Source organism: Bacillus sp. MT94 (assembly GCF_058792475.1).
This window is the reverse complement of record NZ_JBXAEZ010000002.1, coordinates 631,009-688,679: the sequence shown is the minus strand read 5'-3', so window position 1 is coordinate 688,679 and position 57,671 is coordinate 631,009. Positions and strand designations below refer to the sequence as shown.

The 57,671-nt window shown below is 36.6% G+C and carries 58 protein-coding genes, 1 pseudogene and 4 other annotated features (2 of these 63 only partly in view); of the genes and pseudogenes, 46 read left to right on the top strand and 13 right to left on the bottom strand.

Annotated elements, in window-relative coordinates:
• The 6 genes from relA to AC1Q51_RS09285 form a co-directional block, all read left to right on the top strand.
• Positions 1-1,298, top strand: the 3' portion of a protein-coding gene (gene relA, locus AC1Q51_RS09310; protein ID WP_033695602.1) for a GTP diphosphokinase. Its footprint begins 883 nt before the window's first position; 1,298 of the gene's 2,181 nt are visible here — the last part of the coding sequence; its start codon lies beyond the left edge, outside the window; the stop codon is at positions 1,296-1,298.
• Between the two features lie 16 nt (positions 1,299-1,314).
• Positions 1,315-1,755 carry a D-tyrosyl-tRNA(Tyr) deacylase gene (locus tag AC1Q51_RS09305; protein WP_001266965.1) on the top strand — a complete coding sequence of 147 codons (441 nt, stop codon included), beginning with the start codon at positions 1,315-1,317 and terminating at the stop codon, positions 1,753-1,755.
• Positions 1,756-1,920: 165 nt separating this feature from the next.
• Positions 1,921-2,097, top strand: coding sequence for a hypothetical protein (locus AC1Q51_RS09300; RefSeq protein ID WP_001242605.1), 177 nt, complete (start codon positions 1,921-1,923; stop codon positions 2,095-2,097).
• Between the two features lie 54 nt (positions 2,098-2,151).
• Positions 2,152-2,382 (top strand) — a binding site (T-box leader).
• Between the two features lie 69 nt (positions 2,383-2,451).
• Positions 2,452-3,723 carry a histidine--tRNA ligase gene (gene hisS, locus AC1Q51_RS09295; protein ID WP_000027079.1) on the top strand — a complete coding sequence of 424 codons (1,272 nt, stop codon included), beginning with the start codon at positions 2,452-2,454 and terminating at the stop codon, positions 3,721-3,723.
• Between the two features lie 12 nt (positions 3,724-3,735).
• A complete protein-coding gene (aspS, locus tag AC1Q51_RS09290) occupies positions 3,736-5,511 on the top strand; it encodes an aspartate--tRNA ligase (protein WP_492331469.1) in 1,776 nt (591 codons plus the stop codon).
• Between the two features lie 202 nt (positions 5,512-5,713).
• Complete coding sequence (locus AC1Q51_RS09285; protein WP_000903182.1) at positions 5,714-6,481, top strand: tRNA threonylcarbamoyladenosine dehydratase; 768 nt, start codon at positions 5,714-5,716, stop codon at positions 6,479-6,481.
• Between the two features lie 578 nt (positions 6,482-7,059).
• Here the strand turns inward: AC1Q51_RS09285 and AC1Q51_RS09280 are convergent.
• Positions 7,060-7,701 (bottom strand): RsfA family transcriptional regulator, encoded by a 642-nt coding sequence (locus tag AC1Q51_RS09280; RefSeq protein WP_000857709.1) that lies wholly within the window; start codon positions 7,699-7,701, stop codon positions 7,060-7,062.
• A gap of 37 nt (positions 7,702-7,738) precedes the next feature.
• Positions 7,739-9,025: a replication-associated recombination protein A gene (locus AC1Q51_RS09275; RefSeq protein WP_000812919.1), complete on the bottom strand. Its 1,287-nt coding sequence runs from the start codon at positions 9,023-9,025 to the stop codon at positions 7,739-7,741.
• A gap of 293 nt (positions 9,026-9,318) precedes the next feature.
• On the opposite strand from AC1Q51_RS09275, the gene cymR reads away from it, so the two are divergent.
• From cymR to AC1Q51_RS09240, 7 genes are all read left to right on the top strand, one after another.
• The gene (gene cymR / locus AC1Q51_RS09270; protein WP_000704116.1) at positions 9,319-9,735 is read left to right on the top strand and encodes a cysteine metabolism transcriptional regulator CymR; all 417 of its coding nucleotides are present in this window, start codon (positions 9,319-9,321) and stop codon (positions 9,733-9,735) included.
• Positions 9,736-9,770: 35 nt separating this feature from the next.
• Positions 9,771-10,916: a cysteine desulfurase family protein gene (locus AC1Q51_RS09265; RefSeq protein WP_053563619.1), complete on the top strand. Its 1,146-nt coding sequence runs from the start codon at positions 9,771-9,773 to the stop codon at positions 10,914-10,916.
• A gap of 16 nt (positions 10,917-10,932) precedes the next feature.
• Positions 10,933-12,048: a tRNA 2-thiouridine(34) synthase MnmA gene (gene mnmA, locus AC1Q51_RS09260; RefSeq protein WP_001038010.1), complete on the top strand. Its 1,116-nt coding sequence runs from the start codon at positions 10,933-10,935 to the stop codon at positions 12,046-12,048.
• 109 nt (positions 12,049-12,157) lie between these two features.
• Positions 12,158-12,817: a tetratricopeptide repeat protein gene (locus AC1Q51_RS09255; protein ID WP_199716870.1), complete on the top strand. Its 660-nt coding sequence runs from the start codon at positions 12,158-12,160 to the stop codon at positions 12,815-12,817.
• Between the two features lie 95 nt (positions 12,818-12,912).
• Positions 12,913-15,249, top strand: coding sequence for an SF1B family DNA helicase RecD2 (recD2, locus tag AC1Q51_RS09250; protein ID WP_000528080.1), 2,337 nt, complete (start codon positions 12,913-12,915; stop codon positions 15,247-15,249).
• A 127-nt stretch (positions 15,250-15,376) separates the two neighbouring features.
• On the top strand, positions 15,377-15,565 hold the full coding sequence (locus tag AC1Q51_RS09245) for a YrzR-like zinc ribbon domain (protein WP_000469281.1): 189 nt from the start codon (positions 15,377-15,379) through the stop codon (positions 15,563-15,565).
• An 18-nt stretch (positions 15,566-15,583) separates the two neighbouring features.
• On the top strand, positions 15,584-15,712 hold the full coding sequence (locus AC1Q51_RS09240) for a YrzQ family protein (protein ID WP_001053553.1): 129 nt from the start codon (positions 15,584-15,586) through the stop codon (positions 15,710-15,712).
• Between the two features lie 46 nt (positions 15,713-15,758).
• Here the strand turns inward: AC1Q51_RS09240 and AC1Q51_RS09235 are convergent, their stop codons facing one another.
• Positions 15,759-15,971: a hypothetical protein gene (locus AC1Q51_RS09235; RefSeq protein ID WP_000242538.1), complete on the bottom strand. Its 213-nt coding sequence runs from the start codon at positions 15,969-15,971 to the stop codon at positions 15,759-15,761.
• Between the two features lie 176 nt (positions 15,972-16,147).
• Here AC1Q51_RS09235 and AC1Q51_RS09230 point away from each other — a divergent pair, with 176 nt between their 5' ends.
• The gene (locus AC1Q51_RS09230; RefSeq protein ID WP_000793129.1) at positions 16,148-17,215 is read left to right on the top strand and encodes an AI-2E family transporter; all 1,068 of its coding nucleotides are present in this window, start codon (positions 16,148-16,150) and stop codon (positions 17,213-17,215) included.
• Between the two features lie 44 nt (positions 17,216-17,259).
• On the opposite strand, the gene AC1Q51_RS09225 is transcribed toward AC1Q51_RS09230, so the two are convergent.
• On the bottom strand, positions 17,260-17,604 hold the full coding sequence (locus AC1Q51_RS09225) for a PH domain-containing protein (RefSeq protein WP_053563621.1): 345 nt from the start codon (positions 17,602-17,604) through the stop codon (positions 17,260-17,262).
• A 241-nt stretch (positions 17,605-17,845) separates the two neighbouring features.
• Positions 17,846-18,065: a binding site (T-box leader), on the top strand.
• Positions 18,066-18,105: 40 nt separating this feature from the next.
• Between AC1Q51_RS09225 and alaS the strand changes: the two genes are divergently transcribed.
• From alaS to AC1Q51_RS09165, 12 genes are all read left to right on the top strand, one after another.
• Positions 18,106-20,748, top strand: coding sequence for an alanine--tRNA ligase (gene alaS, locus AC1Q51_RS09220; protein ID WP_071729607.1), 2,643 nt, complete (start codon positions 18,106-18,108; stop codon positions 20,746-20,748).
• Positions 20,749-20,824: 76 nt separating this feature from the next.
• Positions 20,825-21,091 carry an IreB family regulatory phosphoprotein gene (locus AC1Q51_RS09215; RefSeq protein ID WP_000348591.1) on the top strand — a complete coding sequence of 89 codons (267 nt, stop codon included), beginning with the start codon at positions 20,825-20,827 and terminating at the stop codon, positions 21,089-21,091.
• 3 nt (positions 21,092-21,094) lie between these two features.
• A complete protein-coding gene (ruvX, locus tag AC1Q51_RS09210; RefSeq protein WP_001221190.1) occupies positions 21,095-21,508 on the top strand; it encodes a Holliday junction resolvase RuvX in 414 nt (137 codons plus the stop codon).
• Between the two features lie 12 nt (positions 21,509-21,520).
• Entirely contained in the window at positions 21,521-21,799 is a 279-nt protein-coding gene (locus AC1Q51_RS09205; protein WP_000392731.1) for a DUF1292 domain-containing protein, read from the top strand.
• 223 nt (positions 21,800-22,022) lie between these two features.
• On the top strand, positions 22,023-23,093 hold the full coding sequence (gene mltG / locus AC1Q51_RS09200) for an endolytic transglycosylase MltG (RefSeq protein ID WP_199716871.1): 1,071 nt from the start codon (positions 22,023-22,025) through the stop codon (positions 23,091-23,093).
• Between the two features lie 203 nt (positions 23,094-23,296).
• On the top strand, positions 23,297-23,938 hold the full coding sequence (locus tag AC1Q51_RS09195) for an O-methyltransferase (protein ID WP_000389102.1): 642 nt from the start codon (positions 23,297-23,299) through the stop codon (positions 23,936-23,938).
• 7 nt (positions 23,939-23,945) lie between these two features.
• Positions 23,946-24,875 carry a peptidase U32 family protein gene (locus AC1Q51_RS09190; RefSeq protein WP_199716872.1) on the top strand — a complete coding sequence of 310 codons (930 nt, stop codon included), beginning with the start codon at positions 23,946-23,948 and terminating at the stop codon, positions 24,873-24,875.
• A gap of 18 nt (positions 24,876-24,893) precedes the next feature.
• Entirely contained in the window at positions 24,894-26,174 is a 1,281-nt protein-coding gene (locus AC1Q51_RS09185; RefSeq protein ID WP_000217961.1) for a peptidase U32 family protein, read from the top strand.
• Between the two features lie 17 nt (positions 26,175-26,191).
• Positions 26,192-26,830, top strand: coding sequence for a uridine kinase (gene udk / locus AC1Q51_RS09180; protein WP_000537080.1), 639 nt, complete (start codon positions 26,192-26,194; stop codon positions 26,828-26,830).
• 278 nt (positions 26,831-27,108) lie between these two features.
• A complete protein-coding gene (gene greA / locus AC1Q51_RS09175) occupies positions 27,109-27,585 on the top strand; it encodes a transcription elongation factor GreA (protein WP_014894880.1) in 477 nt (158 codons plus the stop codon).
• A 93-nt stretch (positions 27,586-27,678) separates the two neighbouring features.
• Positions 27,679-29,433: a peptidoglycan D,D-transpeptidase FtsI family protein gene (locus AC1Q51_RS09170; protein WP_000695142.1), complete on the top strand. Its 1,755-nt coding sequence runs from the start codon at positions 27,679-27,681 to the stop codon at positions 29,431-29,433.
• A gap of 116 nt (positions 29,434-29,549) precedes the next feature.
• Positions 29,550-30,212, top strand: a complete 663-nt coding sequence (locus AC1Q51_RS09165) for a YrrS family protein (protein ID WP_000897094.1) — start codon at positions 29,550-29,552, stop codon at positions 30,210-30,212.
• Positions 30,213-30,247: 35 nt separating this feature from the next.
• Here the strand turns inward: AC1Q51_RS09165 and AC1Q51_RS09160 are convergent, their stop codons facing one another.
• Positions 30,248-30,463 carry a YrzA family protein gene (locus AC1Q51_RS09160; RefSeq protein ID WP_000010984.1) on the bottom strand — a complete coding sequence of 72 codons (216 nt, stop codon included), beginning with the start codon at positions 30,461-30,463 and terminating at the stop codon, positions 30,248-30,250.
• Between the two features lie 136 nt (positions 30,464-30,599).
• Here AC1Q51_RS09160 and AC1Q51_RS09155 point away from each other — a divergent pair, with 136 nt between their 5' ends.
• The 13 genes from AC1Q51_RS09155 to AC1Q51_RS09095 all read left to right on the top strand — a co-directional run bounded on the left by AC1Q51_RS09155 (position 30,600) and on the right by AC1Q51_RS09095 (position 42,612).
• Positions 30,600-31,238 carry a class I SAM-dependent DNA methyltransferase gene (locus AC1Q51_RS09155; protein ID WP_492331468.1) on the top strand — a complete coding sequence of 213 codons (639 nt, stop codon included), beginning with the start codon at positions 30,600-30,602 and terminating at the stop codon, positions 31,236-31,238.
• Positions 31,239-31,252: 14 nt separating this feature from the next.
• Positions 31,253-31,948, top strand: coding sequence for a 5'-methylthioadenosine/S-adenosylhomocysteine nucleosidase (gene mtnN / locus AC1Q51_RS09150; RefSeq protein WP_001217027.1), 696 nt, complete (start codon positions 31,253-31,255; stop codon positions 31,946-31,948).
• A gap of 82 nt (positions 31,949-32,030) precedes the next feature.
• Positions 32,031-32,954: an O-acetylserine dependent cystathionine beta-synthase gene (locus AC1Q51_RS09145; RefSeq protein ID WP_001103877.1), complete on the top strand. Its 924-nt coding sequence runs from the start codon at positions 32,031-32,033 to the stop codon at positions 32,952-32,954.
• Between the two features lie 3 nt (positions 32,955-32,957).
• Positions 32,958-34,091, top strand: a complete 1,134-nt coding sequence (locus AC1Q51_RS09140) for a bifunctional cystathionine gamma-lyase/homocysteine desulfhydrase (RefSeq protein WP_001201921.1) — start codon at positions 32,958-32,960, stop codon at positions 34,089-34,091.
• A 261-nt stretch (positions 34,092-34,352) separates the two neighbouring features.
• A complete protein-coding gene (gene adhE, locus AC1Q51_RS09135) occupies positions 34,353-36,956 on the top strand; it encodes a bifunctional acetaldehyde-CoA/alcohol dehydrogenase (protein WP_000260463.1) in 2,604 nt (867 codons plus the stop codon).
• 126 nt (positions 36,957-37,082) lie between these two features.
• Positions 37,083-37,310 carry a YrhC family protein gene (locus tag AC1Q51_RS09130; protein WP_000661454.1) on the top strand — a complete coding sequence of 76 codons (228 nt, stop codon included), beginning with the start codon at positions 37,083-37,085 and terminating at the stop codon, positions 37,308-37,310.
• A gap of 157 nt (positions 37,311-37,467) precedes the next feature.
• A complete protein-coding gene (locus AC1Q51_RS09125; RefSeq protein ID WP_000748441.1) occupies positions 37,468-38,415 on the top strand; it encodes an ABC transporter substrate-binding protein in 948 nt (315 codons plus the stop codon).
• A gap of 5 nt (positions 38,416-38,420) precedes the next feature.
• Positions 38,421-39,449: a FecCD family ABC transporter permease gene (locus AC1Q51_RS09120; protein ID WP_002082127.1), complete on the top strand. Its 1,029-nt coding sequence runs from the start codon at positions 38,421-38,423 to the stop codon at positions 39,447-39,449.
• A complete protein-coding gene (locus tag AC1Q51_RS09115; protein WP_000626528.1) occupies positions 39,436-40,254 on the top strand; it encodes an ABC transporter ATP-binding protein in 819 nt (272 codons plus the stop codon). The genes AC1Q51_RS09120 and AC1Q51_RS09115 overlap by 14 nt, the downstream gene beginning before the upstream one ends.
• On the top strand, positions 40,221-40,616 hold the full coding sequence (locus AC1Q51_RS09110; RefSeq protein ID WP_001192767.1) for an ankyrin repeat domain-containing protein: 396 nt from the start codon (positions 40,221-40,223) through the stop codon (positions 40,614-40,616). Before AC1Q51_RS09115 ends, AC1Q51_RS09110 begins: the two co-directional genes overlap by 34 nt.
• A gap of 428 nt (positions 40,617-41,044) precedes the next feature.
• The gene (locus AC1Q51_RS09105) at positions 41,045-41,584 is read left to right on the top strand and encodes a GNAT family N-acetyltransferase (RefSeq protein WP_002024815.1); all 540 of its coding nucleotides are present in this window, start codon (positions 41,045-41,047) and stop codon (positions 41,582-41,584) included.
• Between the two features lie 70 nt (positions 41,585-41,654).
• The gene (locus AC1Q51_RS09100; protein ID WP_000276127.1) at positions 41,655-42,113 is read left to right on the top strand and encodes a GNAT family N-acetyltransferase; all 459 of its coding nucleotides are present in this window, start codon (positions 41,655-41,657) and stop codon (positions 42,111-42,113) included.
• Between the two features lie 121 nt (positions 42,114-42,234).
• Entirely contained in the window at positions 42,235-42,612 is a 378-nt protein-coding gene (locus tag AC1Q51_RS09095; protein ID WP_000111564.1) for a hotdog family protein, read from the top strand.
• A gap of 37 nt (positions 42,613-42,649) precedes the next feature.
• On the opposite strand, the gene AC1Q51_RS09090 is transcribed toward AC1Q51_RS09095, so the two are convergent.
• Positions 42,650-43,195: a helix-turn-helix domain-containing protein gene (locus AC1Q51_RS09090; RefSeq protein WP_001020693.1), complete on the bottom strand. Its 546-nt coding sequence runs from the start codon at positions 43,193-43,195 to the stop codon at positions 42,650-42,652.
• A gap of 156 nt (positions 43,196-43,351) precedes the next feature.
• Here AC1Q51_RS09090 and AC1Q51_RS09085 point away from each other — a divergent pair, with 156 nt between their 5' ends.
• Together AC1Q51_RS09085 and AC1Q51_RS09080 are read left to right on the top strand one after the other, a co-directional pair.
• Positions 43,352-43,756 (top strand): DoxX family protein, encoded by a 405-nt coding sequence (locus tag AC1Q51_RS09085; RefSeq protein ID WP_001071553.1) that lies wholly within the window; start codon positions 43,352-43,354, stop codon positions 43,754-43,756.
• A 22-nt stretch (positions 43,757-43,778) separates the two neighbouring features.
• Positions 43,779-44,636, top strand: coding sequence for a VOC family protein (locus AC1Q51_RS09080; protein ID WP_097821483.1), 858 nt, complete (start codon positions 43,779-43,781; stop codon positions 44,634-44,636).
• Between the two features lie 14 nt (positions 44,637-44,650).
• Here the strand turns inward: AC1Q51_RS09080 and AC1Q51_RS09075 are convergent, their stop codons facing one another.
• From AC1Q51_RS09075 to AC1Q51_RS09065, 3 genes are all read right to left on the bottom strand, one after another.
• Positions 44,651-44,965, bottom strand: coding sequence for a 4a-hydroxytetrahydrobiopterin dehydratase (locus AC1Q51_RS09075; protein ID WP_000979537.1), 315 nt, complete (start codon positions 44,963-44,965; stop codon positions 44,651-44,653).
• Positions 44,946-46,700 carry an aromatic amino acid hydroxylase gene (locus AC1Q51_RS09070; protein WP_000163188.1) on the bottom strand — a complete coding sequence of 585 codons (1,755 nt, stop codon included), beginning with the start codon at positions 46,698-46,700 and terminating at the stop codon, positions 44,946-44,948. Before AC1Q51_RS09070 ends, AC1Q51_RS09075 begins: the two co-directional genes overlap by 20 nt.
• Before the next feature lie 163 nt (positions 46,701-46,863).
• Positions 46,864-47,091: a binding site (T-box leader), on the bottom strand.
• 50 nt (positions 47,092-47,141) lie between these two features.
• Positions 47,142-47,370, bottom strand: a binding site (T-box leader).
• Between the two features lie 220 nt (positions 47,371-47,590).
• Complete coding sequence (locus AC1Q51_RS09065) at positions 47,591-50,344, bottom strand: S8 family serine peptidase (RefSeq protein WP_492331467.1); 2,754 nt, start codon at positions 50,342-50,344, stop codon at positions 47,591-47,593.
• Positions 50,345-50,573: 229 nt separating this feature from the next.
• On the opposite strand from AC1Q51_RS09065, the gene AC1Q51_RS09060 reads away from it, so the two are divergent.
• A complete protein-coding gene (locus AC1Q51_RS09060; RefSeq protein ID WP_025118464.1) occupies positions 50,574-51,812 on the top strand; it encodes a TolB family protein in 1,239 nt (412 codons plus the stop codon).
• Positions 51,813-51,851: 39 nt separating this feature from the next.
• On the opposite strand, the gene AC1Q51_RS09055 is transcribed toward AC1Q51_RS09060, so the two are convergent.
• The gene (locus AC1Q51_RS09055; RefSeq protein ID WP_000071866.1) at positions 51,852-51,974 is read right to left on the bottom strand and encodes a DUF4023 domain-containing protein; all 123 of its coding nucleotides are present in this window, start codon (positions 51,972-51,974) and stop codon (positions 51,852-51,854) included.
• Positions 51,975-52,043: 69 nt separating this feature from the next.
• Positions 52,044-52,371, bottom strand: a pseudogene (locus tag AC1Q51_RS09050) (phosphoglycerate mutase).
• A gap of 168 nt (positions 52,372-52,539) precedes the next feature.
• Between AC1Q51_RS09050 and AC1Q51_RS09045 the strand changes: the two are divergent.
• From AC1Q51_RS09045 to AC1Q51_RS09035, 3 genes are all read left to right on the top strand, one after another.
• Complete coding sequence (locus AC1Q51_RS09045; RefSeq protein ID WP_053563628.1) at positions 52,540-53,142, top strand: phosphoglycerate mutase family protein; 603 nt, start codon at positions 52,540-52,542, stop codon at positions 53,140-53,142.
• 18 nt (positions 53,143-53,160) lie between these two features.
• On the top strand, positions 53,161-53,697 hold the full coding sequence (locus AC1Q51_RS09040) for a hypothetical protein (protein ID WP_025118463.1): 537 nt from the start codon (positions 53,161-53,163) through the stop codon (positions 53,695-53,697).
• 264 nt (positions 53,698-53,961) lie between these two features.
• Positions 53,962-54,462 carry a DoxX family protein gene (locus tag AC1Q51_RS09035; RefSeq protein ID WP_000236608.1) on the top strand — a complete coding sequence of 167 codons (501 nt, stop codon included), beginning with the start codon at positions 53,962-53,964 and terminating at the stop codon, positions 54,460-54,462.
• Between the two features lie 41 nt (positions 54,463-54,503).
• On the opposite strand, the gene AC1Q51_RS09030 is transcribed toward AC1Q51_RS09035, so the two are convergent.
• Together AC1Q51_RS09030 and AC1Q51_RS09025 are read right to left on the bottom strand one after the other, a co-directional pair.
• Positions 54,504-55,388, bottom strand: coding sequence for an alpha/beta fold hydrolase (locus tag AC1Q51_RS09030; RefSeq protein ID WP_000819813.1), 885 nt, complete (start codon positions 55,386-55,388; stop codon positions 54,504-54,506).
• Positions 55,389-55,403: 15 nt separating this feature from the next.
• Positions 55,404-56,237 carry a GNAT family N-acetyltransferase gene (locus AC1Q51_RS09025; RefSeq protein ID WP_100910409.1) on the bottom strand — a complete coding sequence of 278 codons (834 nt, stop codon included), beginning with the start codon at positions 56,235-56,237 and terminating at the stop codon, positions 55,404-55,406.
• 262 nt (positions 56,238-56,499) lie between these two features.
• Here AC1Q51_RS09025 and AC1Q51_RS09020 point away from each other — a divergent pair, with 262 nt between their 5' ends.
• A protein-coding gene (locus AC1Q51_RS09020) for an alkaline phosphatase (protein WP_000714908.1) crosses the window boundary here: on the top strand, positions 56,500-57,671 show its 5' portion. 214 nt of this gene lie beyond the right edge of the window; the window shows 1,172 of its 1,386 coding nt (coding positions 1-1,172); it begins with the start codon at positions 56,500-56,502; the stop codon falls past the right edge of the window.

The window sequence follows — 57,671 nt, the reverse complement described above, 5'->3', positions numbered from 1 at the left end:
GTTTTAAAGATTATATTGCAATGCCAAAAGCAAATCTATATCAATCTCTTCATACGACTGTAATTGGACCAAAAGGTGATCCACTTGAAGTGCAAATTCGTACGAAAGAAATGCACGAAATTGCAGAATTCGGGATCGCGGCACACTGGGCGTACAAAGAAGGAAAAACAGCAGAAACAACAGGTACATTAGAGAAGAAACTCACATGGTTCCGTCAAATACTAGAATGGCAAAATGAAGCTTCTAATGCAGAAGAATTTATGGAGTCATTAAAAATTGATTTATTTTCTGACATGGTATTCGTCTTTACACCGAAAGGCGATGTAATGGAATTACCACTTGGATCGGTTCCGATTGATTTCGCGTATCGTGTCCATTCGGAAATTGGGAATAAAACAATTGGTGCAAAAGTAAACGGTAAAATGGTGACGTTGGATTATAAATTAAAAACAGGCGACATCATTGAAATTTTAACGTCGAAACATTCATATGGCCCAAGTCAAGATTGGGTAAAACTTGCTCAAACATCTCATGCGAAAAATAAAATTCGTCAATTCTTTAAGAAACAACGTAGAGACGAAAATATTGAAAAAGGCCGTGAACTTGTTGAAAAGGAAGTACGTGGTCTAGAGTATGAGATGAAAGAAGTATTAGCGCCTGATAACTTAAAACGCGTCGCTGAGAAATTTAACTTTGCAAATGAAGAAGATATGTTTGCAGCAGTTGGATATAGCGGAATTACAGCTTCGCAAATTGTTACGCGACTAACGGACAAGTTCCGCAAACAACGCGAAGAAGAAATTGTTGAAGTTAAAGAAGTTCGTAAACCGATGAAAATTCGAAAATGGGATTCTGGTGTAAAGGTAAGCGGTGCTGATAATTTATTAATCCGTTTATCGAAATGCTGTAACCCAGTTCCAGGCGATGATATCGTTGGATATATTACGAAAGGCCGAGGTGTATCGATTCACCGCCGTGATTGTGTAAACGTTCATACAGAAGAAGCTGTAGAACGTTTATTAGAAGTAGAGTGGGAAGGTAGCCCTGAAAAAGAAATTGAGTATAACGTTGATATTGAAATTTCGGGTTACGATCGCCGTGGTTTATTAAATGAAGTACTGCAAGCTGTTACAGAGACGAAAACGTATATTTCAGCTGTTTCTGGTAGAAGTGACCGTAATAAAATGGCAACAATTAATATGTCAATCTCGATTCGTAACTTACAACACTTGAAAAAAGTAGTAGAACGCATTAAACGCGTTCCAGAAATTTATGCAGTACGACGCATGATGCATTAATAGGGAGTGTAGAAAGATGAGAGTTGTTTTACAACGATCAAAGAAAGCGTCTGTCACAGTAGACGGTGAGATCGTAGGACAAATTCCGTTCGGTTTAACATTACTAGTTGGCATTACGCATGAAGATACAGAAAAAGATGCAACTTATATTGCGGAAAAAATTGCAAACTTACGTATTTTTGAAGATGAGAGCGGAAAGATGAATCATTCTGTACTTGATGTAGAAGGACAAGTTCTATCTATTTCGCAATTTACATTATACGGAGATTGTCGCAAGGGAAGACGTCCAAACTTTATGGATGCTGCGAAACCTGACTACGCAGAGCGTTTATACGATTTCTTTAATGAAGAAGTTCGCAAACAAGGATTGCATGTGGAAACAGGGAAGTTCGGAGCAATGATGGACGTTTCTTTAATCAATGATGGTCCGGTGACCTTAATTGTAGAAAGTAAATAGTGTTGATAAAAAAGAGAGGGTTATATAATCCTCTCTTTTTTATACATTGTTGTATGTTTTGTTCATTTATTTGGAATCAATAGCAGTTTCGGTTATGTATAACTCTCTCATCAATATGGAACAATAAAAAGTAAAACATCCATATTGAATGTGAGGGATATACGTATGCGTATGAATGAAAAAGGGCATTCTGTTACAAATGGTGCAAATCAACTGTTTAACGTGAATTTTCATGATTTTATTTCAAAAGAGCAAAATAATACTTCAATGGAGCTTGCTTCCGAGTTTGGGATTTCTCTTCAAGATGTAAAGCGTTTAAAGAAGCAGATTGAACGTTCTTAGAGCACTTGACAATCCTACTTAACAAACGTATAGTAATTTTATATTTACATATGAATATAACCGTTGATAGAGAAGAGTAAATGAGATACACATGGAAAGAGAAGGAATGTCTTAGGCTGAAAACATTTCTGCATGATGACTGATTGAATGACACTCTAGAGGTTTCAACTTGAACGGCATATATGCTTAGTAGGGATGAACGCATATTTAAGCGTTATTAAAAAAGTGGAAGCATACGTGCTTCAATTAGGGTGGCACCACGGGTATAATACTCTCGTCCCTACTGTTTAAACAGTAGAGGCGGGAGTTTTTTTATTTTTATTAAGATTAAAACAATTTGAGGAGGAACTGAATATGTCTATTCAAATCCCACGCGGAACGCAAGATATTCTTCCAGGCACTGTTGAGTTATGGCAGTATATCGAAGGGCAAGCACGCGAAATTTGCCGTCGTTACAATTATAAAGAAATTCGTACACCAATTTTTGAGCACACTGAGCTATTTTTACGCGGTGTTGGTGATACGACAGATATCGTACAAAAAGAAATGTACTCATTCCAAGATCGTGGAGAGCGTAGCTTAACATTACGTCCAGAAGGTACTGCACCTGTTGTACGTTCTTACGTTGAAAATAAAATGTTTGGTGATGCAACACAACCAACGAAATTATACTATATCGGTCAAATGTTCCGTTATGAAAGACCACAAGCAGGTCGCTATCGTCAATTCGTACAATTCGGTATCGAAGCAATCGGCAGTAATGACCCTGCAATTGATGCAGAAGTAATTGCACTTGCTGTTGAATTTTACCGCGGCATGGGCTTAAAAAATATTAAAGTTGTATTAAACAGTTTAGGTGACGCAGCGAGTCGTCAAGCACACCGTGATGCATTAATCGCACACTTTGAGCCACGTATCGGCGAATTCTGCTCTGACTGTCAATCTCGCTTAGAAAAGAACCCACTTCGAATTTTAGACTGTAAGAAGGACCGTAACCATGAATTAATGGCAACAGCTCCATCTATTACAGAATACTTAAACGAAGATTCAGCAGTATACTACGACAAAGTACAAGAACTATTAACGATGATGGATGTTCCATTTGAAAAAGATCCGAACTTAGTGCGTGGTTTAGACTACTATCAACATACTGTTTTTGAAATTATGAGTGAGGCAGAAGGTTTCGGTGCGATCACTACATTAAGCGGTGGTGGCCGTTATAACGGACTTGTACAAGAAATCGGTGGACCAGAAATGCCAGGTATCGGTTTTGCAATGAGTATTGAACGTTTAATTATGGCGCTAAAAGCTGAAAACATTGAATTACCACTTGAACATAGCATTGATTGTTACGTTGTAGCGCTTGGTGAAAAAGCGAAAGACCATGCTGCAAAAGTGGCATTCGATCTTCGTAAAGCTGGATTGTCGGTTGAAAAAGATTATTTAGATCGCAAAATGAAAGCACAATTTAAATCAGCAGATCGTCTAAAGGCGAAATTTGTAGCTGTATTAGGAGAAGATGAGCTAGATAAAGGCATCATTAACTTAAAAGATATGGCAACAGGTGAACAAGAAGAAGTAGCGTTAGATGTATTTGCTTCATACGTAGCAGAGAAATTAATATAGGGGGAACTTACAGTGGCTGAAAGAACACATGCATGTGGAAAAGTAACAGTAGAAGCTGTTGGACAAACAGTTCAATTAAAAGGTTGGGTACAAAAACGCCGTGACTTAGGTGGATTAATCTTTATCGATTTACGTGACCGTACAGGTATCGTACAAGTTGTATTTAACCCAGAAACATCAAAAGAAGCGTTAGAAGTAGCAGAAACAATTCGTAGCGAATACGTATTACACATAGAAGGTACAGTTGTTGAACGTGGTGAAGGCGCAATTAATGACAATATGGCAACTGGTCGTATTGAAGTACAAGCAACAAAAGTAAATGTACTAAATGCAGCGAAAACAACACCAATTATTATTGCTGATGATACAGATGCATCAGAAGATGTGCGTTTAAAATATCGTTATTTAGACTTACGTCGTCCTGTAATGTTCAACACATTCAAAATGCGTCACGACGTAACAAAAACAATTCGTAACTTCTTAGATACAGAAGAGTTCTTAGAAGTAGAAACACCAATTTTAACGAAAAGTACGCCAGAAGGAGCTCGTGACTATTTAGTACCAAGTCGTGTACATGACGGTGAATTCTATGCATTACCACAGTCACCACAGTTATTTAAACAGCTTCTTATGGTCGGCGGATTTGAGCGTTACTATCAAGTAGCACGTTGTTTCCGTGACGAAGATTTACGTGCAGATCGTCAACCAGAATTCACGCAAATCGATATTGAAGCTTCATTCTTAACACAAGATGAGATTTTAGAAATGATGGAGCGTATGATGACGAAAGTTATGAAGGATGCAAAAGGTGTAGAAGTTAGTGCACCATTCCCTCGTATGAAATATGCTGATGCAATGGCTCGCTACGGTTCTGATAAGCCAGATACACGCTTTGAAATGGAACTAACAGACTTATCTGAGTTTGCAGCAGGTTGTGGCTTTAAAGTGTTTACAAGTGCTGTAGAAAGCGGCGGACAAGTAAAAGCAATTAATGCAAAAGGTGCTGCAAGTAAATACTCTCGTAAAGACATCGATGCATTAACTGAATTCGTGAAAGTATACGGTGCAAAAGGTCTAGCTTGGCTTAAAGTTGAAGAAGACGGCTTAAAAGGACCGATTGCGAAATTCTTCGGTGAAGAAGATGCAAACGTGTTAATGAGTACATTAGAAGCTACTGCTGGCGACTTCTTACTATTCGTAGCAGATAAGAAGAGCGTTGTTGCAGATAGCTTAGGCGCACTTCGTTTACGTCTAGGTAAAGAGCTTGAGTTAATTGATGAAAGTAAATTTAACTTCCTATGGGTAACTGATTGGCCACTTCTTGAGTACGATGAAGATGCAAATCGTTATTTCGCAGCTCATCACCCATTCACAATGCCATTCCGTGAAGACGTTGAGCTACTAGAAACAGCGCCAGAAAAAGCACGTGCACAAGCATATGACCTTGTATTAAACGGTTATGAGCTTGGTGGTGGATCACTTCGTATTTACGAGCGTGACGTACAAGAAAAAATGTTCAAAGCACTTGGATTCTCACAAGAAGAAGCGCAAGAGCAATTCGGATTCTTATTAGAAGCATTCGAATACGGTACACCACCACACGGCGGAATCGCATTAGGTTTAGATCGTCTTGTTATGTTACTTGCAGGCCGTACGAACCTTCGTGATACAATTGCATTCCCAAAAACAGCAAGCGCAAGCTGCTTATTAACAGAAGCTCCAAGCCCAGTTGCAGAAGCACAGCTTGAAGAGTTAAACTTAAAATTAAGCTTAAAAGAAGAAAAGTAAGAATAGGGTCTAGATGGTTATACTATAACCATCTAGACTTTTTTAATGGATAATTAAAAGAAGAAACAAAATCCCGGTTTACACTATGTTTTCATTATCGAAATATGTATTTTTAGGAATTCTATAACTTTTTCTATACAAATAGTCGGAAAAACGCTAGAATACATGGTAGACCATTTTTGTAATAGGAGTGTAGAGCTGAATGTTACATCAATTTTCACGTAATGAATTAGCCTTCGGTAAAGAAGGACTTGAAATATTAAAAAATAGTACAGTCGGTATTTTAGGAATTGGCGGCGTAGGTTCATTTTCAGCTGAAGCGTTAGCGCGTTCTGGAGTAGGACGTCTCGTATTAGTTGATAAAGACGTTGTAGATATTACAAACGTAAACCGTCAAATTCACGCTTTAGTATCTACTGTAGGACGTTCAAAAGTAGAATTAATGAAAGAGCGTATTGCAGACATTAATCCGGAATGTGAAGTAATTGGATTAGAAATGTTTTATACAGATGAAACATATGAAGAGTTCTTTAAACACGGTTTAGATTTCGTAGTGGATGCATCTGATACGATTACGTTCAAAATCCATTTAATTAAACAATGTTTACGTCGTAAAATTAAAATTATCTCATGTATGGGTGCAGCAAATAAAATGGACCCAACTCGTTTCCGTATTGCGGACATTTCTAAAACACATACAGATCCAATTGCGAAAGTAATTCGTACGAAGCTTCGTAAAGAGGGTATTAAAAAAGGTGTAAAAGTTGTCTTCTCTGACGAAAACCCAATCGTAATTCGTGAAGAAGTACGTAAAGAAATCGTACCAGACGAGAATGCAAAAATTCGTAAAGCGAAATTACCGCCTTCATCAAATGCATTCGTACCATCTGTGGCAGGCTTAATTATGGCAAGTCACGTTGTACGTGAACGTATTAAAAATGTAGAAGTGAAACGTGTAGGGCAAGAATAAAAGAAAAGCATATATCCATTTTGGATATATGCTTTTTTATATGTATTAAAGAAATATGGATATTTGCATCACTACTAGTTCAAATGTAAGTAAGGTTAGTAAGTAATAATCATATTTATCTGATTTATAGGCGGATGTCTTTTTTAGACTGTTAATGGTGAAAAGAGCTAAAGTCAGGACGAGAAGGCCAAGAGTTATTTTGAAGATTATTAATGAAATAGCAACCATCTCCCTTTAAAGGTATATGGTTATAATAACATTTTAGTAAAAATTATCCAATGTGTTTTAGGAGTTTTCTTGTATGACAGGGAGTAATGTTATTGTAAATCTTTGTCATTAAATCGATCTCCTTTATTGAATCGTTGATATATTGCAAGTTGTGATAGATATATTTGAAAAATCGTTGATATATTGCAAGTTGTGATAGATATATTCGAAAAACCGTTGATATATTGCAAGTTACAATAGATATATTCGAAAAATCGTTGATATAAATTTATTTACCGACATGTATATATATATGGTTTACCGAAAATAAACAAGGATGTCACTTAGTCAAAAAAGTGACATCCTTGTTTTTAATTCTCTGCAGAATATATAATATCTAAATTTCCATTTTGATCTGTCTTGAAAATGGGAGCAATCTGTTCTTCTTGTTCTTCAACCGAAACAAGTTTTCGAGCGCGATCCATAATTCGAACAAGCATCGCGTAATCTTCTTCGATTGCTTGTTGTTTTTTTGTGAGTACCGCTAATTTCGTTTCAAGTTCATGATTCGTTTTTTGCAGAGAAGTGAGCTGAGCTTGTAATACATCATTTTCAGTTTGCAACTTTGCAAGTGAAGGATTGTTATGTTCTAAATTTTGTAAAAATGAGATGACATTTTGCATTGTAAGATCTTGTTTACTTGGCGTAATATCTTCTGAAAAATCGGCGTCAATTACGAGTTGTTTCGTTTTCGTGAACCGATCTTTTTCTATATTAGCTTCAGAACGTTTTAATTCTTTACGTTGTTTTTTTGCAAGCTGCACCGCATCTTCGTAATTCGGTCTTACTTCAGCATTCCATCTAAAACCACAAGCTGCGGAAGTGCGGTTTAAAGCGTCGCCAACTTCATCAAACGCTTTTATTTGTGTACTTCCGCTGCGAATATGTCGCAAAACAGTTTCTGCTAAAAGGAGATCATCTTCTTTTGTCCATGCATCTTGACGTGTTTTCATAAGCGAAGCCTCCATAATGGTGACGTTTTCGTTTATGTTACCCTTTATTTTTCGTTTTATTCGAAGTTTGTAATCTTTCATAAACAGTAGAAAGTGCTTGCTCAAATTTCCCTGTCGTTTTCGGTTTATAATATTGCTTGTTTTTTATTTTATCAGGTAAGTATTGTTGCCTTACCCAGCCATTTGGATGGTCGTGTGGATATAAATATCCAATGCCTCTTCCGAGTGATTCTGCGCCTTTGTAATGACTATCTTTTAAATGGCTTGGAATGTCACCTGTTTGACCGTTGCGTAAATCGTGTAATGCAGCATCAAGTGCTTTATAAGCTGAATTTGATTTTGGTGATAAGCATAGCTCTATAACGGCATTTGCAAGTGGGATGCGTGCTTCTGGGAATCCAACTCGTTCAGCTGATTCAATTGCAGCTAGTGTACGCGGTCCAGCTTGTGGGCTAGCAAGTCCAATATCTTCATAAGCCATAATAAGAAGGCGTCTGCCAATACTTTGTAAATCACCTGCTTCAATAAGGCGTGCTAAATAATGGAGCGCTGCATTTACATCACTTCCGCGTACTGATTTTTGAAATGCTGATAATACGTCATAATGAGCATCGCCGCCTTTGTCGTGAACGAAGCTCTTCTTTTGTAAGCATTCTTCTGCAATCTCGAGTGTGATTTCAGCCGCTTGATCGTCTGTAGTAAAGCTAGATAATACAGCAAGTTCAAGTGCGTTATAAGCGGAACGCATATCACCACCAGAGGCATTTGCAAAATGATGTAGTGCTTCATCTGTTACCGTTACAGCATATTCTCCAAGGCCTTTTTCTTTATCTTCTAAAGCTCTTTTTAACCCAATTAAAATATCATCTTCTGTTAGTGCGTGTAATTCGAAAATTTGACACCTGCTTCGAATAGCGGAGTTTATTGCATGGAATGGATTACTTGTCGTTGCACCAATTAAAGTAAGAAGTCCGCTTTCTAAGTGAGGTAATAGAAAGTCTTGCTTTGCTTTATCTAGACGGTGAACTTCATCTAGAATTAAAACGAGGTGTCGATGCATCTTTGCTTCTTGTACGACAACTTCCATATCTTTTTTATTGTGAGTAACAGCGTTTAATAGACGAAACGGGGTACCGGTACTTCCTGCAATTGCACTGGCAATGGATGTTTTTCCTGTACCTGGAGGACCGTATAAAATCATAGATTGAAAATGATTTGCTTGGACCATTCGCCATAAAATCTTTCCTTCACCAACTAAATGTTGTTGCCCAATAATTTCTTGAATATTTGTAGGGCGCATTCGATGTGCGAGTGGTTGTTTCATTTAGACCGTCTCCCTTAATATATAATCTCGTTCTATCGTATCATTTTTTTCTACGAAATTTGAAATAGGATGCTGTTTTATGGGAAAAATGAAGAAGAATATTTTCATTTTTCTTTCAATTGTAATAATTCCCGAGTTTTTCAATGTGATTTTATGTTATCATTTTGATACACAAGTTGAAATTTCTTATAATACTATATTATGCTATAATTTCATAGGATTTTAAATTGTGTACTTTTTATAAATAAGATATAACCAATAGAAGTGAAAATTTGAAAAGAGGTGCAAAATAGATGAAGATTTCAACAAAAGGCCGCTATGGCTTAACAATTATGATTGATCTTGCGAAAAAGTTTGGTGAAGGTCCGATTTCATTAAAATCAATTGCGCAGGCGCATGACTTATCCGAGCATTACTTAGAGCAATTAATTTCACCACTTCGTAACGCTCGTCTTGTAAAGAGTACGCGCGGGGCATATGGCGGATATGTATTATCTGATCAACCGGCTAACATTACAGCTGGGGATGTAATCCGTGTATTAGAGGGACCGATTAGTGTTGTAGAAATGATAGAAGAAGAAGAGCCAGCACAGCGCCAGTTATGGATGCGTGTTCGTGATGCGGTGCAAGAAGTGTTAGATAGTACAACGTTAGAAGATTTAGTACGTTATGAGGAAGAAAATCACGGGGGCTATATGTTTTACATTTAATTCCTTGTGAAACGATTTGGAAAGAAGGAGATTTAATGGAACGCATTTACTTAGATCATGCTGCGACATCTCCGACTCACCCAGAAGTGGTCGAAAAGATGATTCCATATATGACAGAAATATTCGGGAACCCGTCTAGTATTCACTTTTATGGACGTCAAACTCGTCACACAGTAGATGGGGCGAGACGAGTGTGTGCACGCAGCATTCATGCGAATCCGAATGAAATTATATTTACGAGTGGTGGTACAGAAGCTGATAATTTAGCGCTTATAGGTGTAGCACGTGCGAACCGTCATAAAGGTAACCACATAATAACGACGCAAATTGAACATCATGCGATTTTGCATACGTGCGAATTGTTAGAGCGTGAAGGGTTTGAAGTGACATATTTACCTGTCGATGAAACAGGACGCATTCAAGTTTCTGACATACAAAAGGCATTAACAGAAGAGACGATTCTTGTATCTATTATGTTTGGGAATAATGAAGTAGGGACAATGCAACCAATTGTGGAAATAGGAAAGCTGCTAAAAGAGCATCAAGCTTATTTCCATACAGATGCGGTACAAGCTTACGGTTTAGTAGAAATTAATGTGAAAGAGTTTGGTATTGATTTATTATCAATTTCAGCTCATAAAATTAATGGGCCAAAAGGTGTAGGGTTCTTATTCGCTGGTGCAAATGTGAAATTTGAGCCGTTATTAATAGGCGGAGAGCAAGAAAGAAAACGCCGTGCTGGTACGGAAAATGTGCCTAGTATTGCTGGGCTTCAGCATGCAATTCTTATAGCTGAAAAAACTCGTGAGCAAAAAAATGCCCAATATGAAGAGTTTAAAGATATAATGGTATCTGTCTTCAAAAATGAAGGCATTACTTTCGAGGTAAACGGAAACTTAGAACATCGCTTACCGCATGTACTTAATGTAAGTTTTACAGGAATGAACATTGAACCGTTTCTTGTGAACTTAGACCTAGCTGGCATTGCAGTATCAAGTGGTTCTGCTTGTACAGCTGGTTCGATTGATCCATCACATGTATTAGTAGCGATGTTTGGAAAAGACTCCGATCAAATACGTTCATCCGTACGCTTTAGTTTTGGACTTGGAAATACGAAAGAGCAAATTGAAAAAGCGGCGTACGAAACAGTGAAAATCGTGAAGCGATTAACACAAAATTAGCATGGGAGGTGACATGATGAACAAACTACCTCACGAAACACGCGTTGTCATCGGAATGTCCGGTGGCGTCGATTCATCTGTAGCAGCACTTTTATTAAAAGAGCAAGGTTATGATGTAATCGGAATTTTTATGAAAAACTGGGATGATACAGATGAGAATGGTGTCTGCACAGCAACAGAAGATTACAATGATGTAATTGAAGTGTGTAACCAAATTGGTATTCCGTATTATGCAGTAAACTTTGAAAAACAATACTGGGATAAAGTATTTACGTACTTCTTAGATGAGTACCGAGCTGGTCGTACACCAAACCCAGATGTAATGTGTAATAAAGAAATTAAATTTAAAGCATTTTTAGAGCATGCAATTGCGCTTGGTGCCGATTATGTAGCAACAGGTCATTATGCACGCGTTGCTTATATGGACGGCGAATATAAAATGCTTCGCGGCGTTGATGACAATAAAGATCAAACATACTTCTTAAATCAATTAAGCCAAGAGCAATTATCAAAAACAATGTTCCCGTTAGGTGAACTGAAGAAACCACAAATTCGTGAAATGGCGAAAGAAGCTGGCTTAGCGACAGCGGCGAAAAAAGATAGTACAGGTATTTGCTTCATTGGTGAGCGTAACTTTAAAGATTTCTTAAGTAACTACTTACCAGCACAACCAGGTGTAATGCAAACATTATCTGGTGAAGTGAAAGGGAAGCATGACGGTTTAATGTATTATACAATTGGACAACGTCATGGTCTTGGAATTGGTGGTAATGGTGATCCATGGTTTGCTGTTGGAAAAAATCTAAAAGAAAACATTTTATATGTTGATCAAGGATTCCATAACGAACTTCTATATGGTGATGAAGTTATTGCTACGAATGTAGGATGGGTAAGTAACAAAGAAAAAGAAACAGAATTTAAGTGCACGGCGAAATTCCGTTATCGTCAAGAAGACAATAAAGTAACGGTTCAAATCGTTGATGAAAATACAGTTCGTATTCTTTGTGATGAGCCAATTCGTGCAATTACACCAGGACAAGCAGTCGTTTTCTATGATGGAGATGAGTGCTTAGGCGGTGCTACAATTGATGAAGTATACCGTAGTGGTAAGAAATTGGATTATTTAGGATAAATGAGAAGCCTCTGCCGATTAGCGGTTAGAGGTTTCTTTTACATAAAGCGAATTTTCGTTCGCTTGGAAAATACATTCTTTGTTATAATTTGTTGTAGAGGTGAAGGACATGTCAAACAAACTTGAAACAGGTATTCAATATATGCAAGAAGGAAATTGGGAAGAAGCAGCTAAAAATTTTACAGAAGCAATTGAAGAAAATCCGAAAGATGCGCTTGGATACATTAATTTTGCAAATTTATTAGACGTATTAGGAGATAGTGAGCGAGCGATTTTATTTTATAAACGTGCATTAGAGTTAGATGATAAATCTGCAGCTGCTTATTATGGCTTAGGAAACGTATATTATGGCCAAGAGCAATTTACTGAGGCGAAAGTTGTATTCGAACAAGCAATGCAAGCTGGATTACAATCAGCTGATGTAACATTTATGTTAGGTATTACACATGTACAGCTTGGAAATGATCGTCTTGCACTACCATTCTTACAAAGAGCAACAGAATTAGATGAAAACGATGTAGAAGCTGTATTCCAGTGCGGACTTTGCTTTGCGCGACTAGAACATATTCAAGAGGCGAAACCTTATTTTGAAAAGGTATTAGAAATGGATGAAGAGTATGCAGATGCGTATTACAATTTAGGTGTTGCTTACGTATTTGAAGAAAATAACGAGAAAGCTCTCGCTTTATTTAAGAAAGCAACTGAAATTCAGCCAGATCACTTTTTAGCTGGTAATGGCGTTCGTTTATTAGAGCAAGAAGCTGAATAAGATAAAAATATAGTTTAATGGGTAGTTATCCCTCATCTAAAAAGGTGGGGGATGTACTGCTCATTAAAGTGAAAATATCGGAAAGGAGAGGAAAGATGGGAAATCAACATGCAATGGATTTGTTTGAGGAAGAGAAAAAATTTATAAAAGCGCAAGTTCTTCATACCATTTTCCACAACGAAGAAAACCTCTATTCCGTTGTCAGTATGAAAGTCATTGAAACGAATGAAACGTATGACGAAAAGAAAGTAATGATAAACGGTCATTTTCCCCGCATGCATGAAGATGAAGTGTTTACATTGACAGGTCACTTTAAGGACCATCCAAAGTATGGAAAACAATATATGGTTGAAACATTTAAAAAAGAATTGCCGCAAACAAAAGCAGGTATGGTGCAATATTTAGCGAGTGATTTATTTAAAGGGATAGGAAAGCGTACAGCGGAAAAAATTGTGGATCATCTCGGGGAACATGCTATTTCTAAAATTATGGATGACCCTGAGGCGTTAAATGGTGTTGTTAACAAACAAAAGGCTCAGGAAATATATGAGACAATTGTTGAACATCAAGGATTAGAGAAAGTAATGAGCTTTTTAAATGGTTACGGTTTTGGAACGAAACTTTCTATTAAGATTTACCAGCAATATAAAGAGATGACATTAGAAGTGATTCGTAATAATCCGTATCAACTTATTGAAGAAGTGGACGGGATTGGTTTTGGACGAGCGGATGATATAGGGCGTGCGTTAGGGATATCGGGTAATCACGACGACCGTGTACGAGCGGGATGTTTTTACACATTAGAGAATGTCTCATTGCAACTTGGTCACGTTTATATGAGGAAAGATCAACTTGTAAGAGAAACGATGTCACTTTTAAACAATCAAGAAGGAAGAGTGACTGAAGAAGATATTATAGGTTGTATTGAAACGATGCAAAGTGAAGGGAAAGTTATCATAGAAGAAGAACGAGTGTATTTAGCAACTTTATTCTACTCTGAAAAAGGTGTTGTAAAGTCTATTCGTCGATTGATGAATCAAGAGGAAACACCTTCATTTCCTGAAGCAGAAGTGTTAAAAACATTAGGTGAAATTGAAGAACAGTTGAATGTACAATATGCACCGTTTCAGCAAGAAGCGATTCAAACGGCACTTCATAAACCGATGATGTTATTAACAGGTGGACCAGGAACAGGAAAAACAACCGTTATTAAAGGGATTGTTGAAATGTATGCGTCACTTCACGGATTATCGTTAAATCCGAATGAATACAGTGATGATAATCCATTTCCAATACTATTAACAGCTCCAACAGGAAGAGCAGCGAAGCGGATGAGTGAATCGACAGGACTTCCAGCTTGCACAATTCACCGTTTGCTTGGCTGGACGCCAGAAGGATCTTTCCAGCGTAATGAAACGGATCCTGTCCAAGGTAAGCTCCTTATTATCGATGAATTTTCAATGGTTGATATTTGGCTCGCAAATCAGCTATTTAAGTCGCTACCAACGAATATTCAAGTTATCGTTGTAGGTGATGAAGATCAGTTGCCATCTGTAGGACCTGGACAAGTATTAAAAGATTTATTAAATGCAGGTGCAGTTCCGACAGTGAAGCTTACTGAAATTTATCGTCAAGCAGAAGGCTCATCTGTTATTCAACTTGCCCATGCGATCAAAGACGGCACACTCCCGCCAGATTTAGCGCAAAATAAAAAAGATCGTTCGTTTATCAGCTGTACAGGGGCTCAAATTGTTGAGGTTGTGAAAAAAGTTTGCGAAAACGCTAAAACAAAAGGCTTTAGTGCGAGGGATGTTCAAGTATTAGCACCGATGTACCGCGGGCCTGCTGGTATTAATGTATTAAACGAAGCGCTGCAACAAGTATTTAACCCGAAAAGGGAAAAGAGTAAAGAAATCCAGTACGGTGATGTTGTATACCGAAGAGGCGATAAAGTACTGCAACTCGTTAATCAGCCGGAGAGCCAAGTGTTTAATGGGGATATCGGAGAAATTGTTTCGGTGTTTTATGCGAAAGAAAACGTTGAGCAACAAGATATGATTATCGTTTCATTTGATGGAATTGAGGTAACGTATACAAAGCCGGATTTAAATCAAATTACACATGCATATTGTTGTTCGATTCATAAATCACAAGGTAGTGAATTTCCGATTGTTATTATGCCGATTGTGAAAAGTTACAACCGTATGTTACGCCGTAATTTAATTTACACGGGCATTACAAGAAGTAAGAAGTTCCTTATTATTTGCGGGGAGGAAGTAGCTTTCCAATCTGGTGTAAATCGCCTTGATGATGCAATGCGTCAAACAACTTTAGCTAGTCGCTTGCAGGAATCACAAGGAGAAGTACAGATGGTCACAGTTAATGGCGAGGAAATGGACGTGGAAAACATTTCACCGTATGATTTCATGTAACAAGGTGAAATTATATAGTGAAACTTTCAAACGCATAGCGTTGAAAGGCTCCAGCAATGTATAAATGAATGCGGTTTGGACATAATGGCGAATAGAATCTGGGAGACTGTAAGGAGATGAAAGCCATATGTTCATTTGTCCAAATTGCAAAGGGAAAGACATTGGAAAAATAGGTGTCAACCAATTTTATTGCTGGAATTGTTATATCGAATTATCGGTTTCAAAGGGGAAAATCCATACGCATCAAGTTGAGGAAGATGGTTCATTAAGCTCTCTTGATGATTTATTTGATGAGAATGAAAGAACGATCGGATAACGAAAAGGGGGATTTACTTTGAATCTACGCAATTCATTAATCGCATTAGGTGTTGGAGCTGCAGCATATCAATATGCTCGTAAGCAAGATGTATTTTCAAAACGCAATATGAAAAAAGCACGTAAGATGATTAAGTCTTACTTATAATCATTTCGATAAAGTGAAAAACTCCCTTATAGACAAGGGAGTTTTTTTATGCACTCATATGCAAATAAAAAAGTCCAATTTCTGAGAAAAAATAAGATAGACCGTAACAGCCAACGCCAAGTATTCCATACTGCCATAATTGCTTCGCTTTTTCTTTACGTGAGGAACGAATAAAGAACCCCTTCCAAATACCAAAGCCGATACAAATCCATTCAAGAATCATAAAAAGTGCTGATAATCCAAGCATAAACAAAACCATAATTAGCCCTCCTGATTACATTATTTCATGCTGTATTCTCAGGGGTGGTTGTCCTTGTTATGTTATTTATATGTACGTCTTTAAAAAACAGTATGGTCCGTATGAAAAGATTTTAAAAGTTTCACACATAACCTAACCCATTTATTTTCAAAATAAAGGTGGAGGAGGTTTTTCATGTGAAGAATCTTAAAATCATTTGGATATATCGTTTAGGATTATTGTTACTTGTTTTTCTTTGTTTGCTCGTCTTTTTAAAAATTAAGCCACTATGGGCACCGATTATTTTTGTATTTAAAGTAGCAATTACGCCGTTTCTTATCGCCTGTTTTATTGCGTATTTATTGCACCCTTTAATTGAAAAAATTCATAAGGAAGGGATGCCCCGTACACTTGCCATTTTGCTCATTTATATCCTTTTCTTCGGCGGAATTGGTTATGGGATTTATAAAGGAACACCAGTCGTTATTAAACAGTTACAAGAGATTAATGAACAATTTCCGCAGTTTACAAAGATGTACGATTCGTGGATGGATGGCGTTACAGAACAAACAGCGAATTTCCCTTCGTTCATTCATGAAAAGGTGAAACAACTTTTTGTGGGTGTGGAAACGAAGATTCAAGCGCTTTTAAATAAAGTGATGAGTACAGCTCGTGGTGTACTCGATTCATTGCTCATTATTTTCTTAATACCGTTCATTGTATTTTACATATTAAAAGATTATGGTGAGTTTTATCATATCTTTTGGAAACTAGTCCCAAGTAAATGGCGAGGTACGGGGCAAATGCTTGCGAAAGAAATTGATAAGTCACTTGGAAGTTATATTCGAGGACAGTTATTTGTTTGTTTAGTATTAGGGGGAGTATCAGCTCTTTCTTTTTGGTTTATCGGTATGAAATATCCATTATTGCTTGGCATTATTATTGGGGTAACGGATATAATCCCGTACTTTGGTCCTATTTTAGGAGCGATCCCGACGTTAATGATTGCAGCAACAGTATCAACGAGTTTACTTATTAAGGCGGGGATTACGATTGCTATTTTGCAATTTGTGGAAAGTAACATTTTATCGCCTTACATTGTTGGTAAGTCACTTCGTATGCATCCTGTTATTATTATGCTTGCATTACTAGTTGGGGGGGAAGTAGCTGGTATTGTAGGGTTACTAATATCGGTTCCGATTTTAGCAGTTATTCGTACTGTCATTGTTCATGTGAGACCTCTCTTGAAAAAAGAAAATGTGTAAGTATAGAAGCCCTCTATGTAAGAAATAGAGGGCTAATCATATATTTATTGAGAAAGCTGCTCGTGTATCTTTTGAACGAGGGAGCTCACATCATTTGTTTGAATATGTTTTATTTTTTTCCATTCGTTATCATACATAAATACAATTTGATTGTTGAAAAGACGCTTTTGTTCTTTTAGATTAGAAATTTTTGCGAAAGAGTACTCTTCAAATATTGGATTCTTACTTACATCTGGCCCGTAAAAGAATAGCCTTTTGTTCGTTAAAATTAGCAATCCTGGCCTTGCGACGGAACGATAAATAAATATGTCTAATGAACATGCTGCGTAAAATAATATCGTTTCGTCAGTTGCTAATATGTTTTTAGCTTTGTTAAGTAAGGTTGTCATTGTGATCGCTCCTTTATTTTATTAACAATAATTTAATTATAGCAAAAAAAGTAATATTTAGAAATTTTTATAAATTATTATTGTAAGGAGATTCCAATTTATTAATAAACGCATAATATATGAAAAGGCTGTTAAGAATGAATAGTAGAATACCTATGATTAATAAGCGATTAATACAATATAAATGATTATCTACATTGACAAACTTAAGAGAATTCTATTATATTTAGTCATATAATACATTAAATCAATGACGGAACAAGTACGTTACAGTCCATTTATAGAGAGAAGCTTCCATATGGCTGAAAGAAGCTTTAAATGAAGGGTAACAGAAAGCTAATCCTGAGAGCAGCTAATCACTGCCGTCTTGCCACGTTACGGCACCATGAGGTGATGAATTGATTGTTATTGTAATCAATTCATAATTAGGGTGGTATCGCGAGTTAACTCTCGTCCCTTTTATAGGGACGGGAGTTTTTTATATTTAAGGAGGAAAATACAATGAAACAACTAACAGGCGCACAAATTCGTCAAATGTTTTTAGACTTTTTCCAAGAAAAAGGACATGCAGTAGAACCTAGTGCATCACTAGTTCCACATGAAGATCCATCTCTTCTATGGATTAATAGTGGTGTAGCAACATTAAAAAAATATTTTGATGGACGTGTAATCCCACAAAATCCACGTATTACAAATGCTCAAAAATCAATTCGTACAAACGATATTGAAAACGTAGGGAAAACAGCTCGTCACCATACATTCTTTGAAATGTTAGGAAACTTCTCAATCGGTGATTACTTCAAAGAAGAAGCAATTACATGGGCTTGGGAATTCTTAACGAGCGACAAATGGATCGGATTCGATAAAGAATTACTATCAGTTACAATCCATCCAGAAGATGAAGAAGCATTCACAATTTGGAATGAGAAAATGGGCGTTCCAAAAGAGCGTATTATCCGCTTAGAAGAAAACTTCTGGGATATCGGTGAAGGACCAAGTGGACCGAATACAGAGATCTTCTATGACCGCGGAGAAGCTTACGGTAATGACTTTAGTGACCCAGAATTATATCCAGGCGGAGAAAACGAGCGTTACTTAGAAGTATGGAACCTTGTATTCTCTCAATTTAATCATAATCCAGATGGTTCATATACACCACTTCCTAAGAAAAACATTGATACAGGGATGGGTCTAGAACGTATGACATCTATCGTTCAAGATGTGCCTACGAACTTTGATACAGATCTATTCATGCCGATGATTGGTGCAACAGAATCAATTTCTGGTGAGAAATATCGTAATGGCGATTTAGAAAAAGATATGGCGTTTAAAGTAATTGCTGACCATATCCGTACAGTAACATTTGCTGTTGGTGACGGTGCTCTTCCTTCTAACGAAGGCCGTGGTTATGTATTACGTCGTTTATTACGCCGCGCTGTTCGTTATTCGAAGAAATTAAACATTAACCGTCCATTCATGTTTGAATTAGTACCGGTTGTTGGAGAAGTAATGAAAGACTTCTATCCAGAAGTACTTGAAAAGAAAGATTTCATTGCGAAAGTTGTGAAAAACGAAGAAGAGCGTTTCCATGAAACACTTCATGATGGTGAAGCGATTTTAGCTGAAGTTATTACAAAAGCAAAAGAAGAAAAAACAACTGTTATTTCTGGAGTAGATGCATTCCGTCTATATGACACATACGGTTTCCCAATCGAATTAACAGAAGAATATGCAGAAGAAGCTGGTATGACAGTTGATCATGAAGGCTTTGAAAATGAAATGGAAAAACAACGTGAGCGTGCACGTGCTGCTCGTCAAGACGTTGACTCAATGCAAGTTCAAGGCGGTGTACTTGGAGAAGTTAAAGTAGCGAGTGAGTTCGTTGGTTACGGTACAGTTGCAACAGAAAGTAACGTTGTTGCACTTGTGAAAAACGGCGAATACACAGACAGTTTACAAGCTGGTGAAGAAGGACAATTAATGCTTGATGTAACACCATTCTATGCTGAGAGCGGTGGACAAATTGCAGACCGTGGTTACCTTCTTGCGGATGGTGTGAAAGTTCTTGTAAAAGACGTACAAAAAGCACCAAACGGCCAAAACTTGCATAAAGTTGTTGTTGAAGAAGGTACATTAACGAAAGATGCGGCTGTAAAAGCTATTATCGATACGAAAAACCGTAGTAGCGTTGTAAAAAATCATACAGCAACTCACTTACTACACCAAGCATTAAAAGACGTACTTGGAACACACGTTAACCAAGCAGGTTCTCTTGTAACTTCTGAACGTCTACGCTTTGACTTCTCTCACTTCGGTCAAGTACAAGCTGACGAATTAGAAAAAATTGAGCGTATGGTAAACGAGAAAATTTGGGAAAGTATTGATGTTGAGATTTCTCAAAAAGCAATCGAAGAAGCGAAAGAAATGGGCGCAATGGCATTATTCGGTGAAAAATACGGTGATGTTGTACGCGTTGTACAAGTTGGCGATTACAGCTTAGAGCTTTGTGGTGGTTGTCACGTTGATAATACAGCTTCTATCGGTATTTTCAAAATCGTTGCTGAGTCTGGTATCGGTGCAGGAACTCGTCGTATTGAAGCAGTAACTGGTAAGTCTGCATACGAATTAATGAACGATCAAGTAGGTTTATTAAAAGAAGCAGCAGGAAAAATGAAAACAAATCCGAAAGATATCTTAACAAGAGTTGATGGTCTATTTGCTGAAGTAAAACAACTTCAAAAAGAAAACGAATCTCTTGCTGCGAAATTAAGCAATATCGAAGCTGGAAACTTAACTGATTCTGTAATGACAGTTGATGGCGTAAATGTATTAGCAGCGAAAGTAAATGTTGCAGATATGAATAACTTACGTACGATGATGGATGATCTAAAAAATAAATTAGAGTCAGCAGTTGTTGTATTAGCGTCTGTTAATGACGATAAAGTAAACATCCTAGCAGGTGTAACGAAAGACTTAATTGGCCAAGGTTACCATGCTGGTAAACTTGTGAAAGAAGTAGCTTCTCGTTGCGGCGGTGGCGGTGGCGGCCGTCCTGATATGGCACAAGCAGGCGGTAAAAACCCAGCTCAAGTCGAAGAAGCTTTAGCATTTGTACAAGAGTACGTTAAATCTGTTTCAAAATAAAGAGATAGTAGTGTACAATGGTAGGGAGAGGAGAAGTTCTTCTCCCTATACTTACTATATAAGTGAGGTGCTTGAAATGGACGGTTTTGATAAAACAATGAAGTTTAGCATTCAAGATGAAAAACAGAGTGTCCATGTAAATGATGTACTTTTAACTGTGTATGATGCACTTCAAGAAAAAGGCTATAATCCGATTAACCAAATCGTCGGTTATTTATTAAGTGGAGACCCAGCATACATACCTCGCCATAAAGATGCACGTAGCATCGTTCGCAAGCTTGAACGTGATGAGATCATTGAAGAGCTTGTGAAGTCTTACTTGAAACATCATCGTGAGGAGTAGTTTATGCGGATATTAGGTTTAGATGTAGGTACAAAAACAGTCGGAGTTGCAATTAGCGACGAAATGGGCTGGACAGCACAAGGATTAGAAACAATTAAGATTAACGAAGAACGAGGTCACTTTGGTTTTGATCGTATTTCTGAGTTAGTAAAGCAGTACGATGTGGATAAAATAGTAGTAGGTTTACCTAAAAATATGAATGGTACAATTGGCCCACGTGGTGAAGCGTGCCAGCAATTTGCAGAAAACCTACGAGAGCTGTTACAATTAGACGTTGTAATGTGGGACGAGCGTTTGTCAACGATGGCAGCGGAACGTCTACTCATTTCAGCTGATGTAAGCCGTAAGAAGCGAAAGCAAGTAATCGATAAGATGGCTGCAGTCGTAATCTTACAAGGATTTTTAGATAGAAAATAAGAGGTGACCAAAATGGAAGAACGTCAAATTACAATTGTAGACGAAAAAGGTAACGAACATTTATGTGAAATTATTTTCACTTTTGATGCTGAAAAATTTGGTAAAAAATCATACGTAATCTTCTCTCCAATCGGTGAAGTAGATGAAGATGGAGACCCAATTTATGATGCAATGGCTTATGAGCAAAATGAAGAAGAGGGCGGAGTTTTACTTCCAATCGAATCTGAAGAAGAGTGGGAAATGGTACAAGAAACGTTCAACACTATTGCTGATGAGCAAGAAGCTGAATAATAAGTACTGAAAAGATGGACGATATACAGTCCATCTTTTTTTGTATTTATATGTAAAATGAAAGATTTTTTGTCGAAACTGTGTAAGTCTTTGTAGTATAATGAGACGGATTGTAGAAAAATAAAGTGTCTATTAAAAAAGATAAGTGAATTTGTTGCGTTTTTACATCGTGCTGTATAGAAAGGTGTACATACGGTCTACAATTAAGTAAGGAGGAAATGTTTTGATAGAGAATCAAGTGAAAAAGAAGCGTAGACGCATCTTTTTATTTTCGATTATTGCACTGCTTTTAGTTTGTGGTTCAGTCTATGCGTATATTTCATCCGCATTAGGACCAGTTGATAGCGGGAATAAAAAAGAGATTGAAGTAGAAATTCCGAAAGGATCATCTACAAGTAAAATTGGAGAAATTTTAGAAGAAAAAGGCGCTGTGAAAAACGGTACAGTTTTTAGTTTTTATACAAAGGCTAAATCGAAAAGTTTACAAGCAGGTACATATTTATTAAATCCTTCGATGAATGCTAAAGATGTTATTGAACAAATGTCATCTGGCAACGTGCATCGTCCAGCTCTTTATAAAGTGACGATCAAAGAAGGAGCGCAAGTAACTGAAATTGCAGAAACGATTGCGACAGAACTAAAGTGGAATAAAGACGATGTTACGCGTCAATTAAACGATAAAGCATTTATTCAAAAAATGCAGCAAAAGTATCCGAAGTTATTAACGGATAAAATCTTTGATAGTAATATTAAATACCCATTAGAAGGTTATTTATATCCTGCAACGTATTCGTTTTATAAGAAAGATACAACGTTAGAAGAAATTGTAATTCCGATGCTTGAGAAAACAAATGCAATCATTGTTCAAAATGAGGCGAAAATGAAAGTGAAGAACTGGGATGTTCATCAGCTTTTAACATTATCTTCACTTATTGAAGAAGAGGCAACTGGTTTTACAGATCGTCAAAAGATCGCTAGTGTCTTTTATAATCGTTTAGCAAAAGGTATGCCGCTTCAAACGGATCCAACGGTATTATATGCACTTGGAAAGCATAAACAACGTGTATTATACGAAGACTTAAAGGTCAACTCACCGTACAATACGTATGTTGTAAAGGGATTGCCGGTAGGGCCGATCGCAAACTCTGGTAAACATTCAGTGGAAGCTGCGTTAGAACCTGCGCAAACAGATTATTATTATTTCTTAGCTGCACCAAGTGGTGAAGTGTACTATGCGAAAACATTAGAAGAGCATAATGCATTAAAGCAAAAATACATTACGAAAAAACAGTGAAATGGGGAGGGATAGCGAAAAAAGTCGCACATCCCTCTTTTTTGTGGTAAAATATATCGGGTTAAAAACTGGCAGAAGAATCGTTTTTAATATCAAAACGGGACGTACAAGCTAAGGGTAAAGCTGGCTTGTATTTTTATTGCATTCTATGTGGGAAAAGACGTCATAGAGGCACTTCTCCATGTAAATAAGGAGGACCATTTATGGAGGATGCAGTTAACGAGTACCTATTATCATTTATTGATCCGAAAGATAAATTAATTCTTGAAATGGAAGAATATGCAACAGAAAATCATGTGCCGATTATGGATCGACTTGGAATGGAATTTATGCTGCAATTTTTACGTTTAATTGGACCGAAAAGCATTTTAGAACTTGGAACAGCAATCGGTTATTCTAGTATTCGTATGATGCAAGCTATTCCAAATTCACGTATTGTGACAGTTGAGCGCAATCGTGAGCGATATGAAAAAGCACTTGAATATATAGAACGTTCCCCAGTAACAGATCGTATTTCAGTTATTTACGGTGATGCGTTAGAAACAGGTGAACAAGTAAAAGAACACGGGACATTTGACGTTATTTTTATTGATGCAGCAAAAGGACAGTATCGTCGCTTTTTTGACTTATATGAACCGTTATTAAATCCTGGTGGCGTAATTATTTCAGATAATGTTATGTACCATGGTCTTGTAACGACAAAAGAGAAGATTGAAAACAGACGTACACGTGGTTTAATCCGTCGTATTAAGACGTACAATGAGTGGCTTATGAACCATGAAGGATATGATACAACGATTTTCCCAATTGGTGATGGAGTAGCTGTTAGTAAAAAGAGAGGGTGACCAAGGTATGAAGAAACCTGAATTGTTAGTAACGCCAAGAGCGGTGGCGGATATCGAACTTCTTGCGAAAGCAGGAGCAGATGCGGTAATGATCGGTGAGCAAAAGTTTGGTTTACGTTTAGCAGGGGAGTTTTCACGTGAAGATGTAAAACAAACTGTGAAGATTGCGCATGAAAATGGTGTGAAAGTATACGTAGCAATGAACGCTATGTTCCACAACGATAAAGTAGAAGAATTAACAGATTACGTTTCATTTTTAAATGAAGTAAATGTAGATGCAATTGTTTTCGGAGATCCAGCAGTATTAATGGCTGTTCGCGAAGTAGCGCCAAATATGCAGTTGCACTGGAATACAGAAACGACAGCAACCAATTGGTTCACTTGTAATTACTGGGGCCAAAGAGGAGCGAAGCGTGCTGTATTAGCTCGTGAGCTGAGCTTAGATGAAATTGTTGATTTAAAAGAAAATGCTGAAGTGGAACTAGAAGTACAAATTCACGGTATGACTTGTATGTTCCAATCGAAGCGTTCATTAGTAGGAAACTACTTTGAGTATCAAGGACGTAATCTTGACATTGAAAAGAAAAAATATGAAGAGAATATGTTCTTATATGACCCAGAGCGTAATAATAAATATCCAATCTATGAAGATGAAAATGGTACTCATATTATGAGTCCGAACGATATTTGTTTCATCGATGAATTAGAGGAACTAATCGAAGCTGAAGTTGACAGCTTAAAAATCGATGGTGTACTAAAAAGTTCTGAATACATTATTGAAGTAACGAAGAAATATCGTCAAGTGATTGATTTATGCGTAGAAGATCGTGATGCGTATTATGACGTGAAAGATGCTCTATATAAAGAAATAGAAGAAATGCAACCAGTAAATCGTCCGTTAGACACAGGATTCTTCTTTAAAGAAACGGTTTACTAAACGAGGAGGGTGTAGGAAATGACTGTACAAGAAATTTCACGAGTGATCGATGGCAAGCGCGTTATTGTGAAGAAACCTGAACTGTTAATCCCTGCGGGTAACTTAGAAAAATTAAAAGTAGCTATCCATTATGGGGCAGATGCTGTATATTTAGGTGGACAAGAATTTGGTCTTCGTTCGAATGCAGGTAACTTTACGCTGGAAGATATGGCAGAAGGCGTTGAATTTGCAAAGAAATATGGAGCGAAAATATATGTAACAACAAATATTTTCGCACATAATGAAAATATGGACGGGCTAGAGGAATATTTAAAAGGGATTGAAAAAGCTGGCGTAACGGGAATTATCGTTGCTGATCCGCTTATCATTGAGACGTGTAAACGTGTAGCGCCTTCTGTTGAGGTGCATTTAAGCACACAGCAATCACTATCCAACTGGAAAGCAGCACAGTATTGGAAAGAAGAAGGTTTACATCGTCTTGTATTAGCTCGTGAAGCAAGCTATGAAGAAATGAAAGAAATTAAAGACAAAGTGGATATTGAAATTGAAGCATTCGTCCATGGTGCAATGTGTATCGCATATTCAGGAAGATGTACACTAAGTAACCATATGACAGCGCGTGACTCTAATCGTGGCGGTTGTTGCCAATCTTGCCGCTGGGATTATGATTTAGTTCAAACAGTATCACAACATAAAGATGCAAAAGAGCTTCCTCTATTCCAAGAAGAAGATGCTCACTTTGCGATGAGTCCAAAAGATTTAAATTTAATTTTATCAATTCCGAAAATGATTGAAATTGGAATCGATAGTTTAAAGGTAGAAGGACGTATGAAATCAATCCATTACGTAGCGACTGTAGCAACTGTATATCGTAAAGTAATTGATGCTTATTGTGCGGATCCGGATAACTTTGAGTTTAAACAAGAATGGTTAGATGAGCTTGATAAATGTGCAAATCGTGATACAGCTCCTGCATTCTTTGAAGGGGTTCCAGGACATCAAGAGCAAATGTTTGGAAATCATAGTAAGAAAACAACGTATGATTTTGCTGGTTTAGTGTTAGATTATAATGAAGAAACGGGCATCGTAACGCTTGAGCAACGTAATCATTTCAAACCAGGACATGAAGTGGAGTTCTTTGGACCAGAAATAGAAAACTTTACGCAGACGGTGGAGAAAATTTGGGATGAGGATGGAAACGAATTAGATGCAGCGAGACATCCGTTGCAAATCGTGAAATTCAAAGTGGATCAACCAGTGTATGTGAATAATATGATGCGCAAAAGCATACTTCAATAAGAAAGAGTGGTAGTCGAATGGGGACGAATAAGCCTGTTGTAATTGGAATCGCTGGTGGTTCAGGATCAGGAAAAACAAGTGTAACGAAAGCGATTTTTGACCATTTTAAAGGTCATTCCATTTTAATCTTGGAGCAAGATTATTATTACAAAGATCAAAGCCATTTACCAATGGAAGAGCGTTTAAAAACAAATTATGATCATCCGCTTGCGTTTGATAATGATCTGTTAATTGAACATTTGCAGCAGTTGCTTGCATATGAGCAAATTGATAAGCCTGTATATGACTATACATTGCATACGCGTTCAGAAGAAATTATTCCAGTTGAGCCGAAAGATGTAATTATTTTAGAAGGAATTCTTATTTTAGAAGACCCACGTCTTTGTGAGTTGATGGACATTAAGTTATTTGTTGATACAGATGCTGACCTTCGTATTCTGCGCCGCATGCAGCGTGATATTAAAGAGCGCGGTCGTACGATGGATTCAGTTATTGATCAGTACGTAACTGTTGTACGTCCAATGCACAATCAATTTATTGAGCCTTCTAAGAAGTTTGCGGATATTATTATCCCTGAAGGTGGACAAAACCATGTTGCAATTGATATTATGGTGACAAAAATTGCAACAATTCTTGAACAAAAAGTAAATTTGTAATAGCATAGTAAAAGATATACGGTAGGAAGGGATTTTTTCCCTTCCCATCGAATACAATGAAACATGCAACCTCATCTATATATAGGTGAGGGCATATTTATATCAACTTTCCATACATATCTTCTTTATATAAAGAAGAATTGGAAATACGGGGTTGTATGTGACAACTCCGCTAGTGCAAGGGTACTAGAAACCTCCGCTAACAATGGAAGCGGAGGAGTTTTCATATGGAACTCCTCTTTTTTTCGGGGGATTGGTATATAAAAGGAGTGGAAAATATGTCAACAGAAAAAACATACCCTATGACGCAAGAGGGTAAGCAAAAACTAGAGAACGAACTTGAGCAATTAAAAACAGTAAGACGTAAAGAAGTAGTGGAACGTATTAAAATCGCACGTAGCTTCGGGGACCTTTCTGAGAACTCTGAGTACGATGCAGCAAAAGATGAGCAAGCGTTCGTAGAAGGACGTATTACACAATTAGAAAATATGATTCGTAACGCAGTTATCATTAAAGATAATGGCGAAGTATCTACTGTTGTTACATTAGGTAAAACAGTAACATTTAAAGAATTACCAAATGGAGATGAAGAAGCGTACACAATCGTAGGTAGTGCGGAAGCTGATCCATTTGAAGGAAGAATTTCTAACGATTCTCCAATCGCAAAAAGCTTATTAGGTAAGCAAATTGGTGAGAAAGTAACAATCCAAACACCAGGCGGAGAAATGCAAGTAGAGATTGTCTCTGTAAAATAATAAAAAAATCACTCGTGTAAAAACGAGTGATTTTTTTATTTGTATAAAAGATGAAACACTCCGTCCAAACTATAATAGACGAGGTGTTTTTTTATGAAAATAAAACGGAGAATTACAATTGTTTTAATTTGTTTTATGGGCATTATGTTTTTATTGCTTTGTCGTTTAATTCAAATCCAAATTATAGATACAGAATCATTTACTGATCGCAAAATAAATTTAATTGAAAAAAGTGTTACGCAACGTACGCAATCCATTGCAGTAGACGATGGACGTGGGCAGTTTATAGATCGTAGTGGTAAAGAAATAGGTGAGGAAAAGTATCCTGTTTTAATTGTTTTTCCATTTTTACAAATAAAAAATGACATGTTAGAGAAAATCGCGCATATCATTGGTGTGTCGAGACAAGAAATCAGAAGACAAATGAAAAATAAAAAAAATGCATTTATACTGCAAGGGGAAACTGCTCCATTTCGAGTGACACGAGAGCAGATGGAGAAGGTGAATCAATTACATGTATTAGGTATTGTAGCAGCTGAAGTGCGATTAAAACAAACTGGGGAGATAAATCATTTAATTGGTGATGTAGGGGAGAACGAAAGAGAATTTCAAAAGCGATATGGAGAAGTGAAAAAAATTTCAAAACAAACGCCGATAGGTATTTCAGGATTACAGCAATCTTTTGATGAATTTTTATTGACTGATGGAGAGGCAAAAGTATTGTATCAAGTAGATCGGCAAGGAGAACCAATTTTCGGAAAGCAAGCGAAATATACTTCACCAGGAAATCCATTTTACCCAGTTAGGATTCAAACTACTTTACATAAAGGGTTGCAGCAAAAAGCAGAAGAAGTGATTGAAGCAAATGAAATAAAGAAGGGGGGATTAGTATTACTTGATGTAAAGACAAATGAAATATTAGCGATGGTCAGTAAGCCGTCTTTACAAGTAAGAGATAAGAATTTATATAAGACTACACTTGAAAATCAAATGTTAACGCCGCATTTTCCAGGCTCTGTTTTTAAAACAGTAGTTGCAGCTGCAGTCATTGATCAAAAAGTAAATTTGTTTAATCGGACATTTAATTGTAATAAAGATTTATATGGTGAAAACGACCCACAAGTTATGATGGGTACACTTAACTTCAAAGAGAGCTTTGCTAGGAGCTGTAACAGGACATTTTCCGAGTTAGGTAACGAGCTATTACAAAAGGATAGGACGGTGCTAGAAACATACGTAGCAGCTTTAGGAGCAAATGAAAAGGTCGGATGGAAAGGTTCTGTATTTCATACACCTCATTTCGAGCAAATGCCAGAAGAAAAAGGCACTACTATTTGGGGGAATGAAGAAAACAAAAATAGTAAAAAAGCGGTAGAGCAAACAGCGATTGGACAGAAAGATGTACGTATATCACCTCTAGCAATTGCTAATATGATGGCGACGATTGCGAGGAATGGAGAAAAGATGGAAGTGAAAGCTGTTGAAAAAATAGTATATAAAAATGGAGCGGATTTTTTTACATTTGAGAACCATACGTTACATGGAAAACAGCTTTCGTATGAAACAGTGAAAACATTACAAGAGTTATTAAGAGGCGTTGTAACAAGGGAGAAAGGAACAGGAACGGCATTCCGCTCGTTACCGCTCAGTGTCGCTGGAAAATCCGGGACAGCGCAAACAGGGAAAGGGACGAGGGTGAATCGCTGGTTTGCAGGTTATTTTCCGTATGAGAATCCAAGATATGCTTTAGTTGTTGTTGATCTAGAGACTGATAACAAAGTGAATAAAGTAACACCTATTTTTAAAGATATGGTAGGAGCAATCTATCAATTGGAGAATGAAAAGTAATCTTGCAATTTATAGTGAATTGTTTTCATTTCATGAAAATATCATTGTAAATGTTCAACCTTTCTAGATTTAATGTTACAATAGCAATTAGGAAAAACTGCATGGAGGTTTGGAGAATGGCAGGAGGATCAAGATTCCAACAGAAACAACAAAAACGTCGTCAAAACGGTGTTTTAAATATTGCAATCGCTATTGTATTACTATTAGTAGCTATTGTAGCATATCAATTGTTCGTTCCTAGTACGAAAGAGCAAGCATCTTCTACTGATAAGAAAGTCTCTCAACAAACAACAAAGAATGAGAAAGCTGGAAAATCAGAAGATAAAGAATCTGCTAAGAAAAAAGAAAAAGAAAAAGAGCAAGCAGAAGCTAAGCAAAAAGCTGAAGAAGAGAAGTTAAAGGCTGAGGAAGAAAAGAAAAAAGCTGAAGAAGAAGCGAAAGCTAACGAGAAAGTATCAGCTGAAAAAACTGTATCCAAGGCAAAAGAGGCTTATACAAAACCTTCTTGGAAAGCTGTAGGAACAGAACAAGGTTCATCACCAGCGATGACGTTTAAACAGGGGTCATCAGATTGGAATGAGATGCAAAGTGCAATTGCTGCAGGTATTGAAGTACCGAAGGAGCAATTAGTATTCCATTTTGTTGGAAGAGACAAAACTGGAAAGAGTAAAGCTTATGGTGACGTTCAAGATAAGCAAAGTGGAAAAAGATATTACGTAAATATTGATTGGGTAGACAATGAGGGCTGGAAACCAGTACTTGTTCAAACTCTAAACTAAAAAAGAGAAGCTCCTTAGGAGCTTCTCTTTTTTAGTTAACGCAATTTCTTTAATTTAAAATGAACAACCGCGCTATAATACGGTCTTTTGCTTTCAGGATCCATAACCATTTGATGTGAGATGTGATGAACTTCAAGCATAAGTGCTTTATTATTATCGATTTGTTCACTAATTTTTCGTTCTAAAGAAGCTAAGTCTCCCGCTTCAAAAAATTCTACTTTATCTTCTAACATTTCAAAGGTAAATGACATGAAGACGGCCCCTCTCCTATGTAATCAACTATAGTGTAACAAAGAAAAGAAGGAAATACCATGTACATTTCAATTGACATTTTTAGAAAGAGGGAATATCATACTGATAAAACCGATAAGAAAAAGGGGAATTTTTATGGGCACAGAATTTAATGGTTTATTTGATGAGTGGGCTCATACGTACGACTCATTCGTACAAGGCGAAGATATACAATATAAAGAAGTTTTCGCCCATTATGAGGATATTCTAGAGGATGTAGTTAACAAGTCATTTGGTAATGTATTAGAATTTGGTGTCGGTACAGGTAATTTAACAAATAAATTATTACTTGCTGGCCGCACAGTTTACGGTATAGAACCGTCGCGTGAAATGCGTATGATTGCAAAAGAGAAATTGCCAAAAGAATTTTCGATTACAGAAGGTGATTTTCTTTCGTTTGAAGTCCCAAATTCAATTGATACCATTGTAAGCACCTATGCATTTCATCATTTAACAGATGATGAAAAAAATGTAGCGGTTGCGAAGTATAGTCAATTGCTAAACAAAGGTGGTAAAATAGTGTTTGCTGATACGATATTTGCAGATCAAGATGCATATGATAAAACTGTTGAAACAGCAAAACAAAGAGGTTTTCACCAGTTAGCAAACGATTTGCAAACGGAATACTATACACGTATTTCAGTTATGCAGACTATTTTTGAAAACAATGGCTTCCATGTAACGTTTACGAGATTAAATCATTTCGTTTGGGTAATGGAGGCAACTAAGCAATAGAAAGAGGGATTAGATTGAGAATTGCTGTAATTGGAGCAATGGAAGAAGAAGTACGTATTTTACGTGACAAATTAGAACAAGCAGAAACAGAAACGGTTGCAGGTTGTGAATTTACGAAAGGGCTATTAGCAGGACATGAAGTAATCTTGTTAAAGTCTGGTATTGGTAAAGTAAATGCAGCGATGTCAACGACAATTTTATTAGAAAAATATAAGCCTGAAAAAGTAATTAATACTGGTTCAGCTGGTGGATTCCATCATTCTCTAAACGTTGGTGATGTAGTTATTTCCACTGAAGTTCGTCACCATGACGTAGATGTAACAGCATTTAACTATGAATATGGTCAAGTACCAGGAATGCCGCCTGGATTTAAAGCTGATGAGGCGTTAGTTGCATTAGCTGAGAAATGTATGCAAACTGAAGAAAATATTCAAGTTGTAAAAGGCATGATTGCAACAGGCGATTCATTTATGAGTGATCCGAACCGCGTTGCAGCCATCCGTGATAAATTTGAAAATCTTTATGCGGTAGAAATGGAAGCAGCAGCTGTCGCACAAGTATGCCACCAATATGAAGTTCCGTTTGTTATCATTCGCGCACTTTCTGATATTGCTGGTAAAGAATCAAATGTTTCATTTGATCAGTTTTTAGATCAAGCAGCTCTTCATTCTACAAACTTTATCGTAAAAGTGTTAGAAGAGTTAAAGTAATGTAACAAAAAGGCAACTGTCTCATATAAAGAAAATACATACAGTTGCCTTTTCTTTATTGGCAAACAAGGGGGAGAACACGATGAATGTATATCGTGGAGTTCATGAGTTAATTGGTCATACACCAATTGTAGAAATTACTCGTTTTTCACTTCCGAAAGGGGTCCGCTTATTTGCAAAGCTTGAATTTTATAACCCAGGCGGAAGCGTTAAGGATCGTTTAGGAAGAGAATTAATCGAAGATGCGCTAGAAAAAGGGCTTGTTACCCAAGGTGGAACAATTATTGAACCGACTGCTGGGAATACTGGTATTGGACTGGCACTTGCAGCATTAGAACATGATTTACGTGTTATCGTTTGTGTACCAGAGAAATTTAGTATTGAAAAACAAGAATTAATGAAAGCACTAGGTGCAACGGTCGTGCATACACCGACTGAGCAAGGAATGACCGGTGCAATTGCAAAAGCAAAAGAATTAGTAAATGAAATACCGAATTCATACTCTCCAAGTCAGTTTGCGAATGAAGCAAACCCGCGTGCTTATTTCAAAACACTAGGTCCTGAACTTTGGGATGCACTGAATGGAGAGATTAACATATTTGTTGCTGGAGCAGGAACTGGCGGTACGTTTATGGGGACTGCATCTTATTTGAAAGAAAAAAATATAGATATTAAAACAGTTATCGTAGAGCCAGAAGGATCTATTTTAAATGGTGGTAAGGCTGGTTCACATGAGACCGAAGGAATTGGACTGGAATTTATCCCGCCATTTTTGAAGACATCTTATTTTGATGAAATTCATACGATTTCTGATCGAAATGCATTTTTACGAGTGAAAGAATTAGCGCAAAAAGAAGGACTTCTCGTTGGGAGCTCTTCAGGAGCAGCATTTCATGCGAGCTTACTTGAGGCAGAGAAGGCAGCACCAGGTACAAATATTGTAACCATTTTTCCTGATAGTAGTGAGCGCTATTTAAGTAAAGACATATACAAAGGATGGGAATAAAAAATGAGAGCAAAGACAAAGTTAATTCATGGTATTCGCATAGGAGAACCTTCAACTGGATCTGTAAACGTACCGATCTATCAAACAAGTACGTACAAACAAGAAGCGGTTGGTAAGCATCAAGGATATGAATATTCACGTACAGGTAACCCAACACGTGCAGCTTTAGAAGAAATGATTGCTGTATTAGAAAATGGTCATGCTGGATTTGCATTCGGTTCTGGAATGGCTGCTATTACAGCGACAATTATGTTGTTCTCAAAAGGTGACCACGTTATTTTAACAGATGATGTTTATGGTGGAACGTATCGTGTTATTACGAAAGTATTAAACCGCTTCGGTATTGAACATACATTTGTAGACACAACAAACTTAGAGGAAGTTGTAGAAGCAATTCGTCCAAATACGAAAGCGATCTATGTGGAAACACCAACGAACCCATTACTAAAAATTACTGATATTAAGAAAATATCTACTCTTGCTAAAGAGAAAGATTTATTAACAATTATTGATAATACATTCATGACGCCATATTGGCAGTCGCCGATTTCTTTAGGAGCAGACATTGTACTTCATAGTGCAACGAAATATTTAGGAGGTCATAGTGACGTAGTTGCAGGTCTAGTAGTGGTAAATAGCCCACAACTAGCAGAAGACCTTCACTTTGTACAAAACTCAACAGGAGGTATTCTTGGACCACAAGATAGCTTCTTACTACTTCGCGGTTTAAAAACATTAGGAATTCGTATGGAAGAACATGAAACGAATTCACGCGCTATTGCTGAATTCTTAAATAATCATCCAAAAGTAAATAAAGTATATTACCCAGGTCTTGAATCACATCAAAACCACGAATTAGCAACAGAACAAGCAAATGGATTTGGTGCTATTATTTCGTTTGATGTAGATAGTGAGGAAACATTAAATAAAGTACTTGAGAAACTGCAATACTTTACACTTGCTGAAAGCTTAGGAGCAGTAGAAAGTTTAATTTCTATCCCATCTCAAATGACACATGCATCAATCCCAGCAGATCGCCGTAAAGAATTAGGAATTACAGATACATTAATTCGTATTTCTGTCGGTATTGAAGATGGTGAAGATTTAATTGAAGATTTAGCACAAGCGCTAGCGTAATAAAAAATGCACTGCTAATGTGGAGCAGTGCATTTTTATTATGTTAATTTGTGAAACATTTCACAAATTAGACATACACAAATGAAATGATTTCATGTATATTGAATTCATGAAATGTTATTCACGAGTAAACTTGTGAAATGTTTCACAAACAATGGGATTCATGTAGGACGGTAACTCTATTTTTTTTCGCTAATCGGGACTTATTATGACCTGTAGGGACTTATAAAGACCGTGATAACAGAATAGGAGGAAATTTACATGGTAGTCAAAGAGAAAGTTGTAAATGAAATGCAAGAGGTAAAAGAGATGATTGATACGTTAGTAAATAACGGTCAACAAGCTTTACAAGCATTAGAAAGTTTTACACAAGAGCAGATTGACAACATTGTTCATGAAATGGCATTAGCAGGTGTTGATCAACATATGCCACTTGCAAAATTGGCTGTTGAAGAAACAGGCCGTGGTGTCTATGAAGACAAATGCATTAAAAATATTTTTGCCACTGAATATATTTGGCATAGTATAAAGCAAGATAAAACGGTAGGAATTATTCACGAAGATCCTCATGAAGAAATAATAGAAATTGCAGAACCTGTCGGTGTAGTAGCTGGGGTAACACCAGTAACGAATCCAACGTCGACAACAATGTTTAAAGCTTTGATTGCGATAAAAACGAGAAATCCAATTATTTTCGCATTTCATCCTTCTGCACAAAATTGTTCGGTGGCAGCAGCGAAAACCGTATATGATGCAGCAATGAAAGCTGGTGCACCAAAACATTGTATTCAATGGATTGAAAGACCGTCTGTCGAAGCGACAAAACAATTAATGAACCATGAGGGTGTGGCACTCGTTCTAGCAACTGGAGGCGCTGGTATGGTGAAATCAGCTTACTCTACTGGAAAACCAGCACTAGGTGTAGGTCCTGGTAATGTACCGTGTTATATAGAAAAATCAGCACATGTAAAACGAGCTGTTAATGATTTAATTTTATCGAAAACATTTGATAACGGTATGATTTGTGCATCGGAACAAGCAATCATTGTCGATAAAGAAATCTATGATGATGTTAAAACAGAAATGATCGAAAACAATTGTTACTTTGTAACAGAAGAAGAAAGAAAAAAATTAGAAAAGCTCGTTATAAATGAAAATACATGTGCAGTAAATAGTGATATTGTAGGAAAATCAGCACAGTATATTGCCGAATTAGTTGGGATTACTGTTCCTGAACATACAAAAATGCTTGTAGCTGAAATTCAAGGTATCGGAGCAGCATACCCGTTATCTCGTGAGAAACTGAGCCCAGTATTAGCCTGTGTGAAGGCGAATTCATTAGAAAAAGGATTTACATATTGCGAAGAAATGTTGAACCTCGGTGGTTTAGGACATTCAGCAGTTATTCATTCTACAAATAAAGAAGTGCAAAAGCAATTTGGATTACGTATGAAAGCTTGCCGTCTCATTGTAAATGCACCTTCATCACAAGGTGGAATAGGGGATATATATAACGGATTTATTCCATCACTTACACTTGGTTGTGGTTCTTACGGAAAAAATTCAGTTTCCCAAAATGTAACAGCGACTCATTTATTAAATATAAAAAGGCTGGCAAATAGAAAAAAGAATATGCAGTGGTTCAAATTGCCGCCAAAAATTTATTTTGAAAAACATGCTACAGCGTATTTAGCAAATATGCCTAACATTTCACGTGCATTTATTGTAACGGATCCTGGAATGGTTGAACATGGCTATGTGGATACAGTCACGCACTATTTAAACAAGCATGCAAATGATGTGAAAATTGAAGTTTTCTTTGAGGTCGAACCAGATCCATCAGATGAAACTGTCTTTAAAGGTGCGGAAATGATGAGAAGCTTTAAGCCAGATGTAATTATCGCACTTGGTGGTGGTTCAGCTATGGATGCAGCAAAAGGAATGTGGTTATTCTATGAGCATCCAGAAACGACATTCTATGGCATTAAACAGAAGTTTTTAGATATAAGAAAACGTACATGTAAATATCCGGAATTAGGAAATAAGGCGCAGTTTGTTGCGATTCCAACAACATCAGGAACAGGATCAGAAGTGACACCATTTGCGGTTATTACAGATAAGAAAAATAATATAAAGTATCCGCTCGCAGATTATGAATTAACACCAGATGTAGCAATTGTTGATCCGCAATTTGTAATGACAGTACCACCACATGTAACAGCAGATACTGGTATGGATGTTTTAACACATGCAATTGAGGCGTATGTGTCTGTTATGGCAAATGACTATACAGATGGATTAGCATTAAAAGCTATTGATCTCGTATTCAAATATTTACCGAGAGCATACAAAGATGGAAATGATGAAGAAGCACGGGAAAAAATGCATAACGCTTCTGCAATTGCAGGGATGGCATTTGCAAATGCTTTTCTAGGTATTAATCACAGCTTAGCACATAAAATTGGTCCAGAATTCCATATTCCGCACGGACGTGCAAATGCAATTCTTATGCCGCATGTAGTCCGCTATAATGCTATTAAGCCAAGAAAACACGCATTGTTCCCAAAATATGAGCACTTTGTAGCAGATGAACGCTATGCACATATTGCGAGAATGCTCGGGCTTCCAGCAAGCTCAGTAGCAGAAGGTGTGGAATCACTCGTCAAAGCAATTATTGAGCTTGGAAAAAGCTTAAATATTAATATGAGTATTGCCGGACAAGGGGTAGATAAAGAGCAATTTGAAGAGGTTGTTGGAGTATTAGCAGAAAGAGCTTTTGAAGATCAATGTACAACTGCTAATCCAAAGTTACCGCTTATTTCAGAGCTGAAAGAAATTTATATGGAAGCATATAAAGGTGAATAATGATTAAAAAGGAGCCGCAGTAAAGCGGCTCTTTTTTTGTTGGAAAACATCTCCCAGAATGGCTGTATTTACTGGTCTTTCAGTTTCATAGAATATGATAAAGTGAAATGGAGGAGTGAGAATATAATGAAAGAATTACAAGGGAAAATAGAAGATTATACTAGGTTCGGACAAATTCTTCTCGCTGTAAGTACATTGTTAATGGTTGGCTTGTTGATTCCGGATGGAGCAAAAGAGACAATCCAATTTTTTGTTATGATGGGGAGCATCGTTATATTTTTAAGTTTATCGTTCTTTTTCTTTCAGCGTGTGAAAGTGATGCGTGACCAGTTAGAGGAAAATGAATGTGAATAATATTGTTAACTAGAGCACGGCGAAAAGAAAGAATCTTTTTGTCGCGCTTTTTGTTTTTTGTAGAAAAATGTATGCGTTTCATGTTGACAATGATAATCCTTATCAATTAAAGTAGAATAGTAGTTAATGATTATCATTATCAATTAGAGGTGAAGGAATGAAAAAATCTATTACGCTATTTACAGCGTTTTTATCTATTTTTTTCTTGTTAATAGGTTGCAGTGCCAAAGAGGACGAAAAAGCGTCTGCAACCAAAACAGAAAAAGGAAAAGAAAAAATCGAAATTACCGACCTGTCAGGGAGAAAGGTAACATTCGATAAAGTACCAGAAAGTTTTGCAACATTAAGTATGGGAGACATGGATATTATTCATGCTTTAGGTGGAAAAGTAGTAGGTCGTCCGGATACGAAATTAACTCTTCCAGAGGAGTTAAAGAAAGCAAAAGTAATCGGGAATGCACATCAACCGAACTTTGAGCAAATTGCTAGTTTAAAGCCCGATGTACTTGTTGCTAACAATGGATTCCAAAAGAATGTGCCAACGGTTGAAGGACAGGGAACGAAAGTAATCATTTCTTCTGCGAATTCTGTACAAGATATTCAAAAGAATATTGAATTATATGGAACGGTAATGAAGAAAGAAGATAAAGCAAAAGAACTTAATCAAAAAATCAATGATCAAATGAAGAAATATGAGAAAAAGAGCGATGTGAAAGCATTGCTAGTGTATGGCGCACCAGGTACTTATTTAGCGGCATTACCAACATCTTTATCAGGTGATGTTTTAGAAAAAACAGGCGGGAAAAATATTGCTTCTGATTTTCCAGAAACGAAAGAATATCCGCAATATGCACAGCTAAGTGTAGAACGTATTATTGAGGCGAATCCAGATGTCATTTATTTAATTACACACGGAGATCCAAAAAGTGTGAAAAAAGCATTCGAAGGCGAAATGATGAAAAATGAAGCGTGGAAAAATTTAGATGCAGTAAAACAAAACCGCGTAGTTATTTTGCCACCTGATTTATTTGGATCTAATCCTGGGACAAAAGTTACAGAAGCAATGGACTTTATGTATAAAAGTATACAAGATGTAAGGAAATGATACGTATGGAAAGTAGTGAAGTAGTAAGAGAAAAGGAACATCCTTTTGCGAAAAAAAGATGGATAATAGCAGTTACTTTAGTTGTATTAACAATTCTAGGCCTCTTTTACGGACTTTTCGCAGGAAGTTTATCTTTTTCTGTACGAGACATTCTAACAGGTATACAAGATGAAGGTTCGACAGTTCATCGAATTGTATGGGATCTTCGCATACCGAGAGTTCTCGTTGGGTTTATAGTAGGAACATGTTTAGCTGCATCTGGTACACTGCTGCAAGGGGTTATGAGAAACCCTCTTGCAGATCCTGGTATTATCGGGGTTTCATCTGGGGCAGGCCTTGTAGCAATTGTCATCATGATTTTATTCCCACAGCATCTAGCTTTTTTACCACTAGGGGCGTTTTTAGGAGCTTTCATAACAGCGATGGTTATTTATGCTTTATCATGGCAAAAAGGGGCACCACCTTCAAGAATCGTCTTAGTAGGAGTGTCAATCAATGCATTAATTGGTGCAGCAACGTCAGCTTTAATGTTATTACATAGTGACAAAGTACAATCCGTGTTACCGTGGCTAGCGGGCGGCATTGGTGGTGTAAGTTGGGCACATTTAAACATGATTATTTATTATGCAATATTCGCCATTATATTAGCTTTCTTTGGTATTAAGCATATTCGAGTGTTAATGCTTGGAGATGAAATGGCAAAACTATTAGGACATAATGTGGAAAAAAGTCGGTTTTATTTAATCGTAGTAAGTACATTATTAGCTGGAATTGCGGTAAGTGTGTCTGGTCTTATTGGATTTGTCGGTCTTGTCGTACCACATATGCTACGTTTATTAGTTGGAAATGATTATAGATATTTGCTACCTTTATCATGCCTTGGCGGCGGGGTATTACTTGTTTTTGCGGATGCAATAGCTCGAAGTTGGTTTGACCCAATCGAATTGCCTGTTGGTATTTTACTGTCCTTCTTAGGTGGTCCTTTCTTCTTATATTTAATTCATAGAGGAGGAAAACAACGTGATTTCCGTTAACAAAGTGTTTTATGCACACTCTGAAAGATTTCAAATGCAAAATATGAATGTACATATTAAGGCTGGAGAAATCGTTAGTTTAATTGGTCCGAATGGATCGGGAAAATCTACTTTGCTTCGTTTAATAGCAAGGCTACTGAAACAAAGCGAAGGGGACATCATTTTAGATGGGAAAAATATTCATATGATGAAGAGTGCTGATGTAGCGAAGCAATTAGCGATGTTACCACAAATGCATGATCATCAATTAGATTTGACAGTGAAAGAACTAATTGAGTTCGGAAGAGGTCCACATAAATCATGGAGTAGCCGCTTAAATAAAGAAGATGAAGAAATTGTTGATTGGGCATTGTCTGTTACAAATCTTGAAGGGTATGAATATCGTCTTTTACATTCTTTATCAGGAGGGGAACGGCAACGTGCTTGGATTGCGATGACGCTAGCGCAACGTACAAATGTCTTATTATTGGATGAACCAACAACCTTTTTAGATATCGTTCACCAGTTGGAAGTAATGGAACTTGTGAAACGATTAAATGAGGAGTTTGGAATGACAATTATAATGGTTTTACATGACATTAACCAAGCTGCTCAATATAGCGATCGTTTACTCGTATTAAAGCGAGGAAAGATTCAGTATGATGGTATACCAGAAGAAGTACTATGCCATGAAATGTTTCAACATGTATTTGGCATAGATGTAGATATTTTTCAAGGAAATGACAAACCGTTTTTTACACCGAAACGAATTTCTAGAAGGGGAGAAGAGCGATGCAAACAGAAGAGCGTATTACCACTGAATTAGTAAGAGAATTTGTTATGGCAGCTCACGGGGATTTAGAGAAAGTACAAGAGCTATTGGTTGAATCACCAAGCTTACTTCACGCCTCTTATAATTGGGGTGGATCAGATTGGGAAAGTGCGTTAGGCGCATCGGCACATGTAGGTCGTAAAGATATTGTTCTTTATTTACTAGAAAAGGGTGCTCGGATGGATATTTTTGCAGCAGCTATGCTTGGTGAATTAGAAGTTGTACAAGCTATTTTAGTAGCTCAACCAGAAGCATTGCGTGCATCTGGCCCTCATGGTATTTCTCTTCTTCAACATGCACGAATGGGTGGAGAGAAATCTAAGCGTGTATATGATTATTTAGCAATACTATCTTAATGAACGAAGGAAGTTCTTATGTGCGGTAAACTTTTCACTTGAAACAATTGGAAAGTTTACCGCCCGTTAGAACGGGATAAGTATCTAGTATATTTGAAAATCCTACACCCCCCTCAATTGTAGTTTTCTTTATGCTAGTTATGATATGGATGCAGTGGACAATATTTGTCTACTGCTTTTTTTAGTTATTAAGAATGAATATTCTGTATTTTATCGTTGGTTCATTTATCCCGCTATTTTCCAGGCAGTAAGACTCCCGCCTAAAAATTCGGCTAAAGCAAAGAAGTTAGACGGGAGATCCACTGCCCGTAAACGCCTAGTTGGTGAAGGCTAATAATCAGTGGGGATGAACAAAATTTCCCACTGATTAAAGTTTCACTTTATAATAAATAGTAACATTTCGTATACACACAAAACGTGATCGTGAAATGAAGAAAAAATTAGTGGAAAGGAGTGCCAGCATGTTTCATACAGAACGTTTACAAATTCGCAAATATACAATGGATGATTTACAGTTCTACGCTTCACTATGGGGGAACGAGAAGGTAATGCGTTATATTGGAAATGGGACGTTAAAAACATATATGCAGTGTAAAAAAAGTCTGGAGGAATGGGTGATTCCTAGCTATAAAAACGGTCTCGGTTTATTTGTATTGATTGAAAAGGAAACGGGAACAAGAATTGGTCATGCAGGGCTGGTAAAGCAGAAGATAGATGGAAAAGAGGAAATTGAAATTGGTTATTGGTTACTTCCTCAGTATTGGGGAAAAGGGTATGCAAAAGAAGCGGCGGCAGCATTTCGTGACTATGGTTTCCAAGCATTACGAATGAATAAATTAATTTCTCTTATTAATCCGAATCATCCCGCCTCAATATTTGTTGCTAGAAAAACCGGGCTCAGCTATGAGAAAACAACGTCATTTCATGGAATCGATGTTCTAGTTTATTCTATTAAGCGTGTTGGATGAAAAAATTACTTTTTTAAAGGTAAATTGCATTTTTTGAAGAATGGTATATGAAAATAAAGGGAGGGGTTACATGTACATTTATCATAATGGACTTATTATTCGTGAGGGAACGAGTAGCGTACCAGCATATGCAATTAAAGCTTTGTTTGAAGATGCTGGTTGGAGTAATGATAATATCCCTTCTTGGCAAATTGAAAAATTTACGATAGCATTCGAAAATTCAACATGGGCTTTCACAATTTGGGATGAGGAAGAGATGGTTGCGATGGTTAGAGTCATTTCTGATGGAATTATGATTGCGAACATAGTAAATTTAGTTGTGAAGTGTGAATATAGAGGGAAGGGATTAGGTAAGAAGCTTGTAGCTCTTTGCCTGCAAAAACTTCCCCACGGTGATTGGTTTGCGCATACATCAGCGAACAATTTTGATTTTTATAGAAGTTGTGGATTTGAAGTTAGAGAGCTATCGAGAAATGGAACATGTGCGTATTATGGATACCAAGTCGCGAAAAGAGATGGTCACCGATAAATGAATGGAAAGTAAAAAAGTATAGCGAGGTAATTTTGAGACTTTTGATAATAGAGAATGGATTGAGGCTCGTTTTATGATAAAATAAAAGAAAATTCTGTTTATTATTAGGGGGATAAAAATGAGTGTAAAAGCTGGGGATGTATTTAAATATGAAAGAAGATTTACTGAGGAAGAAGTTTTTGAATTTGCAAATATTACCGGTGATAAAGGTAGACACCATGTGGAATACGATGAAAATGGAAGATTAATGGTTCATGGTTTATTGACTGCTAGCATTGGGACGAAAGTGGGAGAAGAGTTACATTACATAGCAAGAGAATTAGTAAGTGAGTTTATTAGACCAGTTTTCACAGGAGATACGATCACTTGTGAACTAACTTTAACAAATGTTGAGCAAATGGAAGGCTATAAAAAAGTTTCAATCGAGTCAGTTTATCGCAATCAGCATGAAAAGACTGTACTAGTTGGGACAAGTTATGGAATTATAAGGGGATAAAAAAGAAGCCTGTTTAACAGGCTTCTTTTTTTATTATTTAATAAACACGTTTTCGATTTTCCGCATAACTAGAGATGAGTAATAATGCAGTTTCTTCTCCTATATTACGAACAATATGAGGAACGCATGCATTCCATGAGAAAGAATCACCTTCTTCTACAATTGCAATATCTTCACCGTGCTGAACTTCTAGTTTTCCGCGTAATACAAGGTGACATTCTTCCCCTTCATGGGCATTTGGTGAGTTTTCTTTCGGGAATCCAGTAGGGATTTCTACTAAAGATAGGCGAAGGCCCCCTTGCTCCGCAACATGTTCAATTCTTTGCTCATCTTTGCCGTATACACTGTATTTCCGTTCTTCTTTTTTGACAATTTTTAATCGATCTTTTTGCTCTAACAATAAATAGGGAAGGGGAACGTTTAAAAAATTGGAGATCGTTTCTAAAGTTGAGATAGATGGTGATGTTTTATTATTTTCAACCTGACTCATAAATCCTTTAGAAAGACCTGTTCCCTCGCAAATTTGTGCAATTGTTATGCCTCTACGTTGACGAATTTCACGTATTGCAGAACCAATATTCATAAAATCAAGCTCCTTTTTGTAAACAACTATTTGTATCATAGCAAAAAAAATATATTTTTTCCCAGTGAAAATGAATTGACGAATAAAAAAAATTAGTGTATGTTTTGTAATGTAAATAAAAGTTTTGTATAAGAAAACTATAAAGGAGAGAATGAAATGAATCAACATATTGGTAACTTAATTATTCGTATCGTGTTAGGGGTAACATTCTTCATGCACGGTTTAACAAAATTCCAATCAGGAATTGACAATATTGCAGGATGGTTTACAAGTATTGGTTTACCAGGAGGACTTGCATACGGTGTAGCAACGTTTGAATTAGTTGGAGGTCTATTATTAATTCTAGGTTTAGGTGTAAGATATATTGGATTATTATTTGCACTTGTTATGGTTGGAGCAATCGTAAAAGTGAAATGGTCAGCTGGTTTATTGGGAGATGGAAAAAATCCTGGTTTCGAATTAGAACTTGCATTATTAGCAATGGGTGCATACTTATTTGTTGCAAAAGCTGATGGTTTTGTAGATAATTTCTTAAAAGAAAAAATGTCAAAAAAGAACTAATTTAAATGGGGGGGCTAACAAGATGAGTTTTCAACTTCATCCCGATACAACACTTGATGTTGTTCATTTATACGTATCTAATGTAAAGAAATCACTAGAGTTTTATACGGAAGTACTAAGTATGAAGGTGCTAAGAGAAGAAGAAGCAGTCGTTACATTTGGGAATGAAAATGATGAACCACTTCTTATCATTGAAGAAAAGAAAGAAGCTTTTCCGAAGCAAAGAGGAAGAACAGGGTTATATCATTATGCAATTTTATTACCAAGTAGACAGGATTTAGCGAATGTTCTTCGTCATCTTGTAGAGATGGTATATCCACTACATGGCGGAGCCGATCATTACTTTAGTGAAGCTCTTTATTTAGCTGATCCAGATGGAAACGGGATTGAAATTTATCATGATCGACAAAAAGAAGTTTGGCGTGATGAGAATGGAGAACTCCCATTTGTTAGTAACCCGTTAGCTGGTGAAGAATTATTACAGCAAGGAAGTACATGGAATGGCTTTCCAGCTGGTACTGTGATGGGGCATATTCATTTTCATGTAGCTGATTTAGAGGAAGCGAAACGTTTCTATGTTGATGGTCTTGGTTTTGAAGTAACGATTCCAGCTCGTAATGGAGCATTGTTCGTATCTGCAGGTGGTTATCATCATCATATCGGTTTAAATACATGGCAAGGTGAAGAGGTACCATCGCAAATGCCAGGTTCTGTTGGTTTGAAATATTTCACAGTTGTACTAGCGAATGAAAAACAAAAAGAGCAAGTATGTGAAAGCTTAAAAAATATTGGCAAGATTGCTACGTACAAAGATGGAATATTACAAGTCGAGGATCCATTTGGACATTGTATCCATTTCAAAATAAAAGGAGAAGCCTAAAAAGGCTTCTCCTTTTATTTTCTTATAATTGCTTTTTCGTTTTGTAAAAATAGTTCATCAAATTGTTTTGCAAGCTCAAAATCTAGTTTCGTTAAACCTTTTGCATTCCAAGATGACAAAGTAATAATAACTGCTTTATACTGGATAAGGATAAATGGATGGTGATTATGTTCTTCTGATAGTTTGGCGGCTTCAGAGACAAATTCGACTCCTTTTAAGTAGTCGGAAAACATATATTTTCGTTCAATCCATTTCTCATCTTTTACCATCCATTTATCTACCTTCAATAATTCTTCGTGAACTTCTTCTTCAGTTAATCTTAGCATCATTTTTCACATCCTTTACTGGAAGTAACGCAAGACCATTGTTAATAAGGCGTGTTACAGCTTCGTCAGTTGTGAAAGTAGAAAGTTGATGTAGTAATGCTGCCGATGTTTCATGCCCTTTGTTATGCTCTAAAAGTAACTCTAATACTTCAAGGCGCAGCAACCATTCTTTCGCATAAAATTTATTTAATACTTCTTGAATTGCTACTAATTGATCGATATGCGCGTCGTGTAAAATCCCCTCACTTCGAATATCTCGAACTGTTTGATACATACGTTCAAGTTCATTCAGTACAAGTGGAGCAGGAATTTCGTGAACTTCTTCATCCATTGGGAAAAATGCTGCGGCATCTGCGGCACCTGGGAATACTGAAGTGATTTGTGAGCCAACAGCCATATCAAATGCGCCCCATGAAGCATCAAATAAAACGCGGGCGTTATAAGTAACTGTGCAATCGATAAAGGAAATAAGAGCAATTTTCTTATCGTTTTTTACAATATCTGTTACTGTTCCTTTTACATGAATACCACTTGCAAAAGTAAACTCAGCGATAGTTCCAATTGTAATTCCTAATGATTGTAGTTGTTCGTCTGTACAATTTTCTAATGCAATATTTTCAGTGAGTAATCCAATCGGTGTTCCAAATCCGTCACTGTGTACAGAAGTAGAATGATTTGCTAACTGTTTATTATGAAGCGCTAATGCCGTTGGCGAATTTGTTCGCATGTAAATTAATTCACCTGCATCGTTTTCAATTGTCTCGCTAAATGTACCTGTAATTTGTAATCCACTATTTAGCTCAGCTGTTGCATAGTTCTCAGAGCGAATTGCTTTTTCTAAACCTTCTTTTCCACCTGTTTTAAAGGCCATTGTTTTAGAAAATGTTTCAAGCGCATCTGTTAATTCTTCAAAGGATTCACAAACAAATAGTTGTGGTTGCATTTTTGTTACGTCATAAGTTGTCCCTATACATGCTTCGATAGAAAATGGAACCTTTTCTACAGCGTCTGTTAAGCAATGTTTGCTTTCGCCAACAGAAGAAAGGAGACCAGCACCATATATCTTTGGATCATCTATATTTCCGATCAATCCATATTCTACTGTCCACCAGAAAAGACGTGAAATTTGTTCAGCTTCTGATAAACCAGAAACTAAGTTTTGTTTTTCAATTACAGCATTTTCAGCAGCCTTAACTTCATCAGGAGTAGAAGTAGGGCTTTCTTTCACTATCGTTAATGTACGAACAGCTTCAAATGCATCATGTTCTTCTTTTGTAGAGAAAGCTTTTGCACCAATTTGCCCAAAACGTTTCACATATTTTGCATATGTAGGATCAAGTAAAATCGGTGCGTGTCCTGCGGCTTCGTGTACGATATCTGGAGCTGGTGTGTACTCGATATTTTCTACTTTCCGAATATCTGTTGCGATCGGTAGTAATCCGTGTCCTTGAAAATCGAAGAATGCTACGCCGGGAATAAGTCCGTCAATCGTTACAGCGCCCCAGCCACTTGGTGCCAAACACTCATTCATTTCTTCTACTTTTGGAATTGCATCTATATTAATACCAGATGATTGTAGTCCGTTCACATAGGCTGGATGAGCAACGTCTTTTAAGAAGCTATGATTTTGTCTCATAATGTAACGCCACACAGCGTGATTCACCGGTGTGTATTGATCATAATGTTGTGTGGATACGAATGGTTTTAAATGCGATGGAATTTCTGTTTTCTTTGTCATTTAGACATCCTCCTTTTTTTCTATAAAATTGAATATCGATTTCGTATAGCTTGTATCACCTCCCTTCATTATTTGTAAGCGCTTATAAAATTTTATCATAAGATTCGGAATTATTTAACATCTGTTTCTGTGAGAAATAGAAAAAGCCCCTATCGGAAAATCCGATAGGGGCGAAAGAATCGCGGTACCACCCTATTTGTAAGTGAAAATATACTTACATCTCAATTAATGATAACGGAAAAATTCCGTCTTTTCCTTCATGCATAAAAGCACTACGAAAAAGAAGCTCCAGAATTGTAATTCATACTTATATATGTGCTAATTTCCACCGACCATTAGCTCTCTGTAACAGGGATATAAGATACTACTGCGATTCTTTCAACGCGTATATATGAAATTGTGTAAGAGGATGGACGCAAAAAAGTCCCTATCGGAAAATCCGATAGGGACGATAAAAATCGCGGTACCACCCTATTTGTAAACAACTAATTGTTTACCACTCACTTTACGATAACGGAAAGATCCGTCTTTCTCTTCATGCATAAAAAGCATTACGGGAAAGAAGCTCCAGAATTGTAATTCACGCTTGTATATGTACTGATTCGCACCAACCATCAGTTCTCTGAGACAGTGATATAAGTCGCTACTAGTATTCCTTCAAAGCCGATATATAATTCGTTCAACTAAACTATGTTTTGTATTATAAAACTATATTAAAAAAATTGTCAACAAAAATTTTTTATCCCGTGTTAATGAGCAGTAAAATTCCTACCTCAAAATTCGGTTGGAGCAAAGAAGTGAGATGGGAGATTAACTGCCCGTAACTCCCGATTGGTGAAGGGTAATAATCAGTGGGGATGAACGAAATCTCTACTGATTAAAGTTTCACTTTATTTCACTTCTAAATTAACAGTTAAATTAGAGGTATTGCCAGCTGCATCAGTTGCTACAATGTGAATAGTATTTTTCCCTTCTTGTAATTGAGTGCGATCGAAATAAATGCCATAGCTTTTCTCCCAAGGGTTCAGGAATGCCTGGTCCCATACACCATTTCCGTTAATTTCATATTGCATTCTCACTGGAATACCAGGTGCTATCCAACCAGATTCTGACATCCAATCTAGTAGAATATCATCAACTTTTCCTCTAATTACGAGATTTTCTTGGTCAACTTCGTATGTTAACTTAGGTGCAGTTCGATCAAGAAATACAGCAGCTGTTTGTTTTGTTTCTCCGCCAGAATTAGAAGCAACTGCTTCGATTTGATATAGCCCGTCAGCTAAAGGAGTTCCATCGGTTTTTGTACCATTCCATTTGAAAGGTTTGTATCCAGGAGTTGCATTTTTAGCTTGATGGATAATCCCTTGATACGTTACACGTTCTTTCGTAACTAAATTTGCATGCAATGTTACATCATCCACAGGCGCAACTAAATAGTAGTTGATGAGATTATCATCTAGTACGTGGTCGCCATTTGGGCTAAAAGTAGAATTAATAATTTCAAGTCCATCGATACGTTTATAATCTTTAGGATCGATACTAAATGTGAATGGAATTCGAATTTCTTCTTTTGCCCCTTGTTCTTTTACATATACATTTCCAGTATACACACCTTGTGGTAGTGAGCTATCTACAGTGATAGTAAATGGTTTTTCGGTACTACTATTCGGTTGAATGCTAATCGATGAAGGGACAGAAGCTTTTACTTTTGTGTTTGTGTTTGCATCTAGTAACTCCACACGAGTTGAAAAACTTTTCTTTTTACTAGAAAGGTTTTGTAATGTAACATTTTGCGTCAGTTTTACTTTTCCGCTATTTGGCTTAATAAGACCAAAGCTGACATTCTTAGGTTTTACTAATACATTTGTTTGAGCTGCTTTCGGAATGTTAATTAAACCTGATCCTTGTGCCATAACAGGGTATGTATTTTCATTGACATCATGTAATGTTTTTGCATTGTTAGCAAGAGCCGCTTTCAATTGTTCTGTCGTCCAATCAGGATGCATTTGACGCAAGAGGGCAACCGCTCCAGCTACTTGCGGAGCAGCCATACTTGTTCCGTTATGCGATTCATAGCCGCCTCGCGGTACTGTACTAGTAATTTGTACTCCAGGTGCAACAACATCAGGCTTTATTAGCCAACTTCCTTGTGATGGTCCTCTTGAACTAAAGTTACCGATAAGTTCTGTTTGCTTTGGTTGTCCAATTTTTATATTTTTCTTTCGTTTTGTAATTAAAGTTTTTAATTCTTCCCCATTTGTATTTGATAATTGCATTACTGGGACAGCTAGATGTTCACGTGAAAAATATTCCGGCATCATATTAATTTCTTTTTCGCTAGAGATTAATAACACACCAAGTGCCCCAGCTTGCTTCGCTTGTTCTGCTTTTACTAATGTACTAGAAGTACCTTGTAAAATAAGTGCGAATTTCCCTTTCACATCTTGTTTTACATAATCACTTGGATTGCCATAACCAACGTATACAAGAGGGGAATCATTTCCTATTGGAAAATCGGATTTTGATAACGGTAACCCTTGATATGTTTTGCTGGAACCAGCTACTTGGAATGTTGGAAACGGGATAGAAACCGTAGATGCTCCAACAGAAATGACACTACTTGCGTTACCGGGAGCATCAACAGACCAAGGTTTTGGTCCGTCATTTCCATTTGAAACGACAGTAGTAACACCAAGTTTCGCTGCTCGTTCTAACGTTAATGTTACAGGCTGATCAGGTACATTTAAATCCTGCCCAAGGGAGAGGTTTAACACATCTGCACCATCTTGAATCGCTCGCTCAATCCCTTGGATAATATCATCTGTTGTACCAGTTCCACCGTCATTCATTACACGATAGGCTAGAATAGAAGCGTTTGGAGCAACGCCTTTAATTTTTCCATTACCCGCAATAATTCCAGCTACATGAGTACCATGTACGTTACCATCCATTGGATCGCTATCTTCATCAACCGTGTCATATCCACCGATATAATTTGCCTTTAAGTCAGGGTGTGTATAGTCTACGCCAGAGTCGATAATGGCTACTTTCATGCCTTTTCCATCAAGCGGTTTGCCAGATGGATCTTTTAAATTCCACGCTTCAGGTGCACCAATTGTCGGTCCACCGATATTTGGTGCTTCTTCGTTAATAGTACTTTTTGATGTTTCATGCAATTTATATGTTAAGTTCGGATAGACTGCTTTTACTTCAGGTAAAGAGGCAAGAGAGGTAATTTGATCTCCAGGAACTGAAATAGAGAATCCGGAAAATAACGTATTATACACTTCTTTAATTTTTGCACCAGGTGCTTTTTCTTTTATTTTCTTAGTCGTATCTTCTTGTGCTTTTTTTAGCTCAGCATGATAAGACTGCGCATTACTATTTTGTAAATCTGGAGCATGCTGAATATTACTTTGAGCAGCGAGAGGTGCATGTTGCAATTCTACAATTACTGATATTTCTTTTGTTGTTTTCGTTTCAACATTTTGAGCAATTTTATGTTCTCCCCACTGTTCAATCGTTGTTTTTAATTGTGGACTAAATTGCTTCTCCTTTTGTAGTGATTCAGCATGAGTGCTTAAAGCTCCAAAACTAGAAAAGACAAGCGCCATGCTTAATAGTGTAGATGTAGTTTTTTTCATTGATACTCCCCCTAATAAAAAAGTGCTAATATTCAGAAATAAAATCTTACATTTTAGTTAGAACTTATAAATATAAATGTTGGCTAAACTATACTTTCGACATAATTCATACCAATCCTCTATGAATTGAAAGTTTCTTGGGAAATTTTTTCTGATTATGTCGAATCGATATTTTTCACATATTGTAGGAAGAAAGTGAGGAATGCTATGAGGGAAATGGAGTGATGGTATGAAAAGGCTAATAGTAAGTGGTAGTGTAGTGTTGTTTATGTTTTTATGTTCTATCGCTATTACTAGCGCAGAAAATAATAGTGTGAAAGTTGCTTTTATTCGTCATCATAACCTTTGGATTAAAGTTGATGGGAAAGAAAAACAACTTACAAAAGGAGAGAACATAACAGGGCCAAAGTGGTCACATGATGGAGAATGGCTGGCATATGTAAAAGGGGAGAAACAAAATATTCTTGAGTTATATCGGCTGAAAGATGGAAAGAAAGTTACGCCGTTTCACTCAGAAGCATCGAATTATCAATGGTCACCAACAGAAAATATAATTGCATTTATATTTACAGGTACATTGAATACATTTGATGTAGAAAAAAAGAATGCAGATTTTGAAAATGTATCGGCTGGTGTGGGTGATTATGCATGGTATCCTGATGGAAAGAACTTTCTTGTATCCTCTGAAGCGCACTTACTTCCAACAGGATGGACAGGGGCTCAGCTATATGAAGTGCAAAAAGATGCACATATGAATCCTCACAAAATGAAGCATTTGTATGCATTGCCAAATGAACATGATGATTTTCTAGCGCTAGTAGCAAGTGGCTTTAAGTGGTCACCAGATCAAAAGTGGATTTCATTTTTAGCGGTACCGACAGCTTCATGGTCAGCTGATAGTAATACGCTTTGCTTAGTTCGAGCAGATGGTAGTCGGTTTGAAATAGTAGATCAAATGCTATTAAATACAGAATGGTTCAAATGGGCGCCATCAAAAAACATATTGGCTTATATTGAAGGAAGCGGGAGAGTTGCATTAGAGAATAAACATTTAAAAATAAAAGAACTGCCAGCACTCCAGCAGCAAACATTTACGCCGAAAGGATATGTGGATTGGGATTTTACATGGAAGAACGATAATGTAATTATCGTTTCACGAGCAAAAGAGGGAGGGTTTGAAACTCTGCCAGAAAAAAGGCCATTCCCATCTTTATATGAGATAAATAGCACAAGCGATAAACAATATCAAATTACAAAGTCATCTAATAAGCAAGGCGATTATCATCCAATTTTCATGAAGAAGAGCAATCAATTAATATGGATACGTTCAGATCGTAAGAAAGCTAATATATGGATAGCTCATAGTGATGGAAAACATGAAAAAAAGTGGATTGAAAATGTAGATATACCAGAGTGGTATTATGAGAAATGGAATTGGGAAAATGTTATCTCGGTGAAAGAAGAATAAAAAACTGCCTAAAAGATTGTTTTAGGCAGTCTTTTACTGTTATTTATGTGTTTTATTTGGCTTTTTTTTCGCTGGGTTTCCGTTCCCTTGGCGCTTTCTATTTTGTTCATCTTTTGCTTGTTTTTCATGTAGTGTATCTAAAAATTCATTCGAGTTACTCATGTTTATATCTCTCCTTTCATTTTGTCATGATTACTATAACCATTTAGGAGGATAATCATGAGTTAGAAGTTAGGCACTTAATTTTCTTCGATAATGTAAGTAAAATATTCCATACATAACAAATAGCATGAGTAAAACTTTTAACTCTACATTTGCCTTTAAAATAGCTGCGATAGGGTCTGGTAAGTACGGTGATTTATCATTTGTGCTTAAACCTAACCATTTATTTAAGAGGCTAATGGTACAAAACATAAAAACACCGGACCAGCTTGCCGTAATTGCTTTTTGTTTCACGTTCATCATCTGTAATCCAAGGATTAGCAGTTTTATCACTACTAAAGAAGCCGTTTATATATCCCCATATAATCATTCCAATAAAGACAATTATCCATTTCATATATGTAATTCTCCTTTCGGTGTAAAAAGTATTTTACATGTAATATTGTAATATTTTACAAACCTTCGTGTTAAACATTTTTTACATATCGGTTTTTATACAGCAGGAATAAAGAATGCAATAGGGAAGAAATATGTGTGAGGATTTTATAGTAAGAGGAGACTGAATATGAAAATCGTTTTTGTTCGGCATGGTGAAGGTGAACATACAACGGATTTAACAGAAAGTTTACAAGTGTTTGACCCACCATTGACGAGAGTAGGAAAGGCTCAAGCTAAATTACTTCAACGTGATGTATCATTACAAGAAACGGATATATTAATTGTTAGTCCTACACTTAGAACTTTACAAACGGCGACAATATGGAGTGCGAAAGTAGCTTGTCAAAAAATAGTCCATCCATATGTATCTCCGCGTATTTTTCCTTATCGAGAAGGAGCGAAAACATTACCGTGCGATTATATAGTAGATCAGGAAATGATAACAAAGTTATTTCCGCATTTTTCGATAGAGAAAAGCTCAAATAATCAGTTATGGAAGGAAGGTATAAACACTATTTCAGAGAATAGTTTTCAGCAAATAGTAGATGAATTTCTTCTTTGGTGTTATGAACTGGGTGCGGAAAGAATTTGCATTGTATCTCACGATGGAACAATTACAGCATATAGGCAATATTTACAGAAAGTCGTTTTAACTAGATCAGATTTTTTGAAAGAAACAGGTATATATGAAATGGATTTATCCCATAAAAGTCTGATTGATAAGGGCTGATTATAGGATGGAGGTTGTTTGTTGAATATTGCATTAGTAGTTGGTTTTAATTCGGATTTAGAGGCGCAATCAATACGAGCATCTCTTGAGTATTTTGGTGCAAGAGTTGTGACATATTGGATTGGTAGACCGAAAGATTTTGTGGAAGTTCTTTCTGGAAAGAACTTATTTAACGATATTAATTATATTATTTTTTGCTTTCATGGTGAAGAAGGGAAGTTTGTCATGGAAGAGTTAGGCGAAGAAGTATATGAACAAGATGAACCGAGAGGGTATTTTGGTAAAGCAGAAATTTATAAATATGCAAAATTGCATAATACACATATTGTAAATAGCGGGTGCACATTAGGGGAGCAAAAACTTGCAAAATCTTTTTTACATAGTGGTGCGAAATCATATATTGGATCGATTGATTATGTAGATGGAAATGCAGCACTTATGTTTACTATACGCTTATTTTATGGGGTTATTAACCATGGGAAAACGTTAGAAGAAGCGTTTCAAGAAGCGAGTTTAATTGATGAGGAGACACATACATTTCGATTCTATAATTAGTGTGAAACACGTTTATTCTATATTCGAATAAACGTGTTTCACATTTAACTCACATTTTTTTTACGTTTTTTTCAATGAAAATGGTTATCACTTGTGGTATGATATGTTCAAGTTTTTACAGGTAATAAAAGTTACTATATAAACGTTAGTTTTTAATGTTTCATACGCATGTCACAGATTATTCATAATTAACGTTTGAAAAATAAGTAACTAATGTTATTATATTATCTGTAACTAACTTAATTACAACTTTAGGAGGAAGATATGGTTATTCAATTTTTAAGAGAAAACAAAGCAGTTTCTTTTGTATTAGCAGTAATTCGAGTATATCTTGGTTACACATGGTTAATGGCTGGAATCGGTAAACTACAAGGAAAAGGATTCGATGCAACAGGTTATTTGCAAGGCGCAATTGAAAAATCTAAAGGTGCACAACCGGCTGTTCAATCTTGGTGGGCATCATTCTTACAAGAATTTGCAATTCCAAATGTAGATTTGTTTAATACACTTGTAACATGGGGAGAAATTTTAGTAGGAATTGGTTTAATTGTAGGCTGTTTAACAAAAACAGCGGTCTTTTTTGGTCTTGTAATGAACTTTTCCTATATGTTTAGTGGGTCAATTGGTGTGAACCCTGAGATGGTTATCTTATCTATGTTTGTTCTTGTTGCCGGTATGAACGCTGGGAAATTTGGAATGGATGGCTTTGTTATCCCGAAAGTATTAGGATCAAAAACTCAAAAACGCCAAAAGCAAGCTGCTTAATATATGAAAACGGGTATCTCAAAATGAGATACCCGTTTATGTTATTTTTCAACTTTGATCGGATTGTTCTTAAAGAAGTCTTGTACATACCCGACAAATTCTTGTGGTTCTTGGCGAAATGGTGCATGATAACCTTTTTCAATAATATGTAAAGTGCTATTTTTTAAGAATTGATGATACGTTTCTCCTTCTTTCCAAGAAACGCTACTATCATTTCTGCCCCATATAATTAAAGTCGGCTGTTTCATTTCATTCGCATTAATTTTAAGACGTCTAGGCCATAGTTTCATTTTGTTATAATGCTCTTCATCGTTACGTTTGAATTTCACTTTGCTCTCATCATAATCAGTAATAGAAGAAACGGCATTTAAATCAGTCGGCAATTGTGGTTTTGGTGAGCCTTGTTTAGTAACGAATGTATGAGGACCACCTGTAGCATCAGTTAAAATAAGGTGAGTAACTGCTTCAGGATATAAATATGTTAAATTTAGAGAAATTTCTCCCCCCATGGAATGCCCCAGTATTGCGAATGAATCATACCCTAGTTTTTTCATTAATTTATAATACAAATTTGCATGAGTTGGAAAAGAATAATAAAAATCCATTGGCTTAGATGAGCGCCCGAATCCTAAAGCATCTACAGAAATAATTGTATGATCTTTTGCTAAATCGGAGTAAATCTTTTGAAAACCATCTGATGACCCTCCAAAGCCATGAATCATAAGTAAAGGTGGTTTTTCATTACCAATCTTTTTAAAGTAAATGGTTTGACCATCTATTTCTACCATTTTTTCCTCGGTAGCTAGTTTAGCTGTAATTGTATTTTTCACTTGCTTTACTTGTTCTACTGGCTTTTCTGCTGCACTACATCCTACTAATAGTGTAAGAGTAAGACAACCTACCATGAAATAGCTAAATCGCTTCAATTAGGTGTCTCCTTTCTAACATAACGCTGTATCTATCATAGCAAATAGCATATTACGATTTCCAGGAAGTTGGCTACCATTTTTTATCATAAGAGGTGAAAGGAGCGTTTCTTGGAAATTTTCTGTTTGAAGAAATTTACGAAATATAAATTGTGAATGTGGGACATCAATTCGTACTATACCATTCCAACATTCACATATCTTTTTTAATAATTGAATAGCATCTTCTTCTTGCTTGGCGATAAGTGGATGGATACATAATATATTGCCCTTTTGTATGCATAATGAAAAAGCTTCTATACGGTTATTTCTTTCAATTTTAAAAGCGTGTATGGCCCTTGGTAATAGCAAAGAGTAAAGTAGAGAACGATTCACACCAGTTGCAATTTGATCAAGAGAAGTAAGAGATATAAGGTCTTCTTCTTGTACTTGTTGTAAGTGAGAAGGATACGTCTTAGTAGTTTGCTTTTCAAAACGATGAATTGTTGTTGCTGTTTGAAATCCACATGATGTGTATAGAGGTTCGCCAGCTTTTGTCGCAATAAGTGCAATTGGTTGTTTTGGATGAATTTGTTCCAAGCAATGATTTAGCAACATGCGCCCTATTCCTCGTCCTTGAAAATTAGGGTGAACGATTAACATACCAATGGAAGTGAAGTTACTTGTAAAAGGAAATACTCCTCCAGTCGCAATGAGTTTGTTTTCATGAATATAACCTACAAGTGTGCCGATAGAAAGATACATTTCGAATTGCTTTTTCATAAAAATTTCATCGTGTAACCATCCAACAGATTTGCAAAGATTAAGTAATTCAAAAATAAAAGACTCATTTAGCTTTACTATTTTCATAAAGGCTCACCGCATTTCTATTTAATTTCATAAAAATAGAGTCAAAATGTAAAAAAAAGAGATTTACGTTAAATGAAATCCAACCTGTTTATATTTAAATTGTAAAGGGCAGGATGGCTGATACGAAGAGACAAAGTTATACAAATTATAACTGATATTTACATAAGTTAACAAAAAATTTACATACAGCTAATTTTCTCTTAATAGTCTTCCATTAAATTTGATAGTGGGAAATGAATAACCTAATTAGGGGGACAAGACAGTGAAAAAGTTTGTGAAAAAAGCATGGCCATTTGCAGTTGTGGCATCATTAGCAGTTACTTCGGTAGCAACATGGAATTTTACTCGTTCTAGTGAGGTTAATGCAGATGAGAACGGAAGCAATGCAAAGATTAAAAATGTTATCGTATTAATTGGGGATGGTATGGGCCCTTCATATATGACGGCTCACCGTTATATGAAAGATAATCCAAAAACCTTTGAAATGGAATCTACAGAATTTGATAAGCATCTTGTAGGAACACAAAAAACATACCCAGAAGATGAGCATGAAAATATTACAGACTCTGCATCAGCAGCAACAGCTATGTCAGCAGGGATTAAAACATATAATGCTGCAATTGCAGTTGATAATGATAAAGCGGAAGTGAAAACGGTTCTTGAGCAAGCGAAAGAAAAAGGGAAATCAACGGGACTTGTTGCAACTTCTGAAATTACACATGCAACACCAGCTGCTTTCGGTGCGCATGACATTAGCCGTAAAAATATGGACGCAATTGCAAATGATTATTTTGATGAGAAAATTAAAGGGAAGCATAAAGTAGATGTTATGCTTGGCGGCGGCGTAAAGAACTTTGTTAGAAAAGATCGTAATCTTACAGAAGAGTTTAAGAAATCTGGTTATAGCTATGTAACGGATCGAGATCAATTGTTAAATGATAAAAATGATCAAATTCTTGGTTTATTTGCACCAGGTGGATTAGATAAAATGATTGACCGTAATGATAAAACACCTTCATTAGAAGAAATGACTAATGCAGCAATTGAGCGTTTGAACAAAAATAAAAATGGTTTCTTCTTAATGGTGGAAGGAAGTCAAATCGACTGGGCTGGACATGATAATGATATCGTTGGTGCAATGAGTGAAATGGAAGACTTCGAAAAAGCTTTCAAAGCAGCGATTGAGTTTGCGAAAAAAGATAAAAATACGTTAGTTGTTGCAACGGCAGACCACGCTACAGGTGGATTATCTTTAGGGGCCAATGGCGAGTATAACTTTAAAGTAGATCCAATTAAAGCTGCAAAACGCACACCAGACTTTATGGCAAATGAGATTGCAAAAGGTGCAAATGTAGAAGAAACATTGAAAAAGTATATTGATTTACAATTAACTCCAGAAGAAATTCAAGCTGTAAATGATATAGCTCCGTCAAA

What these genes read in the sequence shown, in the direction of transcription:
- AC1Q51_RS09305 (WP_001266965.1), top strand. Translation starts at nt 1,315, where the DNA reads ATGAGAGTTGTTTTACAACGATCAAAGAAAGCGTCTGTCACAGTAGAC.
- AC1Q51_RS09300 (WP_001242605.1), top strand. Translation starts at nt 1,921, where the DNA reads ATGCGTATGAATGAAAAAGGGCATTCTGTTACAAATGGTGCAAATCAA.
- hisS (WP_000027079.1), top strand. Translation starts at nt 2,452, where the DNA reads ATGTCTATTCAAATCCCACGCGGAACGCAAGATATTCTTCCAGGCACT.
- AC1Q51_RS09285 (WP_000903182.1), top strand. Translation starts at nt 5,714, where the DNA reads ATGTTACATCAATTTTCACGTAATGAATTAGCCTTCGGTAAAGAAGGA.
- AC1Q51_RS09280 (WP_000857709.1), bottom strand. Translation starts at nt 7,701, where the DNA reads ATGAAAACACGTCAAGATGCATGGACAAAAGAAGATGATCTCCTTTTA.
- AC1Q51_RS09275 (WP_000812919.1), bottom strand. Translation starts at nt 9,025, where the DNA reads ATGAAACAACCACTCGCACATCGAATGCGCCCTACAAATATTCAAGAA.
- cymR (WP_000704116.1), top strand. Translation starts at nt 9,319, where the DNA reads ATGAAGATTTCAACAAAAGGCCGCTATGGCTTAACAATTATGATTGAT.
- AC1Q51_RS09265 (WP_053563619.1), top strand. Translation starts at nt 9,771, where the DNA reads ATGGAACGCATTTACTTAGATCATGCTGCGACATCTCCGACTCACCCA.
- mnmA (WP_001038010.1), top strand. Translation starts at nt 10,933, where the DNA reads ATGAACAAACTACCTCACGAAACACGCGTTGTCATCGGAATGTCCGGT.
- AC1Q51_RS09255 (WP_199716870.1), top strand. Translation starts at nt 12,158, where the DNA reads ATGTCAAACAAACTTGAAACAGGTATTCAATATATGCAAGAAGGAAAT.
- recD2 (WP_000528080.1), top strand. Translation starts at nt 12,913, where the DNA reads ATGGGAAATCAACATGCAATGGATTTGTTTGAGGAAGAGAAAAAATTT.
- AC1Q51_RS09245 (WP_000469281.1), top strand. Translation starts at nt 15,377, where the DNA reads ATGTTCATTTGTCCAAATTGCAAAGGGAAAGACATTGGAAAAATAGGT.
- AC1Q51_RS09235 (WP_000242538.1), bottom strand. Translation starts at nt 15,971, where the DNA reads ATGGTTTTGTTTATGCTTGGATTATCAGCACTTTTTATGATTCTTGAA.
- AC1Q51_RS09225 (WP_053563621.1), bottom strand. Translation starts at nt 17,604, where the DNA reads ATGACAACCTTACTTAACAAAGCTAAAAACATATTAGCAACTGACGAA.
- alaS (WP_071729607.1), top strand. Translation starts at nt 18,106, where the DNA reads ATGAAACAACTAACAGGCGCACAAATTCGTCAAATGTTTTTAGACTTT.
- AC1Q51_RS09215 (WP_000348591.1), top strand. Translation starts at nt 20,825, where the DNA reads ATGGACGGTTTTGATAAAACAATGAAGTTTAGCATTCAAGATGAAAAA.
- ruvX (WP_001221190.1), top strand. Translation starts at nt 21,095, where the DNA reads ATGCGGATATTAGGTTTAGATGTAGGTACAAAAACAGTCGGAGTTGCA.
- AC1Q51_RS09205 (WP_000392731.1), top strand. Translation starts at nt 21,521, where the DNA reads ATGGAAGAACGTCAAATTACAATTGTAGACGAAAAAGGTAACGAACAT.
- AC1Q51_RS09195 (WP_000389102.1), top strand. Translation starts at nt 23,297, where the DNA reads ATGGAGGATGCAGTTAACGAGTACCTATTATCATTTATTGATCCGAAA.
- AC1Q51_RS09190 (WP_199716872.1), top strand. Translation starts at nt 23,946, where the DNA reads ATGAAGAAACCTGAATTGTTAGTAACGCCAAGAGCGGTGGCGGATATC.
- AC1Q51_RS09185 (WP_000217961.1), top strand. Translation starts at nt 24,894, where the DNA reads ATGACTGTACAAGAAATTTCACGAGTGATCGATGGCAAGCGCGTTATT.
- udk (WP_000537080.1), top strand. Translation starts at nt 26,192, where the DNA reads ATGGGGACGAATAAGCCTGTTGTAATTGGAATCGCTGGTGGTTCAGGA.
- greA (WP_014894880.1), top strand. Translation starts at nt 27,109, where the DNA reads ATGTCAACAGAAAAAACATACCCTATGACGCAAGAGGGTAAGCAAAAA.
- AC1Q51_RS09170 (WP_000695142.1), top strand. Translation starts at nt 27,679, where the DNA reads ATGAAAATAAAACGGAGAATTACAATTGTTTTAATTTGTTTTATGGGC.
- AC1Q51_RS09165 (WP_000897094.1), top strand. Translation starts at nt 29,550, where the DNA reads ATGGCAGGAGGATCAAGATTCCAACAGAAACAACAAAAACGTCGTCAA.
- AC1Q51_RS09160 (WP_000010984.1), bottom strand. Translation starts at nt 30,463, where the DNA reads ATGTCATTTACCTTTGAAATGTTAGAAGATAAAGTAGAATTTTTTGAA.
- AC1Q51_RS09155 (WP_492331468.1), top strand. Translation starts at nt 30,600, where the DNA reads ATGGGCACAGAATTTAATGGTTTATTTGATGAGTGGGCTCATACGTAC.
- AC1Q51_RS09145 (WP_001103877.1), top strand. Translation starts at nt 32,031, where the DNA reads ATGAATGTATATCGTGGAGTTCATGAGTTAATTGGTCATACACCAATT.
- AC1Q51_RS09140 (WP_001201921.1), top strand. Translation starts at nt 32,958, where the DNA reads ATGAGAGCAAAGACAAAGTTAATTCATGGTATTCGCATAGGAGAACCT.
- adhE (WP_000260463.1), top strand. Translation starts at nt 34,353, where the DNA reads ATGGTAGTCAAAGAGAAAGTTGTAAATGAAATGCAAGAGGTAAAAGAG.
- AC1Q51_RS09130 (WP_000661454.1), top strand. Translation starts at nt 37,083, where the DNA reads ATGAAAGAATTACAAGGGAAAATAGAAGATTATACTAGGTTCGGACAA.
- AC1Q51_RS09125 (WP_000748441.1), top strand. Translation starts at nt 37,468, where the DNA reads ATGAAAAAATCTATTACGCTATTTACAGCGTTTTTATCTATTTTTTTC.
- AC1Q51_RS09120 (WP_002082127.1), top strand. Translation starts at nt 38,421, where the DNA reads ATGGAAAGTAGTGAAGTAGTAAGAGAAAAGGAACATCCTTTTGCGAAA.
- AC1Q51_RS09110 (WP_001192767.1), top strand. Translation starts at nt 40,221, where the DNA reads ATGCAAACAGAAGAGCGTATTACCACTGAATTAGTAAGAGAATTTGTT.
- AC1Q51_RS09105 (WP_002024815.1), top strand. Translation starts at nt 41,045, where the DNA reads ATGAAGAAAAAATTAGTGGAAAGGAGTGCCAGCATGTTTCATACAGAA.
- AC1Q51_RS09100 (WP_000276127.1), top strand. Translation starts at nt 41,655, where the DNA reads ATGTACATTTATCATAATGGACTTATTATTCGTGAGGGAACGAGTAGC.
- AC1Q51_RS09095 (WP_000111564.1), top strand. Translation starts at nt 42,235, where the DNA reads ATGAGTGTAAAAGCTGGGGATGTATTTAAATATGAAAGAAGATTTACT.
- AC1Q51_RS09090 (WP_001020693.1), bottom strand. Translation starts at nt 43,195, where the DNA reads ATGAATATTGGTTCTGCAATACGTGAAATTCGTCAACGTAGAGGCATA.
- AC1Q51_RS09085 (WP_001071553.1), top strand. Translation starts at nt 43,352, where the DNA reads ATGAATCAACATATTGGTAACTTAATTATTCGTATCGTGTTAGGGGTA.
- AC1Q51_RS09080 (WP_097821483.1), top strand. Translation starts at nt 43,779, where the DNA reads ATGAGTTTTCAACTTCATCCCGATACAACACTTGATGTTGTTCATTTA.
- AC1Q51_RS09075 (WP_000979537.1), bottom strand. Translation starts at nt 44,965, where the DNA reads ATGATGCTAAGATTAACTGAAGAAGAAGTTCACGAAGAATTATTGAAG.
- AC1Q51_RS09070 (WP_000163188.1), bottom strand. Translation starts at nt 46,700, where the DNA reads ATGACAAAGAAAACAGAAATTCCATCGCATTTAAAACCATTCGTATCC.
- AC1Q51_RS09065 (WP_492331467.1), bottom strand. Translation starts at nt 50,344, where the DNA reads ATGAAAAAAACTACATCTACACTATTAAGCATGGCGCTTGTCTTTTCT.
- AC1Q51_RS09060 (WP_025118464.1), top strand. Translation starts at nt 50,574, where the DNA reads ATGAAAAGGCTAATAGTAAGTGGTAGTGTAGTGTTGTTTATGTTTTTA.
- AC1Q51_RS09055 (WP_000071866.1), bottom strand. Translation starts at nt 51,974, where the DNA reads ATGAGTAACTCGAATGAATTTTTAGATACACTACATGAAAAACAAGCA.
- AC1Q51_RS09045 (WP_053563628.1), top strand. Translation starts at nt 52,540, where the DNA reads ATGAAAATCGTTTTTGTTCGGCATGGTGAAGGTGAACATACAACGGAT.
- AC1Q51_RS09035 (WP_000236608.1), top strand. Translation starts at nt 53,962, where the DNA reads ATGGTTATTCAATTTTTAAGAGAAAACAAAGCAGTTTCTTTTGTATTA.
- AC1Q51_RS09025 (WP_100910409.1), bottom strand. Translation starts at nt 56,237, where the DNA reads ATGAAAATAGTAAAGCTAAATGAGTCTTTTATTTTTGAATTACTTAAT.